Below are 47,326 nucleotides of genomic sequence, written 5' to 3'. Positions count from 1 at the left end.
GACTCCCCCTGGAGAACCGGGAGGACTCCTTGGTCCGGCAGCGACGGCGGAGTGCAAATGTGTGCGGGCGTGTCGGCCGTCGACGGAGTGCGATCGTGCGCGTCCGCGGGGCACGCGACGGCCGGAACCCGGGTGCAAATGTGTGCGCCCTCCCGGTCGCGCGTACGGTTCTGGGCCCCCGACGACGTCGCGGCGCTCTGGCAGCACGCCCTGAACGTCTGCCGTCTGGTGGAGAACGGACCTGAGGATGGGCGGCCTCTCCGGGACTGGGAGTGCGTCGCCCGGATGATCGCCTCGTTCCTGCACACCTGGGACATCAGCGGCGACCCGAAATGGCGGCGGGACCACCGGATCTTCGAGCGGGACGGCTGGCGCTGCCGGGTCCCCGGCTGCTCGTCGCGCCGCAACCTCCAGGTCCACCATGTGATCTACCGGTCGCACGGCGGGGGGGACGAAGACGACAACCTGGCGGTGCTGTGCGCCACGCACCACCTGCAGGGGATCCACGCCGGGCGCCTGCGCTGCCGCGGCTCGTGCGAGGGACACCTGCGCTGGGAGTTCGGCAGCGGCCCTGGCGGCGCACCAATCATGACGACGGTAGAGGAGGTGCTCCTGGACACGACCGAGGCCTGGGAAGCCCTTGGAGACGCCGACGGGGGCCAGCGTTGCGCGTTCGAGGAGGCGGGTTGACGCGAGCGACGATTTCAACTTGGGAAGCGCATCTACGGAAGCGCGCCCTCCGCATAGTCACGCGGGCATCAGAGGCCCACGCGACACTCCAGCACTCTCCGCTCTCGCACTCTCCGCTTGACAGGCTCCTCCCGGTCTCATACGATGGGCGGCGCAAAGTCAGTGTTCGCGCGCCTTTCGGCCGGCCGCACCCAAGGGCCAGAGGCACGGCACGCTCAAGGATGGCCAACGCAAACGTGAGCGCATGAGCCCAACGCAGGACAAGCGGCGCCACCCACGCGTCGCTCAACGCATCCGGGTGCGGTCCTCTTCACGGGAGGCCGTGGAGCTTGAGACCATCGACCTCAGCGCCGGCGGTCTCTCCTGCACGGCCCCCGCCTTCCTTCCCCTCATGACGAAGCTCGCGGTGTCGCTGGTCCTTCCCGGCCACAAGTCCTCCCTGTCCGGGAGCGACGACGGCCAGATGGTCAAGGGGGAGGCGGTCGTGGTCCGGACGGAGCCGTCCTCGCCGGCGCCGGGCAACGGCACCTACCGCGTGGCCCTGTTCTTCTCCCGCATGGAGGACGAAGACCGGAATCTGCTCCTGGAATTCCTGGGACGGCATTCCGGAAAGTAGGGGCCTGGGAGGGGGTGCGCGTGAGGCGATACGTCGTCGGCGTCACGGGCGCCAGCGGATCGCTGTGCGCCCGCTCCGTCCTCCGCCACCTGTCGCGCCATCCGGAGGTCGAGCGGGTCCACGTCGTCCTGAGCCACTTCTCCCTGCAGACCCTGGGCGCGGAGCTCGGCAAGGCGGTCCGGGACGAGGACGAGGGGCTGCGGCTGCTGCTCGGAGGGGAGACCGGCGAGCGGATCGTCCTGCATCGCTCGGGGGACATGGCGGCCGCCGTCAGCAGCGGGTCGTACCCCGCGGACGGCATGGTCGTCGTGCCGTGCAGCGGCGGCACCCTGGCGGCCATTGCGAACGGCACGTCCGCGAACCTGGTGCACCGCGCCGCCGAGGTGACTCTCAAGGAGCGGCGGCCCCTGGTCCTGGCGTTCCGCGAGACGCCCATCAGCCTGGTGCACATCGAGAACATGGAGCGCGCGGCGCGCGCCGGCGCGATCATCTACCCCCTGACTCCCGCCTTCTACAACCGGCCGCAGAGCCTCGACGAGATCGTCGAGCACTTCACGGCGCGCATCTTCGACCTGCTCCACCTGCCGCACTCTCTCGGAAAGCGATGGGGAACGGCCTGATCGCGGACGGCGGCGCCGCGTCGTCCGGCGGCCTGGCCGGGTCCTGCCAGCCGGCGCGGGCCCGCGGCTGGCGCGCCTTCGCCGCCACGCTGTCGATGATCAAGTTCCAGCACACCCTGTTCGCCCTGCCGTTCGCCTTCGCCGGCGCGATCCTGGCGGCGGGGGGCGTGCCGACCGGCAGGCAGATCGGCTGGATCCTCGGGGCGATGGTGGGGGCGCGGAGCGCGGCGATGATCTTCAACCGCATCGTCGATCTGGATTTCGACCGGCAGAACCCGCGCACCGCGTTCCGTCCGCTGGTCACGGGGGAGCTCGGTCTCGGATTCGCCTGGACCGCCCTGGGCGCGAGCGCCGCCCTTTTCGTCCTGAGCGCCGCGATGCTGAACCGCCTGGCCCTCCTCCTGGCCGCCCCCGCGCTCCTGCTGATCCTGTCGTACTCCTACGCCAAGCGGGTGTCGTGGCTCACCCACGTGCATCTCGGGGCGTCCCTGGGGCTGGCCCCCCTGGGGGCCTGGGTGGCGGTGCGGGGGACCGTGGACGCGGCCCCCCTCCTGCTCGCGGCGGCGGTCACCTTCTGGGTCGCGGGCTTCGACGTCATCTATGCCTGCCAGGACGCCGAGTTCGACCGGCTCCACCGATTGCACTCGATCCCCTGCCGCTTCGGCGTCGCGGGAGCCCTGCGGCTCTCCTCCGCGTTCCACCTCCTGACCGTCCTCTTCCTGCTTCTGGCACCGTCCGGCCTGTCGCTCGGCTGGCCTTACTTCGCGGCCGTCGCAGGCACCGCGGCGCTTCTCGCCTGGGAGCACCGCCTGGTCCGACCCGATGACCTGAGCCGCGTGAACCAGGCGTTCTTCACCGTGAACGGGTTCGTCGGCTTCCTGATCCTGGCGGGGATCGCTCTCGATCTCGCGCTTCGATCCTAGGCTCAGACCACCGGGGACCGGAGGGGATCGATCGTCTTCCTGGTGGGCGTCGCCGGGCCGGTCAGGAGAAGGTAGAGGTCCCGGACGTTCGTGCCGGTCGGTCCGGTGGTGAAATCATCCCCCAGCTTCCTGAAGAACCGGTAGGTCGTCGCCTCGCGCAGCGTCCGGGCCGGGTCGAGGCGGGCGAGGCGGGCCCTCTCGAGGGTCGTCTGATCGACATACGCGCCGGCCGCCGGTGAGTTGCCGTCCAGGCCGTCGCTCCCGAGCGCCAGGAAGGCCCAGGGACGCGACCCGAGCCCGGCCATCCTGAGGGCCAGGCGCAGCGAGAGCTCCTGCGCCCTGCCTCCCTCCCCCGGCACGAGCGGCGCGGTGACGACCTCCCCTCCCAGCACCAGAAGCCGCGTTCCGGGAGGGGCCGTCTCGATCGCCCGCGCGATCATCTCGACCGCGGTCTCGACCGGGCCGACGATGTCGGTCGGGATCGCCTCGGCGGGGAGGCCGCGCGTCAGCCCTCCGCGGACGGCGGCGTTGCGCAGGTCCCGGTTGGACAGAATCGCCTCGTTCCGGGATCGCCGGAACACCCGATCGCGCGGCTTGAATGTCTCGGGGATCTTCCCCGCGCGCAGCGCCTCGAGCGCCTTCACCGGCAGCGCGGGGGCGATGCCGTAGCGGTCGATGGTCCGGATCATGTCGTCCAGCGTCGTGCGGTCGGGCAGCGACGGTCCCGACGCCACCTCGTCGAAGCGGTCGGGGTCGACGTCGCACATCACCAGCGTGGACTGGCCGGCGGCCCGGCGGGCGGCATGCGCCAGGCGCCCGCCTTTGATCGCCGAGAGATGCTTGCGCACCGTGTTGATCGCCGTGATCGGGGCGCCCGACGTCAGGAGCGCCCGGTGCAGGGCGGTCTTGTCGGCTTCCTTCATCAGCTGCGGGAGCGGCGCGGCCAGAAGCGCCGACCCGCCGCCGGAGGCCAGGAAGACGATTTCGTCCGGGGCCCCCGCCCGGGACGCGAAGCGCAGGGTGGTCTTTCCGGCGAGGAACGAGTGCTTCAGCGGGACCGGATGCTCGGCGGCGATCGTCTTCACGCGACAGCGGGAGGCCGGGAGACGCACGCCGTCCAGGGCCGCCTGCAGGACGGGCGGCACGGCAGCGCCCCCCTTGCGGCTCGCGTCCTCGCGGCGGGGATGGACGACCAGGGCGTCGAGCATTCTCCTGCCGCCCGCCTCGTTGAACCTCTGGAGGAAGCCGGCGGTCATCGCCGGGGCCGCCTTGCCGTAGGCCACGAGCAGCAGGCGGCCCTTCTTTCCCATGGCGATGGCGCGGCCGCAGAGACCGAGGTGCTCGGGTCGGACGTGCACGACGCGGCGCATGGCCGCGGCCGGATCGCAGGCGGCGAGCGCCTCCAGTGCGATCGCGTGAAGCAGTTGGGCCGCAAGGCTTGCGGCGCCGGGCGTCCCGGAACCCCTCGCAGTCACCATGTTGGCAGAGTTCCCTCAAATCCCCGGCGGATGACACTTCCCGGGGAGCCCTTCTGCGAAGCCCGCGTCCACCATGTATTGACAAGAATTCGAGGACTCTGGTATAAGCCCGTCACGTCAAGGGATGGGTTCTCGCTTCGTTTCACCACAACGCATTTACCTCGAGGAGGTGTCGCATGAACAAGGCGGATCTGATCGACAAGATCGCCAAGGACGCGAAAATCAGCAAGACCGCCTCCGGCAAGGCGCTGGACTCGCTGGTCGACGGCGTGACCAAGGCCCTCAAGAAGGGCGATCGGGTCGCCCTGGTCGGCTTCGGGACCTTCACGGTCTCCAAGCGCAAGGCTCGCGTGGGCCGCAATCCGCAGACCGGCGAGCAGATCGAGATCAAGGCGCGCAAGGTGGCGCGCTTCCGTCCGGGCAAGGAACTCGCGGCTTCCATCCGCTAAGGTCCACCTGAACTCAATCGGTTGAGACGAAAAGGGCGGTGTCTCCGGCGCGGGGGCATCGCCCTTTCTGCTTCCGCGCCGGCATCCGGCCGCGCGCGGCCCGGCCGAAGATTCGGACAGGCTCCTACTCCACCGTGAACAGGACAGCTCCCGCCTCCACCGTGTCCCCCGGCCGCACGCGCACGCGGGTGAGGCGCCCGGACTTCGGAGCCGGGATCTCGTTTTCCATCTTCATCGCCTCGACCACGACGACGCCCTGCCCGCCCTGAACCGGATCCCCCTCGCGCACCAGGAGGGCCCTGATCTTCCCCGGCATGATGGCGCGCACCTCGACCGGGCCCACGCGCGCGGGCCGGGCCACCAGGACGCGCTTCAGGGGATCGAGCAGGCGCACGGCATAGTGGCGGCCTCCGACGACGACGCCGTACGGCGTCTCTCCGCCGGCACTTCCCTCGCCGCTCGCCGGGCCGTTCTCGCGCACCACCGCCGCCTCGCGCGTCCGGTCCGCGAGCGACAGGACGACGAACGCGCCGTCCCCCCGGCGCTCCACCTCGCGGCGAGCGCCGTCGAGCGTGACGGCGAAGCGGCCGGCGCCCCGCCTCTCGATCTCGATGCTCCATTCCCGTCGTCCGACGCGGGCCAGGTAGCGCATCGCTCAGGCCTCCGGCCGCCGCACCAGGCGGCCGTCCATGAACGAGCGACGGCCGACGGCGACCCACGGGTTCAGGCCCTGGCCCGCCTCCCTGAGCGCCGGGCGATCCAGCTCCTCGGTGGCCCTGATGGCGGCGGCGATGGCGGCGAACTCGGCCTCCGGGCCCGCTTCCAGGAAGGCGGGCGCCAGGCGCGGCATGAGGCGATCGACCATGCCGATGTCGAGACGGCCCGCCGTGAAGTCGGGATGGCCGAGGAGCTCCCGGTGGAACGGCAGGGTCGTGCGGATCCCGGGCCCCGCGACGACGAACTCGTCCACCGCCCGGCGCAGGCGGGCCAGCGCCTCGTCGCGGTCCCGCCCCCAGGCGATCAGCTTGGCGATGAGGGCGTCGTAGTGCAGGGGGATCTCGTCCCCCGGCTGCAGGGCGGTGTCCACGCGGATGCCGGGACCGGACGGGATGCGCAGGGCCGCCACGCGCCCGGGGGACGGCCGGAAGCCGTTCGCCGGGTCCTCAGCCAGCACGCGGCATTCGATCGCCCAGCCGCGCGGCTGCAGGTCCTCCTGCTCGAGGCCCAGCGGCCGGCCGCGGGCGATCTCGATCTGCGCCCGGACGAGATCGATGCCCATCACCATCTCGGTGACCGGGTGCTCGACCTGGATCCGGGCGTTGACCTCCATGAAGTGCGGCCGGCCTTCTCCGTCGAGGAGGAACTCGATCGTGCCGGCGTTGCGGTAGCCGCAGGCCCTGACCACCTCGAGCGCCAGGGCGCCCATCCGGTCGCGGGTGGCCGGGCGGAGGGCGATCGAGGGGGCCTCCTCCACCAGCTTCTGGTGCCGGCGCTGCGCCGAGCATTCCCTCTCGCCCAGGTGCACGGCCGCGCCGTGGTGGTCCGCCAGGACCTGGATCTCGACGTGCCGCACGTTCTCCATGAACGTTTCAACGTACACCCCGTCGTCGCCGAAGGCGGAGCGCGCCTCGGAGCGGGCGGCCCTGACGGCCGCCTCGAGATCCGCTTCCGAGCGCACCACGCGCATCCCCTTGCCGCCCCCTCCGGCGGCCGCCTTCAGGATGATCGGGTAGCCGTTGCCGCGGGCGAACGCGGCGATCGCGGACGTGTCCCCGGCGCGATCGAGCAGCCCGGGGATGACCGGCACGCCGCGCCGGCTCATCAATCGCCGCGCCTCGACCTTGTCCCCCACCAGGCGCATCGCCTCGGCGGTCGGACCGATGAACACCAGCCCCGCGTCGCCCACGGCCTGCGCGAACTCGGGGTTCTCGGCGAGGAAACCGTAGCCCGGGTGGACGGCGTCGGCCCCCGCCTGCCGTGCCGCCTTGAGGATCGCCTCGATGTCCAGGTACGACGCGGTCGCGGCGGCGGGGCCGATGCAGTACGAGACGTCCGCCAGGCGCACCGGCAGGGTGTCGCGATCGGCCTCCGAGTAGACCATCGCCGGGGACAGGCCCGCCTCGCGGCAGGCGCGCAGGACGCGCAGGGCGATCTCTCCCCGGTTGGCGATCAGGACGCGGCCCATCGGCCGGACCTCTTCGGGCGCCCGCCGGCGCGGCCGGGACGGGGACGTGCGCTCCCGGGACGCCGCCCGCGGCGGCGACTTCCTGACCTTCGACCCAGGGCGCATGGCGGGGATGGCCTCCGGCCCGCTCGCCGCCACGCCCGCGCGCGGCGGCTTCGAGACCGTTCTAGAGTGGAATGTTGCCGTGCTTCTTGGGGGGCGTGGTGTCCCGCTTCGTCTTCAACAGCCTGAGAGCCGCGATGATCCGGCGGCGCGTCTGGCGCGGCTCGATGACCTCGTCGACGTAGCCTCGCTCCGCGGCGACATACGGGTTGGCGAACTTGTCCCGGAACTCGTCGATCTTCTTCCGGCGCAGCGCATCGGGATCGTCGGCCGCGGCCAGCTCGCGCCGGTACAGGATGTTCACCGCTCCCTCGGGGCCCATCACCGCGATCTCCGCCGTCGGCCAGGCGAAGTTGAAATCGGTGCGGATGTGCTTCGATCCCATGACGCAGTAGGCCCCGCCGTAGGACTTGCGGGTGATGACCGTGACCTTCGGGACGGTCGCCTCGGCATAGGCGAACAGGAGCTTGGCGCCGTGCTTGATGATGCCCCGGTACTCCTGGTCGGTCCCGGGCAGGAACCCCGGGACGTCCTCGAAGGTCACGATCGGGATGTTGAATGCGTCGCAGAACCTCACGAAGCGCGCCCCCTTGAGCGAGGCGTCGATGTCGAGGGTGCCGGCCAGGGCCATCGGCTGGTTGGCCACGAGGCCCACAGGCGCCCCGTCCATGCGGGCGAAGCCGACGACCAGGTTCTTGGCGTAATGCTCGTGCACCTCGAGGAAGACGCCCTCGTCGACGGTCCGCTTCACGATCTCCTTCATGTCGTACGGCTTGTTCGGGTCCTCCGGCACGAGCCGGTCGAGCCGCTCGTCCTCGCGCCAGGGATCGTCCGCCGGAGCGCGGCGCGGCGGGTCCTCCATGTTGTTGGAGGGCAGGTAGGAGAGCAGCTCGCGGATCAGGGCGATCGCGGCCGCGTCGTCGGGGGCGGCGAAGTGCGCCACGCCGCTCACCGAGGCATGCGTCATGGCGCCGCCCAGCTCCTCCTTGGTGACCTCCTGATGCGTCACCGACTTGATCACGTCCGGGCCGGTGATGAACATGTAGGACGTTCCCTCGACCATGATGTTGAAGTCGGTGATCGCCGGGGAGTAGACGGCCCCTCCGGCGCACGGGCCCATGATTGCGGAGATCTGCGGGACGACTCCGGAGGCCAGGGTGTTGCGCAGGAAGATGTCGGCGTAGCCGCCCAGCGACACGACCCCTTCCTGGATGCGCGCCCCGCCCGAGTCATTCAGCCCGACGATCGGCACGCCGACCTTCATCGCCAGATCCATGATCTTGCAGATCTTGGCGGCGTAGGTCTCGCTCAGGGACCCGCCGAACACCGTGAAGTCCTGGGCGAACGCGAAGACCGCGCGCCCGTCGACCCGCCCGTGGCCGGTGATCACGCCGTCCCCCGGGATGCGCTGGACCTCCATGCCGAAATCGTGGCTGCGATGGACCACGAACCGGTCGAGCTCTTCGAAGGTGCCGGGGTCGAGGAGCAGATGGAGACGCTCGCGGGCGGACAGCTTGCCCTCGGACTTCTGGCGCGCCAGCCTCTCGGGGCCTCCCCCGGCCTCGGCTTCGCTGTTCCGGCGCTTCAGCTCCTCCAGCCGGTCCTTCATCACCCTTTCCGCATCTGCTGCGGCAGCTTTTCCCAGTCCTTCAGGAATTTCTGCAGGCCGATGTCGGTCAGGGGGTGCTTGATGATCGCCTCGAGAACTCCGAACGGCATGGTGGCGACGTCGGCGCCGAACTTGGCGGCGTCCACCACGTGGAGCGGATTGCGGATGCTGGCCGCCAGGATCTCGCACGGGAACTCGTAATTGTCGAAGATGATCCGGATGTCCTTGACGATGTCCATGCCGACGTGGCTGATGTCGTCCAGCCGACCGATGAACGGGCTGACGTACGCGGCGCCGGCCTTCGCCGCCAGGAGCGCCTGCGGCGCCGAAAAAATGAGGGTCGTGTTGACCCGGATCCCCTCCGACGACAGCGACCGGATCGCCCGCAGCCCTTCGCGGATCATCGGGATCTTGATCACCACGTTCGGGGCGCCGACTTTGCGCATGATCTCCCGTCCCTCGCGGATCATCTCGTCCGCGGTCGTGGAGACCACCTCGGCGCTGACCGGCCCCTGGACGATCGCGCAGATCTGCCGCACGACGTCCAGGAAATCCTTGCCCTCCTTCGCCACCAGCGAGGGGTTGGTCGTGACCCCGTCCAGGACGCCCCACGAATGCGCCTCGCGGATCTCGTCGATGTTCGCCGTGTCCAGAAAGATCTTCATTCCGCCTCCTCCCGGTCCGCTCCGTTCCCGCCCGCGGGGGCCACCCCGGATCCACCCGCCGTTCCCGCCGTCCCGCCGACCGCCTCCCCGGGCGGGTCCGCATCGCCTTCCGCCACCCGGGCAACCGCCACCACCGAGTCCCCTTCGTCGAGGTGGATGAGGCGCACGCCCTGGGTGGGGCGGCCGAGAAGGGAGATGTCGCGCACGTTGGTCCGGATGATCTTGCCGAACTCGGTGATCACCACGACCTGGTCGTCCACCGCGACCTCCATCACCTGGACGACCGGCCCGGTCTTGTCGGTCACCTTGAGATTGATGATCCCCGTTCCGCCGCGCCCCTGCAGCCGGTACTCCTCCACCTCCGTGCGCTTGGCGTAGCCCTTCTCGGTGACCGTCAGGATGGTGCTCCCCTGCCGCGAAGACAGGGAGTCCATCTCGACGATCACGTCGTCCCCCTGGAGGCGCATGCCGATCACCCCGTGGGCGCCCCGGCCCATCGGCCGGACGTCGGCCTCCTGGAAGCGGATCGCCTGCCCCTGGGCGGTGGCCATGAAGAGGACCTGCTTGCCGTCCGTCAGCTTGACCGACAGCAGCTCGTCCCCCTCGTCCACGCCGACGGCGATGATGCCCCCCGCGCGCGGATTGGCGTAGGCCGACAGGGCGGTCTTCTTGATGGTCCCCTTGCGGGTCGCGAACACCACGTAGCGGTCCTCGCCGAACTCCTTGGTGGGGACCAGGGAGGCGACCTTCTCCTCCGGCGTCAGCTCCACGAAGTTGACGATGTTCTTCCCCTTGCCGGCCGCGCCGATCTGCGGGATCTCGTGCACCTTCAGCCAGTGGACGCGCCCGCGCGTGGTGAAGATCAGGATCGAGGCGTGCGTCGAGGCGACGAACAGGTGCTCGACGAAGTCCTCCTCGCGCGTCGTCATGCCGATCTTCCCCTTGCCGCCGCGCCTCTGGCTGCGGTACAGGGTCAGGGGGTTGCGCTTCATGTAGCCGGCATGCGAGACCGTGATCACCATGTCCTCCTCGGCGATCATGTCCTCGACCGAGATCTCGCCGGCCATCGGGATGATCTCGGTGCGCCGCGCGTCGGCGTACCCCTTGCGGATCTCCTTCAGCTCGTCGGTGACGATGCCGTACACCAGCCTCTCGTTGGCCAGGATCTCCTTGAGGCGGGCGATCTGCTTCAGCGTCTCGGTGTACTCGTCGACGATCTTCTGGCGCTCCAGGCCGGTCAGGCGCTGCAGGCGCATGTCGAGGATCGCCTGGGCCTGGATGTCCGACAGCCTGAAGCGCAGGCGCATCGCCTGCCGGGCGTCGTCGGGCGTCCTGGCGGCGCGGATGAGCGCCACCATCTCGTCCAGGTTGTCGAGCGCGATCTTGAGTCCCTCGAGGACGTGGGCCCGCTCCTCGGCCTTGGCCAGCTCGAACACCGTCCTGCGGGTGATCACCTCGCGGCGGTGCTCGATGAAATGGCCGATCATCGCCTTCAGGTTCAACACCTGGGGCCGGTTGTTGACGATGGCGAGGAAGATGGCGCCGAAGGTCTCCTGCATCTGGGTGTGCTTGTACAGGTTGTTCAGGATGACCTTGGGCACGGCGTCCCGCCTCAGGTCGAGGACCACGCGGATGCCGTCGCGGTCGGACTCGTCGCGGATGTCGGTGATCCCGTCGATCTTCTTGTCGTTGACCAGGGAGGCGATCTGCTCGATCAGCCTCGTCTTGTTGACCTGGTAGGGAATCTGGCTGATGACGATGCGGTCCTTGCCGCGCTTCCCCCCCTCCTCGACGGTGGCCCGGGCGCGCATCACGATGATGCCGCGCCCGGTCCGGTAGGCCTGGACGATCCCCTCCCTGCCGAGGATGTACCCGGACGTCGGGAAGTCGGGGCCCTTGACGTGCTGCATCAGCTCGTCGATGGTGATGTCCGGGTTCTCGATCTGGGCGATGACGGCGTCCACCACCTCCCCCATGTTGTGCGGCGGGATGTTGGTGGCCATGCCGACCGCGATGCCGGACGAGCCGTTCACCAGGAGGTTCGGGAAGCGGCTCGGGAGGACCAGGGGCTCCTGCTGCTGGCCGTCGTAGTTCGGGCCGAAATCGACGGTCTCCTTCTCGATGTCGGCCAGCATCTCGTGCGCCAGCTTCGACATCCGGACCTCGGTGTACCGCATGGCGGCCGCGGCATCGCCGTCGATCGAGCCGAAGTTTCCCTGGCCGTCCACCAGCGGGTAGCGCATCGAGAAGTCCTGCGCCAGGCGCACGATGGTGTCGTAGATGGCGGTGTCGCCGTGCGGATGGAATTTTCCCATCACGTCTCCGACGATGCGGGCCGCCTTCTTGTACGGCTTGTCGTGGCTGTTTCCCGCCTCGTGCATGGCGAACAGCACGCGGCGGTGCACCGGCTTGAAGCCGTCCCGCACGTCGGGCAGGGCCCTGCCGATGATCACGCTCATGGCGTAATCGAGGTAGGACCTCCGCATCTCGGCTTCGATGCTGATCCTGGAGTGATCCGGAGCGGCCTGCTGGGTCTCGTCCATCGTTCTCAGATGTCGAGGTTGCGGACCTCGAGGGCGTTTTCCTCGATAAATTTGCGGCGCGGCTCGACCATGTCACCCATGAGGACGGTGAAGATCATGTCGGCCTCGACCGCGTCGGCGATGTTCACCTGCACGAGCCGGCGGGTCTCGGGGTTCATGGTCGTCTCCCAGAGCTGATCGGAGTTCATCTCCCCCAGCCCCTTGTAGCGCTGGATGCTCAGCCCCTTCTTCCCCTCCTCCATCAGGTGCCTCAGGAGGTCGAGCCGGGAATCCACCGCCATCTCGTTGCCGTTCTCGGCGATGATGAACGGCGGGTGCCTGAGGTCCTTCAGGTCCCCTTCCAGGCTCTTGAGCGTGCGGTACTCGATCGAGGAGATCAGGTCCCAGCCCACGACCGACGCGGCGTGCCCGCGGGACCTCGCCGCCACCTCGAACGTGAAGCGGCCGTGCTCCTCGTCCTTCTCGAGGTCCTCCGTCTTGAATCCGGCCTTCTCGACCGCCCGGCGCACCGCTTCGAGCTCCTCGGAGTCCTCGAACGTCTTCGCGGCCCCGACCCCCGCGCCCAGGAGCGTCTCGATGAGGCCCGGGTCGTAGCCGCGCTTGCCGAGCAGGTCCAGGTGGACCTGGTAGCGGACCAGCCGATCGAGAGCGTTGCGCAGGGACGGCCCCTCCAGGACCGAGGCGCTCTTCGGCAGCTTCACCACGCGCTCCAGGGCCGCGGTCGCCATCAGGAACGTGTTCAGGTCGTCGTCGTTGGCCAGGTAGGTCTCGGTCTTCCCCTTCTTGACCTTGTACAGCGGCGGCTGCGCGATGAACAGGTGCCCGCGCTCGACCACCTGCGGCATCTGCCGATAGAAAAAGGTCAGGAGGAGCGTGCGGATGTGGGACCCGTCCACGTCGGCGTCGGTCATGATGATGATCTTGTGGTAGCGCAGGCGCGCGTGATCGTAGTCCTCGTCGCCGATGCCGGTGCCGAGCGCCGTGATGATGGTGCGAATCTCCTGGCTCCCCAGCATCCGGTCGAAGCGCGCCTTCTCGACGTTGAGGATCTTGCCGCGCAGGGGCAGGATCGCCTGGGTGCGCCGGTCGCGTCCCTGCTTCGCCGAGCCGCCGGCCGAATCCCCCTCGACCAGGAACATCTCGGACTTGGACGGGTCGGTCTCCTGGCAGTCGGCCAGCTTGCCGGGGAGCATGCCCGAGTCCAGGGCCCCCTTGCGCCGCGTCAGCTCCTTCGCCTTGCGCGCCGCCTCGCGGGCCCGCAGCGCCTCGAGCCCCTTCTCGAGGATCTTGCGGGCCACGCCGGGGGTCTCTTCGAAGCAGGCCGAGAGCTTCTCGTTCAGCATCGCCTCGACGATCCCCTTGACCTCGCTGTTTCCCAGCTTGGTCTTGGTCTGGCCCTCGAACTGCGGACGCGACAGCTTGACGCTGACCACCGCCGTCAGCCCCTCGCGCACGTCGTCGCCCGAGAGGGCGACCTGCTCCTTGCTGATGACCTTGCCGGCGTAGTTGTTGATCGTGCGGGTCAGCGCGGATCGGAAGCCCGACAGGTGCGTGCCGCCCTCGAGGGTGTTGATGCTGTTGGCGAAGGAGAAGACGATCTCGTTGTAGCCGTCGTTGTACTGCAGGGCGATCTCCGCCACCACGCCGTCGCGCTCGCCGCGCATGTAGATCGGCTTGGGGTGGATCGGCGTCTTGTTCTTGTTGAGGTGCTCGACGAAGGAGGCGATGCCCCCCTTGTAATTGAACTCGTGCCGCTTGTTCTCGGCGCGTTCGTCCTCGATGATGATGGTCACGCCCTCGTTCAGGAACGCCAGCTCGCGCAGGCGCTGCGACAGGACGTCGAAGGAGAAGTTGACGTCTTCGAAGATGGTCGGGTCGGGCCGGAAACGGATCTTGGTGCCGCGCTTCTTCGTGGTCCCGGTCTGCCGGAACGCATCGGCGGGCTTCCCGCGCTCGAAGCGCTCCTCGTAGACCAGGCCGTCCCGCCAGATCTCGAGATCGAGACACTCCGACAGCGCGTTGACCACCGAGACCCCGACGCCGTGCAGGCCGCCGGAGACCTTGTAGCTGTCGTTGTCGAACTTTCCTCCCGAATGCAGCACGGTCATCACGACCTCGGCCGCCGGTCGCTTCTCGGTGGAATGCATGTCCACCGGGATGCCGCGGCCGTTGTCGACGACGGTCACCGAGTTGTCGATGTGAATCGTCACCTCGATCCGATCGCAGTGCCCCGCCTGGGACTCGTCGATGCTGTTGTCCACGACTTCGTAGACGAGGTGGTGCAGGCCCCCGGCCGACGTATTGCCGATGTACATGGCGGGGCGCTTGCGGACCGCTTCGAGGCCTTCGAGGACCTTGATCTTCGAGGCATCGTAGGTCTCGGCGCCTCGGGAGGGGCCGGCCACCGCGTCAGCTTCCATCGCCTTGTCTCCCTTGCCGGCAGCCACTACCTGGCTCCAAATCGTTCGCGGTTCACGGGCGGCATTGCGAGGGGCAACGACTGCTCTTGATCACTGAAGATCGCTCGATTCGGGGGGACGGTTCGGGCGGGCGGTTCGTTCCGGATCCGGAGACCCGCCCGTCGAAATTCACCGGTCGTCCGGCCTCAACAAGGGCGTGATTTTATCACACCGCCGGAGCCAATCGCAACGCATGGGGGCTGGAATTGCGTCCGGAACGAACGCCTATATAGATGATATCGGGGCTGAAGGCATGAAACTATAGCTATTTACTGTATTCAAACAACTTAACGATGTGGCCAATCCATCAGATCCGCATCGGCATGACCACGTAGCGGTAATCCCGCCCCTCCTGTCCGACCGGCCTCAGAAGACCCTGGGTCGCCTCGTCCTTGAGGGCCAGGATCACCTGCCCTGGACCCATCGCCTGGAAGAAATCGAGGAGGTATTTGGCGTTGAATCCGACCTCGAGCGGGCTGCCTGCATAATCGATGTCCACGGTCTCGGCCGCCTCGCCGACCTCCGGGTTATTGGAGGAGATTTCGACGCTTCCCTTGCTGAGGCTGATCTTGACCGCCCGGGAGCGCTCGCTCGAAAGGAGCGCCACGCGCCGCACCACCTCGGCGAATGCCGTGCTCTCCATCTTCAGCAGCCGGTCGTTTCCCTCCGGTATGACCTTCTCATACTCCGGGAATTTGCCGGCCACGATCGTCGAGCTCAAGACCGTTTTTCCGGCCTTGAAGAACACATGGTTGTCCTTGTGCCCGAACACGATCTCTCCCTCGCCCGACCCGAACCGCGACACCTCCTGGAACGCCTTGCGCGGCACGATGACCTCGATGCGCTCCTCGGAGGCTCCCTTCTCCAGCCGCCCGCTCACGTAGGCGAGGCGGTGGCCGTCGGTCGCCACCAGGGTCAGATTCCGCTTGTTCAGGATCATGAGCGTGCCGTTGATCTGGTACCGGGTCTCGTCCGTAGTGATGGCGAAAATGACCTTCGAGATCAGGTCGGTCAGCAGCGCCCGCTCGATGGCGATCCCCTTGCCGAAATCGAACGTCGGGATGGCCGGGAAGTCGTCGGGCGACAGGCCCATGATCCGGAAGCGCGCCTTCTGGCAGGTGATCTGGGCCGCGTTCCCCTCGTCGGATTTCAGCCGGACCTCCGCGTCGGGCAGGTAGCGGATGATGTCGAACAGCCGTTTCGCGGACAGCGCGATCGATCCGGGCTTCGCGACCTTCGCCTCGCATTCCGTCCTGATCCCCACCTCCAGGTCGGTGGCCCGGAACTCGAGGCCCTCCTTCCTCGCATCGATCACGATGTTCGAGAGGATCGGGATGGTCGACTTCTTCTCCACGATCCCCTGCATCAGCTCGAGTTCCTTGAGCAGGTTGTCCTTGGCGGTCACGAAATCCATAAGTCCTCCAACTGGGATCGGCTCTTTCTCTCTCTTTTGAGATCGGGAGGGATTGTAGCACTAGCAGGGGCTGTGGACGGCGCGTAAAACGCCGCCCGGGCCGTCGCGGCGCGGGCCCCGGCCGGCCCGGCCCGGTGCACAAACCTGTGGGCGGCGACGAGCGCGACTGTGGACGCTTTCGGGTGCACGGTTCGTGCACAGGCAGCGTCATCGGAATCCACAGGATCCTGTGGACGGCTCACTTGAACGACTCCATGAAGCCTCCCACGAGCCGGGCGAACTCCTTGTCGCGCTCGCGCATCGCCTCGATCTTGCGGACCGCGTGGAGGACGGTCGTGTGGTGCTTGCCGCCGAAGGCGGTCCCGATGGCCGGGAGCGATTTGTCGGTCAGTTTCTTGCAGAGATACATCGCGACCTGCCGGGGAAAGGAGATGTGCTTCGAATTGTTTCGGGACTTGAGCTCGATCGGCCGGAGCTTGAAATAGGCGGCTACGAATTTCTGGATGGCCTCGATGGTGACGGTGCGGCCGCGGTCGTCCATCAGGTCCTTCAGCGTGTCCTGGGCCATCCCGAGGTCGATCGGCCGTCCCGTGAGCGAGGCGTATGCGACCAGGCGGATGAGCGATCCCTCCAGCTCCCGGATGTTCGATCGGACGCGGCCGGCGATGAAGTGGGCCACGTCCTCCGGGAGCTGCACGTTCTCGGCCTCGGCCTTCTTCTTCAGGATGGCGATCTTGGTCTCGAGGTCGGGCGGCTGGATGTCGGCGATCAGCCCCCACTCGAAGCGCGAGCGCAGCCGCTCCTCGAGAGTCGGGATGTCGCGCGGCGGGCAGTCGCTGGTGATGACGATCTGTTTCTGGGACTCGTACAGGGCATTGAAGGTATGGAAGAACTCCTCCTGCGTCCGCTCCTTGCCGGCCAGGAACTGGATGTCGTCGATGAGCAGCACGTCGACGTTGCGGTAGCGCTCCTTGAAGTCGAGGGTCTTCTCGAAGCGGATCGAGTTGATCAGCTCGTTCATGAAGGTCTCGGTGGAAATGTAGAGGTGCCGCACGGCCCCTTTGCTGCGCAGGACCCGGTTGCCGATGGCATGCATCAGGTGGGTCTTGCCGAGACCGACGCCGCCGTAGACGTACAGCGGGTTGTAGGCGCTCGACGGCTGCTCGGCCACCGCCATGGCGGCGGCGTGCGCGAAATTGTTGCAGGAGCTCACCACGAAGGAGTCGAACGTGTACCTCGGGTTCAGGCCGGTCCCGAGCCACGCCGGCTGGGGCGGCGCGGCCTGGCCCGACGGGCGCGCGGCGCCATGGCGGCCCGCGCCGTCCGTCCCCGACTCGAGCGGGAGGCCGCTGACGGGAACGGAACCGGGATTCCCCGCGCCCCTCACCGTGGCCGGCGCCTGCCGGCTCATGAAACGAATCTGGAGATCACTGCTTTCGATCTCCCTCGCGCTCTCCCGGATCTGCGGCAGGTAGTTGCGGCTGATCCAGTCCGCGAACAGAAGGCTCGGCACCTCGATCTGGAGCGTCCCGTCGGCCAGGGACATCTGGTGGGTCGGCTTCAGCCAGGTGTTGAAACTGTGTCGGTTGATCTTGTGCTGCAGGCTGGAGAGGATTTTATCCCAGAGAGTCATGTGCGCTCGGCCCGTAGGAAAGGTTTGACGCCATCGATTTGTTGTAACGCCTTGCTGGCGGCCACTCGCATCGTATCGACGCTCATCATTTCAACAGGTTTTCCACAGGTGTGGAAAAGTCTTTCTGTTGCGAAGTTGATGGCAGGACGCCACTTGTTCGACACGAAGCCGAACCGGGCCGCGATCTTATGTCAACCCTTCCTCCCCCCCACCAGATATGGGGCCGCCGCAAGGCGCGGCGGCAGATGTTGAGCGCCGGTGATCGTCCGCGTATCGGAAACTTGCTCTGGAGACACCCATGCGCCCCCCAGGTGATGTTCCTGGAAAATTTCGGCCACGTCGGCGGTTGTGCTTTTGCTTTGACTGGGCGACGCGGACTATAGCATCGCGGCAAGCGAAGCTGTCAACACCCAATCGCGTTCTTTCGAAAAAAAATTTCCATCAAGCGGCGTGCCACGCCACGAAGAGCCCGTTCCTTGACAGACGCGCTCCGCCGGGGACATAATCCGCCCTTCCTGCAACGGAGACAAGCTCATGAAGCGCACCTTTCAGCCGAACAACCGCCGCCGCAGGAAGACGCACGGCTTCCGGGCCCGGATGAGCACCAAGAACGGACGACTCGTTCTGAAACGCAGACGGGCCAAGGGTCGCAAGCGTCTGACCGTGTGACCGGCGACGCCCGCTTCCGCCCCCAGGATCGCATCCGCAAGCGCAGTGAGTACCAGGTGATCTACGCTCAGGGGCGGAGGATACCCTCCGCGCTCTTCGTCCTGTTCGTGATGCGCAACGGACTCGGTCGGCCGCGGCTCGGCATCACGGCAACACGCCGCGTCGGCGGCGCGGTCAGGCGGAACCGGGCCAAGCGGCTGGTGCGCGAGATATTCCGCAGGCACAAGCGGGAGTTCGAGAACGTGGACATCGTGCTGAATGTTCGGGCGTCCCTGCCCGGCGCCGGAATCGCGCGCCTGGAGTCGGAGCTCCTGGCGCGGCTCCGGCCGTTCGTCCTGAAGACCCCATGACGATCACGCGCGCCGCGGCCGCGCCGGTCCTCGCAGTCCTCCGCCTGTACCGGCGCTTCGTGTCGCCGCTCCTGCCGCCGGCCTGCCGCTTCCTGCCGAGCTGCTCGGAGTACAGCGCCGCGGCGATCGAGCGCCACGGCCTCGCGCGCGGCGTCCTCCTGGCCGCCTGGCGGCTGCTGCGCTGCAACCCGTTGACCCGGGGCGGCCTCGATCCCGTGCGCTGATGGACAAGAAGACCCTTCTCTTCGTCGTCCTCTCGGCGGCCTTCCTGATCGTCTGGTGGATCCTCTTTCCCCCGCAGGCGCCCCCGAAGCCGGCCGCTCCCGTGGCGCCGCCGGGTCAGGAGACCGCCCCGTCGCCTTCGGCTCCGGGACCCGCGGGGTCGCCCGGCCCAGGTTCCCGCGGGCCGGGAGGATCGCCGAGCCTGTCGGGTCTCGGTGGCGCGGCGAGGGAGTCGGCCGCGCGACCGGACATCCCGGCGGGAGCCCGCGTCGAGGGGGCAGGCGAGGAGGAGATCCCCATCGACACGCCTCTGCTCTCCATCCGCCTGAGCAGCCGGGGAGCCCGCGTGACGTCCTGGAGCCTGAAGCACTATCTGGACGACGCCGGCCGGCCGCTCGATCTCGTCTCCCCGGCCGGCCGCTCCCTGGATCATCTGCCTCTGCAGTTCCTGCTCGACGATCCCGATGCGACCCGGAAGCTGAAGGAAGGGATCTACCGGGTCACCCGCAGGGAGGGCGGGGAAGGGGACGGCGCGTTCACCGAGGTCTCGTTCGCGTACAGCGACGGCGCGGGGCTCGCCGCCACCAAGACGCTGCGCATGCCGCACGGCTCCTATCTCGCCGAGCTGCAGTTCGCCGCCGAGGCGGGCGGGAAGGGCGTGACCCCGACTCTCGTGTGGGGCGCCGGGTTCGTGGGGCACAACGGCCTCGAGAAGGGGCAGTACGCCGACGCCGTGTGGGGCACTCTCGACCTGGAGGGGCGCGGCGTCGAACGAAAGCAGCAGCACGGCATGAAACCGGGCGCACCGTGGCTCGAGGAGGGCCGCGTGACCTGGGCCGGCGTCGAGGACAAGTACTTCGCGGCGGTCTTCGTCCCCGATGGCCCGGCTGACGGCCGCGCCCGCTTCGAGCTGCTGCGCCTCGTCGAGGAGGGGCGGGAGCAATTCCATCTTTCCATGGCGCTCGGCCTCCCGGGGCAGTCCAGGGTCCGGTTGTTCGCCGGACCGAAGGACTACGACATCCTCAAGGGACTCGGAATCGGTCTCGAGAAGCTGCTGAACTTCGGGTTCTTCAGCTTCATCGCGCACCCGCTGTTCTACGCCATGAAGATCCTGCGCGGCTACGTCGGGAACTACGGCTGGGCGATCGTCATCCTGACGGTGATCATCAGGCTCCTGTTCTTCCCGATCATGTACAAGAGCCAGATCAAGATGCGCGTCATGCAGGACAAGATGAAACGCGTCCAGCCGAAGATCAAGGCGCTCCGGGAGCGCTACCACAAGCTGGAGAAGAAGGAGGTCGAGAAGGGGCACGCGGGGGCGCGGCAGAAGCTGCGCCGCGAGATGAACGAGGAGATGATGCGCCTCTACAAGGAGGAGGACATCAATCCTCTCGGCTCGATGTCAGGCTGCCTGCCCATCCTGCTGCAGATCCCGATCCTGTACGCCTTCTACACCATCCTGTCGATCGCCATCGAGCTGCGCCGGGCGCCGTTCATGCTCTGGATCCGGGATCTGTCGAGCAAGGACCCGTACTACGTCACCCCCATCATCATGGGGGGGACGCAGCTCATCCAGCAGGCGATGACATCGTCCTCGATCCCGGACCCGGCGCAGCGCCGCATCATGTACCTCATGCCGATCATGTTCACCTGGATCTTCCTCAGTTTCCCCTCGGGGCTGGTGCTATACTGGCTGGTGAACAATCTCCTGGGAATCGCGCAGCAGTACCTGATCAACAAGAAGGCGGCGGCCGCCGAGAAGAAACCGGATTGACCGCAGCCCGCCACGCGTTTTTCCGGCGGCCGGATCGCCGAGGATGAACCGGATGGGTCACGAGCGAAAAGGCGACAGGGAGACGGAACCGGAAGGCGAAGCGCCGGCCGCCGACCCGGCCGACGTCGTGCGCCTGGCGGAGCGCATCCTGCACGGCCTCGGCCTGGACATCAAGGCCACGGTGAGAGACGGGGCGGAGGCGATCCAGCTGGACCTGGCCGGCCCCGACGGCGAGCACCTCCTGAGCCGCAAGGGGGAAGGGCTCGGCGCCCTGCAGTACCTTCTCAACCGGATCATCTATCGCGGCCGGAAGGGCCGGAAGATCCAGGTCGACTGCGGCGGGTTCCGCAAGCTGCGCGAGGACGAGGTCGTGGAGATCGCCGTGCGATCCGCCGAGAAGGTGAAGGCCGGCGGCCAGGAGTGCGTCTTGAGCCCGCTCAATCCCTACGAGCGGCGGCTGGTGCACATCGCCCTGGCCGAGATGGGCGGAGTCGAGACGCGCAGCATCGGCGACGGCTTCCTCAAGCAGATCGCCATCGTGCCGGCCGGGCAACCCAAACAGGACAGGGAACCGGACGGACGCTGACCTTCGCCGGCCGAGCCGGACGGCGCCAGGATGGTCGCCCATGCCCGAACCTCGTCCCCTGAATCCCGCGGACGGCATCGGTGAAGCCCGGCAGGCTCCCGCGTCCGAGACGATCGTCGCCATCTCGACGCCTCCCGGCCGCGGCGGCATCGGCGTCATCCGCCTGTCGGGCCCCCGCGCCCTCTCCATCGCCGCCGGACTATTCCGGCCCGCCGGCCGCGTCGCGGACGACGCGCGAATCCGCTTCGGCCGCTTCGTGGACGAAGCCGGCGAGACGATCGACCACGGGTATCTCGCGGCCTTCCGTCCGCCCGGCTCCTTCACCGGCGAGGAGACGGCCGAGCTCTGGGCCCACGGCAGCCCCGCGGCGCTGCGGCTTCTGGTGCAGGCGGCGATTGCCCTGGGGGCCCGGCCGGCGACGCCCGGGGAGTTCTCCCTGCGCGCCTTCCTGAACGGACGCATGGACGTCACGCAGGCCGAGGCGATCCGCGATCTGATCGAGGCACGCACCGCCTTCCAGGCGAAGGTGGCGCACGACCAGGTCCTGGGGCGGATCTCCCTGGAAGTGAACCGGTTGAAGGACCGCCTGGCGGACGTCGTCGCCCGGCTCGAGGCGGCGATCGAGTTCTCCGAGGAGGGGGAGGCGGGCCGCTTCATGCCGCACGGCGGCCCTCTTCCTGAAGTCGATTCCCTGCGGGGCGCGATCGAGGACCTGGCGGGGACCTTCGAGCGCGGCCGACGCGTCCGGGACGGGGCGACGGTCGCCATCGTGGGATCTCCCAACGCCGGCAAGTCCAGCCTGTTCAACCGCCTCCTGGAAGAGGACCGGGCGATCGTCACCCCCGTGGCCGGCACGACACGGGACATCCTCGAGGAAACCCTCGATCTCCGCGGCATTCCGGTGGCGCTTCGCGACACCGCCGGACTTCACGTTCCGTGCAACGAGGCGGACGCCGAGGCGGTGCGCCGGGCCCGGGAGGCGATCGCCGCGTCCGACGTCGTGATCGTGGTCCTCGACGGATCGCGGCCGCTCCTTCACGAAGAGCGGACGCTCCTCGCGGACCTCGACCGGGCGCGCGCCCTCGTCGCGATCAACAAGATCGATCTGGAATCCGGCCTGGGCCTGGACGAGGCGTTGCGTCTGAAGAAGCGCCATGGGGCGCACGAGGTCTCCGCCAGGACCGGGGCCGGGATGGACGCGCTGCGGCGCGGGCTGGAGGAGACGGTCTCGTCGGGGGCCGCGGCGTCGCGCGAGGAGACCTTCATCACCAACGTCCGCCACCGCGATCTGCTCGGGAAGGCGGCCGGGGCGCTGGCGCGCGTCTCGGAAGGGGCGGGACGCGGCGTGCCGGACGAGTATCTGATCCCGGACTACCGCGAGGCCCTCGATCGTCTGGGGGAGATCACCGGGGAGGTCGGAATCGACGGCATCTACGAGCGCATTTTCAGGAATTTCTGCATCGGCAAATGACGGCGGACGACGTGCAGGCGGCGGGCGCGAGGATGTACGACGTGGTGGTCGTCGGGGCGGGGCACGCCGGCTGCGAAGCGGCCCTGGCCGCGGCCCGCATGGGGTGCGAGACCGCCCTCGTGACGCTCGACGCGCGCGCCGTGGCGCGCATGTCGTGCAACCCGGCGATCGGCGGGCTCGCCAAGGGGCACCTGGTACGCGAAATCGACGCCCTGGGAGGGGAGATGGGCCGGGCGATCGACGAGACGGGCATCCAGTTCCGTCTGCTCAACAGGAGCCGCGGCCCGGCCGTGCAGGCCCCCCGGGCGCAGGCCGACAAGGACGGGTATTCCGCCCGGATGCACCGGGTGGTCTCGTGCACGCCGCGCCTGACGCTCATCGAAGACGAGACGCGCGATCTGCTCGTCGAGAACGGCGTCCTCCGCGGCGTCGTCCTGACCGGCGGCCGGATCCTGGAGGCGGCGTCGGCCGTCGTCACGACCGGGACGTTCCTGCGCGGCCTCCTGCACATCGGCCTTGAGAACCGTCCCGGCGGGCGGATCCACGAGAAGACCTCCGTCGGGTTGTCGCAGGCCCTCGAGCGCCTGGGACTGCCGATGGGGCGGCTGAAGACCGGCACGCCGCCGCGGGTCCTAAGGGACTCGGTCGATTTCGCCGCCATGGACCGGCAGCCGGGGGACGAGGAGCCGGTGCCGTTCTCCTTCGAGACGGACGCCATCACCACACCCCAGGTCGACTGTCACATCACGTTCACCAACCCGAGGACGCACGCGATCATCCGGGGCAGCCTCGACCGGTCGCCCCTGTACTCCGGGCGCATCACGTCGGTGGGGCCGCGCTACTGCCCGTCGATCGAGGACAAGGTGATGCGCTTCGCCGACCGCGACAGGCACCAGATCTTCGTCGAGCCCGAGGGGCGCGACCATCCGTGGATCTACCTGAACGGCGTGTCGACGAGCCTTCCGGGCGAGGCCCAGGTCAAAATGGTCCGATCGATCCGCGGCCTCGAGCAGGCCGAGGTGGCGCGCGCCGGCTACGCCGTCGAGTACGACTTCGTGCAGCCGACCGCCTGCCGACACACGCTGGAGACGAAGGAGGTGCGCGGCCTGTTCCTGGCGGGGCAGATCAACGGCACGACCGGCTACGAGGAGGCCGCGGCGCTCGGGCTCGTCGCCGGCGTCAACGCCGCTCTGATGGTCCAGGCCCGGCCGCCCATGGTGCTGTCGCGCGGTGAGGCGTACATCGGGGTGCTGGTGGACGACCTGGTCCTGAAGGGGACGGCCGAGCCGTACCGCATGTTCACCTCGCGCGCGGAGTACCGGCTCCTGCTCGACGCGGACAGCGCCGATCTCCGGCTCACCGGGCACGGCCGCGCCCTCGGGCTCGTCGGGGACGCTCGCTACGCGCGATTCGTGGACAGGCGGGACGGCATCCTCGAATTCAGCCGTGCCCTCGAATCGCGGACGATGGGGCCCGCCAGCCCGGCCGCGCGCCATGCGGAGGAGTCGCTCGGCGTCCGCATCGTCGAGCCGACGACGCCGGCGAGGCTTCTCAGGCGCAGCGACCTGGACCTCGATGCGCTCCTCCGGCTGGTGGCGGAGGACGCGCCGGCGGCCCTGAGGCCGCGCGATCGGCGTTACGTGGCCAGCCGGCTGCGTTACGGCGGCTACATCGAGCGGCAGGAGAGGGATCTGGAGAGACTAAGGCGCGAGGACGGCAGGCACATCCCTCCCGATTTCGAGTACCAGGGGATCCCCGGACTGTCGAGCGAAATTGTCGAGAAGCTCACGCGGGCACGGCCGGAGACCCTGGCGCAGGCGGGCCGCATCTCGGGGGTCACGCCGGCGGCTCTCAGCCTGATGAACATCTACCTGATGAAATCCGGCCGGCCGGCCGGATCGTGCGCCGGCACCGGAGACGCGGTTATTTCTGGAACAGCTCCCGCACATCCACGCCGAAGAACTGGTAGCCGTTGTATCTCAGGACCGTCAGGCTGTCCCACTCCTCCTGACCCTGCAGGTTCAGAGTAAACGTCTTGAACTCCAGCTGGTCGGGCAGGGAAAGACTGTGTAATTCATTGAGAAAAGTGATGTTATAGCTGCTTCCCTGGGGCTTTTTCCCCATCGGGAAGACGAGAAACCTGGGAGCCTGGCGGTATTCCTTCAGCTGATCCTTGAGCCGCTCGGTCTGGTTGCCTGGCTCGGCCTCCACTTTGAGAATGTTGGAGTTCTCCATGTCCACCCAGATCTTCCCGCTCCACTGATAAATGGTCGTCCCCGTGGTGAACGGCAACGGTGCGGTGAATTCGATGATGTGCGCCTGGCGTAGCGAGAACCATTCCTGCCCCGCATAGCGGAAATGGAACAGCTTCTGCCGATCGGGCGCGAACATCAACGTCCACGAGAACGCATCGGGGAACGCGAAATTGATGTCCGTCTCGGGGACGGTCTTCCCCAGCCGCCCGGTGTGGGCCTGCCGGAACGGCCGGTATCGCTGCTCCTGGGCCTCGACGTACATGTAGTCGAAGCGCCGCTCGTTCTTCGGATCGTCGGTCGTCTTCAGGGTCTCGATGCAGACGAATCGGAGCGCGACGGTCTCGTAGGCGTGGGCCCGCTGCCCGAGATCTTTCAAGAGGGCATCGAGGTCGAAGGAGGAGGCGCTCCCCGTTGCCGGAGTCGGGGACGGAGCTGGCGCGGCCGCGGGGAACTTACCGGGGCTTGGAGTGTGCGCCGGCGTCGGGACCCCCCGGGCCACGGGGATGGATGCCCCCGCCCAGGCGACGCACGCCATGCCCGTCAGAACCAGAAGCAACCGTCCGCGCGGCTTCACGCCTGCCTCTCCCCTTCATGCTAACGTACGCCATCTATGGTATCCGCTTTTCGCGAACGGCTCCTCGCCGGAGCGCAATCGCTGGGCCGCTCACTTTCCGAGGAAGAGATCGAGGCGTTCTCGATCCATTACCGCCTCCTCAAGGACTGGAGCCGGCGGATGAACCTGACCGGCCTCAAGGACATGGACGCGCTCGTTCGCCGGCACTTTCTGGAGCCGATCGCCGCCTCGGACTTGGTGGGACAGGAGGGAAGGCTGGTCGACCTCGGATCGGGAAATGGATTCCCGGCGATTCCGTTGAAGGTCCTGAGGCCCCGGCTGGAACTGATCCTGGTCGAAGCGTCCGAGAAGAAGTCCTCCTTTCTCTGGGCCGTCCTCCGCGGGCTCCGCCTGGAGAAGGCCCGGGTCGAGACCCGCCACGTCCGGGAGACCACCGACCTGGTCGACATCCTGCCTTGCAAGTACTTGACACTGCGGGCAATCCAGGCGCGGCGCGTGCTGAAAGGGAGGCCGGTCCCGATCCTGGAGCCCGGTGGGAGAGGATTGTTCTTCCTGTCGGCGGAGGACGCCGAATCCCTGAGGGGGCTCCCCGTTCCGGGGCTGCACCTGGTCGACACCCGCCCCTTGCCTGGTGGGGCCGATTCGGTGGTCGCGATCCTGGAGCCGGCGATTCTCTGAAGACCGTCCGATGTTCCACGTGGAACATCCAGCGGCCCCCCGATGTTCCACGTGGAACATTTCGGGGCCGTCGTGTGGCACCTAATCTCACGCGGCTGTGCTACCCTTCGCCGCACATGGGACGAATCGTCGCCATCGCCAACCAAAAGGGTGGGGTCGGTAAGACGACGACGGCGGTCAGCCTGGCGGCGGCGCTGGCGATCGCCGAGCGATCGACCCTCCTGATCGACATGGATTCGCAGGCCTCCTCGACCAAGGGGCTGGGACTGAAGCCAAACCCGGGCGGAGAGATGTACAGCGTCCTGTCCGGCGAAGTGCGGCTGGACCAGATCCTCGTGCCGACCGAGCTGGAATGCCTGACCGTCGCGCCGGCGAGCCGCGACCTCGTGGGGATCGAGGTGGAGCTGGCCGGAGTCCAGGGACGCGAGTACCGCCTGCGGGAGGCGGTCGCCCTGGTCCGCGACCGGTTTCAGTACATCCTGGTCGACTGCCCTCCGTCGCTCGGACTGCTGACCATCAATGCCCTCGCCGCGGCCGACGGAATCCTCATCCCTGTGCAGTGCGAGTATCTGGCCCTGGAGGGGGTGTCGGAGCTGGTCGAGACTCTGTACCGGATCCGCGCCTCGGTGAACCAGACCCTCGAGCTCGACGGGGTTCTGCTCACCATGTTCGACGAGCGCACCAACCTGTCCCGCCAGGTCGTCGCCGACATCCGCTCATTTTTCAAGGAAAGGGTCTTCCGGACGATCGTGCCGCGCAACGTCCGGCTCGGCGAAGCGCCCAGCTTCGGCAAGCCGATCATGCTGTACGACATCCGTTCCAAGGGCTCGGAGTCGTACCTGAACCTGGCCCGTGAGGTGATCAGGAGATATGAAAAGACAGGCACTCGGCAAAGGACTGAGCAGCCTCATCCCTGAGCCGGCGCATCTCCGGCCGGAAGGGGGACTGATGATGCTGGAGGTGAGGCGGATCAAGCCGAGCCGCCACCAGCCCCGATCCGACTTCGGCGGCCTCGAGGGGCTGGTCGATTCCATCCGTGAGAACGGCATCGTCCAGCCGGTGATCGTGAGGCAGGAGGACGACGGCTTCCATCTCATCGCCGGCGAGAGGCGTTGGCGCGCAGCCCAGATCGCGGGGATGGAGAGGATCCCGGCCATCGTGCGGAAGGTGGCCGACGACCGCGTGCTCGAACTCGCCCTGATCGAGAACATCCAGAGGAAGGAGCTGAATCCGATCGAGGAGGCCAGGGCGTACGAGGTCCTCCTCGACGAGATGAAGCTCTCCCATGCCGACGTCGCCAGGCGCGTCGGCAGGGAGCGCTCGTCTATATCTAACTCATTGCGTATATTGAAGTTACCAGCAGTCGTACAAGACTACCTGCGGGAAGGAAGCCTGTCGATCGGCCACGCCAAAGTGATCATGGCAATTCTCGACGCCGAGACACAGATTAAGCTCGCCGGGGAGGTCGCCCGCGACCTGCTGTCGGTGCGGGAGACCGAGCAGCGCGTGGCGGAGTGGAATGCGGCCGCGGCGCCCCGGAGGGGGAAGAAACCCCGGAAGGATGCGGCCGACGGTTCGGGAGTCGACCCGAACGTCGCCGCCGCCGCCGAGCGCCTGACGCGGGCGCTGGCCACGAAGGTCCGGATCGCCCAGCGAGGCGGTCGCGGGCGGATCGAGATCGAGTTCTACTCGGACGAGGAGCTGCAGCGGCTGTACGAGTTCCTGTTGACCGCGGAGAAGGGGCACTGACTTCGTCAGCCGCCTCGCCGCAGGGGGGAGCGGAGACGATGAAGGGAGGATTTGTCATGCCATTCAGCAAGGAGGCCCTGCTCAGGGATCACGTGTCCCCGGACGACATCAGCGGGTTTCTGGCGGAGGGGACGGAGATCCACGGCGAAGTCCGTTTCCGGGACGTCCTCCGCGTGGACGGGAAGATCGGCGGAAAGATCCTCTCCGAGAGGGAGCTGGTGGTCGGCGAGTCGGGAGAGGTGGAGGCGGACGTGGAAGTCGGCATCCTGTCGGTGAGCGGCAAGGTGACCGGCACGATCCACGTGCGCGAGAAGCTCGAGATTCACCCCACCGGCCGGGTCCTCGGCGACGTCACCCTGGAGAAGCCGAACCTCGTGATCCACGAGGGGGGGATCTTCGAGGGTAACATCGACATGAACGCCGGCAAGAAGAAGGACGCCCGCGACGTCCCGCACAAAGAAGGCGATATAGAGCCGATCAGGAAGCACAGCTCGACGAACTAGCAGCCGGCGCCATACTCGGACAGGCTCCTAGGGCCTGCCCCGCCGCCGGCTCCCCGAGACGGCCGGGACCGGCTCGTCCACCGCCGGCGAGATCGACCGCGCGGGGTCGAGCATGTCCACGATCTCCCTGTCCCACCAGCCCTTGGCGACCTCCTCCCGCATGATGGTCATCACCGTCTCGTGGGGCAGCGCCTTGCGGTAGGGCCGGGCGGTGGCCAGGGCGTCGTAGACGTCGACCGCGGTGATGATCCGCACCAGGAGCGGGATCTCCTTGCCCGCCAGATGGTCGGGATAGCCGGAGCCGTCGAGCTTCTCGTGATGGTGCCTGATGAGGGGCAGGACGCGCTCCATGGTGCGCATCGCCTTGCACAGATTGGCGCCGACGACGGGGTGGGTGCGCATCACGGTGAGCTCTTCCGGCGTCAGGGGGGCCGGTTTGTTCAGGACCGAGTCGGACACCGCGATCTTGCCGAGATCGTGGAAGATCCCCCCCAGCCAGAGCGTCTCGAGATCCTCCTGCCCCAGGCCGAGGGTCTTCCCGATGCGCACCGCGTACTGCCCGAGCCGCTTGCAGTGATCCCCCGTGTAGCGGTCGCGCCCCTCGACGACCAGCGCGATGCTCTTCAGGACGTTCGAGGCGTGCTCGAACTCGTCCGTGAAATGCTTCAAAGATAGAAGCGAGCGGACGCGAGTGGTCAGCTCGACGGTGTCGAACGGCTTGTTCAGGAAATCGTCGGCCCCCAGTTCGATCGCCTTGATCTTGTCGGGCAACAGATCGAGGGTCGTCAGCACGATGACCGGGACGAGCCGCGTGCGCGGATCGTTCTTCAGCTCGCGGCACACGTCATACCCATCGCGCCGGGGCATCACGAGATCGAGAAGCACGAGATCGGGAACGTGATCGGCGATCGACGCCAGCGCCTCCTCGCCGTCCCCCGCTTCCTCGACCTGGTAGCCGAGAGGGTCCAGGAGCTCGCGCAGCAGCCTCCGGTTCTCCGGCTCGTCATCCACCACGAGAATCCGCTCGGAAGACATGCGCCATCCCTCGACCGAAGTTGCCGCGCCTGCCAGGACGATCCCTGGATCAGAAGATTTGCGTGGCGGGGGCGGATGTCAAGGCTCAAACGACACGATCGCGCCGGCGACGGAAATGTGATCGGGGCTTCGCAGCGACCTGCTGAGCGATCTCGAGCGCTTGGCGAGGGAACATGAGAGGCTGACAGTCAGGTGTCTGGGACGTCCGTGGAACGACCGGTCCCTGGTGAGTGAAGGTTCTGGCGACGTCGGGCAGGCTTGAGAAGACCGACGAGATCGTCCGGCGCATCCTGTAAGGAAGCCCTCAACAATTTTTTGAAGATTGTGCTTGACTCGCGCAATGCATAGGTGTATCTTACACCCAGCGTGAACGGCACTGCCCGCCCCCGCCGCGCGCGCTTCGTCCCAACGAAGGTGGCTCCATCCAACGCCCCAGGCGAGGTGTCTCTTTGCAGGGGATGGTCTCTCAGGACAAGGATTTCGCCGGGCCCATGGGGCCTGCGGCACAGGCGATCCGTCTGGAGCCGAAGGCGACGTACGTGCCCGAAGCGCTTCTCGATCTTGCGTCGGGGGGTGAAGGCCGTCAAATCGTGCGTGGCCTCGCGGCGTTCCTCCTCGACCGTCATCTCCGGCGCCTGTCCTGTATGCGCAGTCCTCTCGAGCTGCGCCTTGGTCGGCTGCTGGCACGGTTGCGAGCGTCGTCGGGGTATCTGGAGCTTGGCTTCGCTAGGCTGGCCGACTACGTGACCGAGCGCCTCGGGATGTCGGCACGGCGGATGCAGGTGCTCCTTCAGATCGATGCGGGCCTGGAGGATCTGCCGGTCACGGCAGAAGCATACAGGGCTGGGTCAATCACGCACAGCCAGCTCCGACTGCTGCTTCGGATCGTGACACCGGACACGGAGGCCCGATGGGTGGGGAGGGCCAGGAGCGTCACGGTGCGGCTTCTCCAGGAGGAAATCCAAGCGGCGGCGCGTGAAGCGGCGAGCGCCACGCTTGCCGATGCGACCGCGACCCCGGCGGCCACCACAGCGCCGATCGATGAAGAAAGGGAGGGGCGATGGGAGAGCTTCAGATGCCCGGAGCAAATCCGGGGTCGGTGGGAGTATGCGCTTGAGATTTGCCGGGCGTCGGCGGGAAGCGATGCCCCGGCCTGGCAGTGCGCCGAGTACATTGCCGCAGATTTTCTTGCCGGAGTGCCGGATCTTCCCTCGATGCTTGCGCGTGGCTGCCAGGACGGGGCTGCCTCGGAGACCGAATTCGATGATCCCCTAACCGAGGACGATCCTTGCCCGGCGGGAAAGTCGCCCTGCGGACAGGATGACGGCGTCGATCTCTTCGAGGAAGTGCTCGCGACCTACGAGAGGAGGCACGGTTCCAACCGGTGGGCGCCGCCGGAGAATCCGGAGGTTATCCTGCCGGATGATGTGCGAGACGATCCGGCGGATGGGCCCCGGGATCTGGATGACAGACTGCGGGCCCTGATCCGCCTCCGCCAGAACCTGGCCTGGCAACAGGGGCGCCTGCTCCGCACGCTTGTTGCGCTCGGACTCCACCGGGAGATCGGGTTTCTGTCCTTCGAGAGTTATTGTCGTGAGCGCGTTGGCTTCGGCTTGCGGCGGGCGCGGCAGCTGATAGCCCTCGATCGTCGGCTCACCGGCCTGCCGCGCATCGCCGACGCGTACCGAGGGGGCGATCTCTCGTGGGTCCAGGCTTCGAGCGTGGTCCGCGTGGCGGATCGGCAGTCCGAAGAGGCCTGGGTGCGGCTCGCAACGTCCGTCACCGTCCGGCGTCTGCGTGATGAGGTCAATATTGCCGCCGGCCGGGCCGGGGACCCTGGCGTTCGAGCGGGAGGCTTGCAGCCGGCGGGGATGACTCCCTCGGGAGAAATCGAGCCGCGATCTCCACGGCTCGGACCGTGGAGCGGGGTGCAAACGTGTGCGCGGAGCGTCGAAGAACCGCAGGCCGCCGAGGCCGGGGTGCAAACGTGGGCGTCATGGGGGACGGTCCGCTTCTGGGCTCCGGACGATGTCGCCCGCCTCTGGCGTCACGCGATCGAAGTCTGCCGTCTTGTCGCAGGCAGCGCTCTGCAGGATTGGGAATGCGTCGAGTCGATGCTGTCGTCTTTCAGGAAGACATGGGAGGTAACTGACGGCGCAGACTGGCAGCGAAATTATCTCATCTACGAACGGGACGGCTGGCGCTGCCGGGTCCCCGGCTGCTCCTCCCGCCGGAACCTCAACGCGCACCACATCTTCTACCGTTCGCAGGGCGGCGACGACGAGGGGGAGAACCTGGTGACCATCTGCGCCACGCATCACCATCAGGGGTTCCACGCGAGCCGACTGCGGTGTCATGCGCTGCCGGGCGGTCTTTTCGCCTGGGCGCTGGGACGGCGACTGGAGGGTAGGCCGCTGGAGCGATTCATCGAAGACGTCCGGTGGGGAAAAGCGTTGAGGAAGCCGGGGATGGAGAGCGTTGAATGACGATGCGTCCGCGGTTCCTCTCCCGCCTAAGCCCCGCGATCGTTGACACTTCGGCGGGGCGTGTGCTACGTTCCGCCGTTCCGAAGAGGGTTTCCCGGCGGCGCCACGGGCAGGCGGCGCGTGCGGGGTCTTATGATGCCTCCCGGCGTCCTTCCGGTCCCGGCCGCCGGCCCTTCCCTGTCCGGAGAACTCGGGTGCAGCCAGTCGTCGTCGCGAAGCGGTACGCGCGGGCCCTCGCCGACCATGTCGACGGGGCCGGGATGCGGGGCGGGAGGGGCAAGCCCGCCCGGGCCGGCCACAACACCACACCGGATTTGCAGGCGGTCGCGGACGAACTGGACCTGGCCGCCCGCGTGCTGGGCGCCGACCTCATGTTCCAGCGCTTCTTCGCGGATCCCGCCATCGGCCAGGAGGAGAAGCGGGCGGCGATCGACGCGCTGGCGAAGCACGGCAAGCTCGGCGACTCGGTACGGAGATTCCTGCTGGTCCTGGTCGCCAACCGGCGGCTCGGGATGATCGGCGCCGTCCGGGACGCGTTCGCCTCGATCAAGGACGAGCGCATCGGCATCGTCTCGGCGGAGACGACGACGGCGAGGCCCCTCACGGCGGCCGAGGCGAAGCGCCTGCATGCGGCGCTGGAGAGCCTGACCGGCCGGTCCGTGAAGGTCACGCACCTCGTGGACCCCTCCGTGCTGGGGGGGGCGCGCACCCGCATCGGGTCGAAGGTCTACGACGGCACGCTGAGGCACAAGCTGGAGACCCTGCGCGGCCGGCTCGTGGGCGCGCGATGAACGGTCGGACCCGGGCCGCCGTTCACCCTGGGGTTTGACGAACCATTTCTAGGAGAACGCCGCATGGCGGAGATCAAGGCGGACGAGATCACCAGCGTCCTGAGGCAGCAGATCGAGGGGTTCCAGGGGGGCGTGGAGGTCTCCGAGGAGGGGACGATCATCTCGGCCGGCGACGGCATTGCCCGGGTGTACGGCCTCGAGAACTGCATGGCCGGCGAGCTCCTGCAGCTGCCGCACAACGTCTACGGGATGGCGCTCAACCTCGAGGAAGAGTCGGTGGGCGTCGTGCTGTTCGGCGAGTTCTTCAAGATCAAGGAAGGGGACACGGTCAAGCGCACGGGCCGCATCACCGAGGTCCCGGTCGGCGACGAGCTGATCGGCCGGGTGGTCAACCCTCTGGGGATGCCGCTGGACGGCAAGGGGCCGATCGCCACCAGGAAGACGGGACAGCTGGAGCGCATCGCGCCGGGCGTCGTGGACCGGCAGCCGGTCAAGGAGCCGCTGCAGACCGGCATCAAGGCGATCGACGCCATGATCCCGATCGGCCGCGGCCAGCGCGAGCTGATCATCGGGGACCGCCAGACCGGCAAGACCGCCATCGCCATCGACGCCATCCTCAACCAGAAGGACAGCGGCGTGATCTGCATCTACGTCGCCATCGGCCAGAAGCGATCGACCGTGGCCCAGGTGGTCAAGACGCTGACCGACATGGGGGGGATGGCGTACACCATCGTCGTGACCGCCTCGGCGTCCGACCCGGCGACCCTGCAGTACATCGCGCCGTACGCCGGCTGCTCCATGGGAGAGTTCTTCCGCGACAATGGGCGGCACGCGCTGGTCATCTACGACGACCTGAGCAAGCACGCCGCCGCCTACCGCGAAATCTCCCTCCTGCTGCGCCGGCCGCCAGGCCGGGAGGCCTACCCCGGGGACGTCTTCTACCTGCACTCGCGCCTCCTGGAGCGCGCGGCCAAGATGAGCGACGAGCTCGGGGGGGGCTCGCTGACGGCGCTGCCGGTCATCGAGACGCAGGCCGGCGACGTGTCGGCCTACATCCCGACCAACGTCATCTCCATCACCGACGGGCAGATCTACCTGGAGGGGGACCTGTTCTTCTCGGGCATCCGGCCGGCGGTCAACGTCGGGTTGTCGGTCAGCCGGGTCGGCGGCAACGCGCAGATCAAGGGGATGAAGCAGGTGGCCGGGACCCTGCGCCTCGACCTGGCGCAGTTCCGCGAGCTGGCGGCGTTCGCGCAGTTCGGCTCGGACCTGGACAAGGCGACCCAGGCCCAGCTGGCCCGCGGCCGGCGTCTCACCGAGCTCCTGAAGCAGCTGCAGTACAGGCCCCTGTCGGTCGAGAAGCAGGTCATCGCTCTGTTCGCCGGGGTCAACGGCTTCCTGGACGGCCTGGAGGTCGCGCAGGTGCGCCCCTTCGAGGAGGCGCTGTACCGCCACCTCGACGGCCCGGGGCGGCCCGTGTCCCGGAAACTCATGGAGCGGAAGGCGATCGACGACGAGATCAAGGCGGATCTGCGCGCCATGCTCGATGCCCTGAAGGTCGATTTCCTGGCGAAGTCGCCGGCCGCCTGAGGGCGCCAAGGTCCCATGGCCAACGTCCGCGACTACCGCACCCGCATCCGCAGCGTCAAGAGCACGCAGCAGATCACGCGCGCCATGAAGCTGGTGTCGGCATCCAAGCTGCGCCGGGCGCAGGACCGGATCCTCTCGGCGCGGCCCTACGCCCGCAAGATGCTCGAGGTCCTGTCGTCCCTCGCCACACGCGCCCACCCCGAGAAGCACCCGCTCCTGAGCCGGCGCCCGGAGGAGAAGGTCCTGGTCGTCGTGATCACCGCCGACAAGGGGCTGTGCGGCTCGTTCAACACCAACATCCTGAATCGCGCGCGGGTCTTCCTGGACGAGCGGCGGGGGCGGGCCGCGGGCATGGTCCAGGTCGACATCATCGGAAAGAAGGCCCGGGACTGGTTCCGGCGGCGCGACTACGGGGTGCGCCGCACCGTCGTCGACATCTTCAGGGACGTCACCTTCGAGGAGGCGCGCGACGTCGCCGGCCCGCTCATCGATCTCTTCTCGCGCGGCGAGCTCGACTCTGTGTACCTGGTCTACAACGAGTTCAAGTCGGTCATGCAGCAGCGCGTCGTGGTGGAGCCGCTCCTGCCGATCCCGCAGGCCGCGTTTCTGGCCGGGGCCGGGAAGCCCGAGGACTACCTCTACGAACCGCACCAGGAGAGCCTGTTCGCGGCGCTCCTGCCGAAGCACGTGATGATCCAGGTGCACCGGGTGCTCCTGGAATCGGTCGCTGCCGAGCACGGCGCCCGCATGACGGCGATGGAGAACGCCACGCGGAACGCGGGGGAGATGATCGACTCCCTGACCTTGCAGATGAACAAGATCCGGCAGGCGTCCATCACCAAGGAGATCCTCGAGGTGGTCAGCGGCGCCGAGGCGCTGAAGTAGCGGGCTCGATCCGATGAGGACGCCGCTGAGGCCGGGCGAGGAGCTGGTGGCGATGGTGCGCCGCCACTGGGTGGTGCTGAGCGGTCCCTTCGCGGCGGCGCTGTTCCTGCTCGGGTGCCTGATCGGGGCGTGGTTCATCAAGAGGCCCTGGATCGCACCGGCGGCCGGCGCGGCGCTCGCGGCGGCCGCCCTGTGGGCGGGCTGGCGCTGGCTCGAGTGGCGCTGCGATCTCTGGGCGATCACGTCGGAGCGCGTGATCGACGAGGCGGGCGTGCTGTCGCTGCGGGCCGTGGACAGCCCGCTCGACAAGATCCACAACGTCGCGTGCAGCCAGTCGCTCCTGGGACGGATGCTGGGATTCGGGACGCTTAACATCCAGACCGCCGCGGAAGCCGGCTCCACGACGATCGAACACGTCGCGCGACCGATGGAGGTGAAGGAGGCGATTCTCGAGCGCCAGCAGCGGGGCCGCTACCGGCCGGGAGACGATCCGCGCGGAGCGGCGGGCGGGGCCGGCGCGGCCGACGATCGCAGGGGCGGCGCGCCGGACGCCGCGGGCCCCGGCCACGAGACGAGAGAGTGCCCGTTCTGCGCGGAGCGGATCAAGGCCCGCGCCAAGGTGTGCCGCTTCTGCGGCCGCGATGTCTAGGGGTTCGACCCTGTCGAGGAGAACGCGTCGATGAACGTCGGCAAGATCGTGCAGATCATCGGTCCCGTGGTGGACGTGCAGTTCACCGACGAGAACCTTCCCGCCATCTACAACGCCGTGCGCATCACCAGCGAGGGGTTCGACGTCCCGCAGCCGATCGACGTCATCGCCGAGGTGGAGCAGCACCTGGGAGAAGGGCGCGTCCGCTGCGTGGCGATGGAGCCGACCGACGGCATGGTACGCGGCATGAAGGCCTTCGACACCGGGGCGGCGATCATGGTGCCGGTCGGCAAGGAGGTCCTGGGGCGGGTCATCAACGTCCTCGGGAGGCCGGTCGACAAGATGGGGCCGATCAAGGCCGCGAAGACCCTGCCGATCCACCGCGAGGCCCCCTCCTTCGAGGAGCAGAGCACCGAGCTGCAGATGTTCGAGACCGGCATCAAGGTCATCGACCTGCTCGAGCCGTACCTGAAGGGGGGCAAGACCGGGCTGTTCGGGGGGGCCGGCGTCGGCAAGACGGTCATCATCATGGAGCTGATCCACAACGTCGCCCTGAAGCACGGCGGCGTGTCGGTCTTCGCGGGTGTGGGGGAGCGCACCCGCGAGGGGAACGACCTGTGGCGCGAGATGAAGGAGTCGGGGGTCATCGGCAAGACCGCCCTGGTGTACGGCCAGATGACCGAGCCCCCCGGGGCGCGCCTGCGGGTCGGCCTGACCGGGCTGACGGAGGCGGAGTACTTCCGGGACTTCGAGGGGCAGGACGTCCTGCTGTTCATCGACAACATCTTCCGGTTCACGCAGGCGGGGTCGGAGGTGTCGGCGCTCCTCGGCCGCATGCCTTCAGCGGTCGGCTACCAGCCGACCCTGGCGACCGAGCTGGGGGAGCTGCAGGAGCGCATCACCTCGACCGTGAAGGGATCGATCACCTCGGTGCAGGCGATCTACGTTCCGGCCGACGACTACACCGATCCGGCCCCGGCCACGACGTTCGCGCACCTGGACGCCTCGACCAACCTGTCGCGCAAGATCTCCGAGCTGGGCATCTACCCGGCGGTCGATCCGCTGGCCTCGACCTCGCGCATCCTCGACCCGCGCATCGTCGGCCAGGAGCACTACGACGTGGCGCGCGGCGTGCAGGGACTCCTGCAGCGCTACAAGGACCTGCAGGACATCATCGCCATCCTGGGGATCGACGAACTGTCCGAGGAGGACAAGGTCATCGTGGCGCGGGCGCGCAAGATCCAGAGGTTCCTGTCCCAGCCCTTCTTCGTGGCCGAGCAGTTCACCGGGCTGAAGGGGAAGTACGTGCCGATCGCCGAGACCGTGCGCTCCTTCAAGGAGGTCCTGGAGGGGAAGCACGACGACCTTCCCGAGCAGGCGTTCTACCTGGTCGGCGCCATCGACGAGGTGATCGAGCGGGCCGAGAAGATGAAGTCGGCCGCCTGAGGAGACCATGCCGCTACCGGAGTCGATCCACCTGGAGATCGTCACGCCCGAGCAGCGCCTGGCCAACGAGGTCGTGGACGAGGTGGTCCTGCCCGGGAGCGAGGGTTCGCTCGGCGTCCTTCCCGGCCACACGCCGCTCCTGACGACCCTCGGGATCGGCGAGCTGATGTACCGGCGAGGGGCCTCCCGGCACCGGGTGGCGATCGCCTGGGGATTCGCCGAGGTCCTGCCGGACCGCGTGAGCATCCTGGCGGAGATCGCCGAGAGCGCCGAGGGGATCGACCGCGATCGAGCCCTGAAGGCGCGCGATCGCGCCGCGGCCCGTCTTGCGGGGCGATCGCCCGACACCGACTTCAAGCGCGCCCAGGTGGCGATGCAGAAGGCGATCATCCGCCTCCAGATCAGCGAGGGCGTCGGGCCGAACGAGCCGTCCTAGCGCATCGGGACGCCCCGGCCGCGGGCCGGCGAGGACCACCATGCAGCCCCGGTCCCGACTCTCGATCGTCATCCCCGCCTACAACGAGGCCGCGCGCATCCGCGCGAGCCTGCAGACGGCGGCCGACTACCTCGCCGCCAGCGCCCCCGATGCGGAAATCCTGGTGGTGGACGACGGCAGCGCCGACGGAACGGCCGCCCTCGTCGAGGCGTTCGCCGCCTCCCGTCCGCCCGGCGTCCCGCCGACCGTGAGACTCCTGAAGAACGGCAGGAACCGCGGCAAGGGATACAGCATCAAGCACGGAGTGCTCCTGGCCGGGGGGGACCTCGTGCTGACCTCGGATGCCGATTTCTCGACGCCGATCGCGGAGCTGCCGCTCCTCCTCCGGCCGGTCGAGACGGAGGGATACGGGATCGCCATCGGCTCGCGAGCGCTCGCGGAGTCGCGCGTGGAGATCCACCAGGCGGCGTGGCGCGAAGCGATGGGGCGCGGCTTCAACCGCCTGGTGCGCTCCCTCACCGGGCTCCCCTTCCGGGACACGCAGTGCGGCTTCAAGCTGATGCGGCGGCAGGACGTCCTGCCCCTGTTTCGCGCCGCGCGCATCGAGCGCTTCGCCTACGACGTCGAGATCCTCTACCTGGCCAGGAAGACCGGGATCCGCGTGGCGGAGGTGCCGGTCCTGTGGCGCAACGCCGCGGGGAGCAAGGTGAATCCACTGGTCGATCCGCTCGACATGCTGAAGGACATCGTGTGGGTGGTGCTGCGCGACCGCCTCGGCCGATATGGCGCGCTGGGGCGGCAGCCGGCCGCCGCGGATCGCCGGACATGAGGGTCTCGCGGGCGCGGAAGGCCCTGACGGCCGCCCGGGCGGTCGCCCTGGCGCGCCGTCTGCAGCGGCGCGGGCGGGTGGTGGTGTTCACCAACGGCTGCTTCGACCTGCTGCACGCGGGGCACGTGGAGCTCCTGGAAGCGGCGCGGGCGCACGGCGATTTCCTGGTGGTGGGCGTCAATTCCGATCGCTCCGTGAGGCGCCTGAAGGGGCCGGGGCGCCCGATCGTCCCGCTGCCTGAGCGGATGGAGATCCTGGCCGCGCTCCGCGCGGTGGATTGCGTCGTGGGGTTCGGCGAGGCGACGCCCGCCCGCCTGATCTCCCGGCTCCGCCCGGACGTCCTGGTGAAGGGATCGGACTACCGCAAGAGGGAGATCGTCGGCCGCGACACGGTCGAGGCCCTGGGCGGCCGGGTGGTCCGGGTGCCGCTGCGGCGCGGGCTCTCCACATCAGGCCTGATCCGGCGGGTCCTCCGCCCGCCCGTGCTTCGCGGCTGATCGCCCGGGCGGTCCGAGACTCGGACCAGCTCCTAAGGTGCCGGTGGAATCGATCCTGCGTTCTCTTCTCGACTTCACGGCGCGTGACCGCGATCTCCTGGCGTCCCTGCCGGACGCCGGGGAGGCGAAGCGCCGCCGGGTCGCGGTCGCCGGGCTGAACCCCGCCGCGGCGGCGGTCCTGGTGTCGGCCCTGACCGGGAGGGCCCCCGCCGGCAAGGTCCTGCTGATCGTCCCGGGCGAGAAGGAGGCGGAGGGGTTCAAGTCGGACCTGTCGTTCGCCCTCGCCGCGCTGCGCGGGCCCGGCGCCCGGGTCCACCTCTTCCCGTCGCTCGAGGCCGACCCGTACCAGGAGCTGGCGCCGCACCTGCGCGTCGCGTGCGAGCGCGCGCAGGCGCTGCGCTCCCTGCGCGAGCCGGGCGAGGCGATCGTGGTCGCCCCCACCCGCGCCCTCATCTACCCGCTGGCGCCTCCCGCGACGTTCGACGCGTACCGCCTCGATCTGAGCGAGCGGCAGCCCCTCCGGCCGGATGAGCTCTCAGGGTTCCTTCTGGAAGCGGGCTACCTAAGGGTCGATTTGGTCTCCTCGATGGGGGAGTTCTCCCGCCGGGGCGGCATCATCGATTTCTTCCCGCCCCTGGGCGGCGCCCCGTTGCGCGTCGAGTTCTGGGGAGAAGAGGTGGAATCGCTCCGCACCTTCGACCCCGAGACGCAGCGCTCCACCGCCCGCCTGCCGTCGGCCGAGGCGCCGCCGGTGCGCGAGTACCCCTGGTCGAATGCGGCGCTCGAGCGGCTGCGGGCGGCGCTCGAAGCGCGCCACGCCGCCTGGAAACCCCCGGCCGCCCGAAGGCACCGGTTCGACAAGGACGACCTCCTGACCCGGATCGAGGCGCTCGCCTCGGGCCGGTCCTTCGCCGGCCTCGAAGCCTGTGTCCGGCTGGCGGAGCCGCGCCCCGCGTCGCTGTTCGACTATGCGCCGGGGGCGCTTCTGGTCTCCTGGGAGGAGGGCCAGGTCCTCTCGGACCTCGAAGCGGTCTACGTCGAGATGCATGCCTCCTACGATCTGTCCGAGGATTTCGGCATGCCTCCGCCCGGCGATCTGCTCCTGCCGCGCGAGGTGCTGGAGCCGAGGGCGAAGCAGGCGCGCGTGCGCCTCTCGGAGCTGGCGCTCGAGGCGGGGCGCACGGCCCCCTTGCGCGTCCCCTGCGTGCCGGCGCGGCCCTACAGGGGCCGCATCCAGGAGCTGGCCGCCGATCTGAGGCAGGCGCCCCCCCGCACGACCACGCTCTTCCTGATGGAGAGCCCCGGCCGAATCGAGCGGCTGCGGGAGGTCCTCGGCGAGTACGACCTCCCCGCCGCCGTCCTGAGCGACGCGCCGGCGCCTTCCGGCGTCCCGACGGCCGCCCAGGGGGTCCCGGGCCTCCTGATCGCCGCCGGCCGGCTGTCGCAGGGGTTCACGCTGCCGCGCGCCGGACTTCAGATCCTGACCGAGCGGGAGGTCTTCGGCGAGCACGCCGAGCGCGAGGGGCGGCGTCGCAAGGTGGCGGCGTTCAGCCCCGGCTTCAGGGACTTGAAAGTCGGCGACCTGGTGGTCCACGTCGAGCACGGCATCGCCAAGTACGCCGGCATCGCGCGCGTGGGCGAGGACGGATCGGCGCGCGACTTCATGCTCCTGACCTACGAAGGGGGCGACCGGCTGTACGTGCCGATCGACCGGCTCGACCTGGTGCAGCGCTACTCCGGCGTGCACGGGCAGAAGGCGAAGCTCGATCGCCTGGGCGGTCCGGGCTGGGAGCGCACCCAGAAGAAGGTCAAGAAGGCGATGCAGGAGATGGCCCAGGATCTCCTGCAGCTCTATGCGGCGCGCGCCGCGGCGCGCGGCCATGCCTTCGCGCCCGACACCGCCTGGCAGAAGGAGTTCGAGGACGCCTTCCCTTACGAGGAGACCTCCGATCAGGAGAAGGCGATCCGCGATGTGCGGGCCGACATGGAGAAGGACCTGCCGATGGACCGCCTGATCTGCGGCGACGTCGGCTTCGGCAAGACCGAAGTGGCGATGCGGGCGGCGTTCAAGGCGGTCATGGAGGGGAAGCAGGTCGCCGTCCTCTGCCCGACGACGGTCCTGGCCTTCCAGCACCTCAACACGTTCCGCGAGCGGTTCTCCTCCTGGCCGGCGCGCATCGAGATGATCTCCCGCTTCCGCTCCCCGCGGGAGCAGAAGGCGCTGCTCCTCGAGGTCGCCGCGGGCAAGGTGGACATCCTGATCGGCACGCACCGGCTTTTGTCCCGGGACGTGACGTTCAGCGACCTCGGTCTCCTGGTGGTCGACGAGGAGCAGCGCTTCGGGGTGTCCCACAAGGAGGCGATCAAGGCGATGAAGAAGGACGTCGACGTCCTGACGCTCACCGCCACCCCGATCCCGCGGACGCTGCAGATGGCGCTCGCCGGAATCCGTGACATGTCGGTCATCGAGACCCCCCCGGAGAACCGCCTGGCGATCCAGACCTCCATCGTGCCGTTCCGGGACGGGGTGATCGCCACGGCGATCCGCAACGAGACGAAGCGCGGCGGGCAGGTGTACTTCGTGCACAACCGCGTCGAGTCGATCGCCTCGATGGCCGGCTTCCTGCGACGGACGGTGCCGGAGGCGCGCCTGGGCGTGGCCCACGGCCAGATGGGCGAGGGGATGCTCGAACGCACGATGATCGCCTTCCTGAACGGCGAGTTCGACGTCCTCCTGGCGACGACCATCATCGAGAACGGCCTCGACATCCCCCGGGTGAACACCATCATCGTGAACCGCGCCGACCGCTTCGGCCTGGCGCAGCTCTACCAGCTGCGCGGCCGGGTGGGGCGGTCGGACCGCCGGGCGTACGCCTACCTCCTGGTGCCGGCGCGCCAGGGGCTCTCGCCGGTCGCGAGGCGCCGCCTGAAGGCGCTGCAGGAGTTCTCGGAGTTGGGATCGGGTTTCCGAATCGCGGCGATGGACCTGGAGATCAGGGGCGCCGGAAACCTCCTGGGGGCGGAGCAGAGCGGCCACATCGCGGCGGTCGGCTTCGAGATGTACTGCCGCCTCCTGGACCAGACGATCCGCGAGATGAAGGGGGAGGCGCCGCGCCCCGAGAGCCGGGCCCAGATCAACCTGGGCGTGGACATCAAGATCCCGGAGGAATCGATCCCCGACTTCAACGAGCGCCTGGTGCTCTACAAGCGGATCTCGACCGCCCCGGGCGAGGCGGAGCTGGAACGCATCCAGGACGAGATCCGCGATCGGTACGGCGACGTGCCGGCGCAGGCGGTCAACCTGGTGGCGCTGGCGACCCTGCGCCTCGAGGCGGACCGCCTGGGCGTGCGCGCCATCGATTCCGCCGCCGGGCGCGTGCAGATCCGCTTCGTCGAAGGGGCCCCGGTCTCCCCGGAAGGGCTGGTGCGCGTGACGGCGGCCCGTCCGGGGGCCAGCCTGTCCCCCCAGGGCGTGCTGCGCCTGGAGCTCCGGGGACCGGGCGGCTCCACGGGGACGTCGCGGCCGGCCGCGGACCTGGCGCGCATCGAGGCGGTGATCGACCTCTTGAAGTCGATCGGGGCGGGTGGTAGCATGCGCGCGCCTTCACAGCCCACCGCGGTCGGGCCATCCGACGGAGACAGGTGAAAATCCGGAAGCAGGGCAGGCAGGAAAACGGGCGGGTCTTCGTGGCCCGCGCGCTGCTCCTGGCCTGCGCCTCCATCCTGGGGTGCACCTCGCACAAGGATGACTCGACGGCCGGGGCCTCGACGTCCCCCGGCGCGAGCCGGGCCCAGGCGATGCTCGACGCCCAGGTGGTGGCCACGGTCGGCGGCGAGCCGATTCCGATGAAGGCCTTCGAGCGCTACCTGGCCGACAACTCCGGCGACAGCGAGGACGAAGAGGCCGAGCAGACCAACGCCATCCGGAGCCGGCTCCTCGACCAGATGATCGAAGAGCAGCTCCTGATGCGGCAGGCCAAGGGCCTGGGGGTCACCGTCTCCGAGGCCGAGGTCGACGATTACCTGGCCCAGATAGGCGTCAGCGAGGGGGAGGCCGAGGTCGCGGGGGGCGAGGGGAAGGAGGCGTTCCGGGACAAGGTCCGCCAGGGCCTCATCCTCCAGAAGGTGAAGGACAAGGCGGTGATGAGCAAGGTGGAGGTCACCCCCGGGGAGGTCGAAGATTATCTGAAGAAGCAGCCGGAGGCCGCCCGGGTTCCTCGATCGGTTGTCCTGCGCCAGATCCTGATCGATGATAAGAGCCTGGCCGAACGGCTGGCGGCGCAGCTCGCCAAGGAGCCGGCGCGCTTCGAGGCGCTGGCGCGGGAGAATTCGGTCGCGCCGGACAAGGGGCAGGCCCGGGCGTACACCGAAGAGCAGCTCCCGGTCGAGCTGCGGGAGGCTCTCTTCCAGCTCGAGCCGGGGCGGGCCAGCGGCGTCCTGGAGAACTCCGGCAGGTACCTGATTTTCCAGCTGGTGCGCAAGATGGAGCCGATGGACGCGGACCTCTCCGAGGTGAAGCACCGGCTCCAGCTGGAGTTGTTCCGCAAGAAAGGGGAGCAGGCGCTCGAGCGCTACATCGCCGACCTGAAGAAAGACACGGAGGTCCATGTCAATCGCGCCGTCCTCCCCTTCGAGTATTCCGGCGAGTACCGGAACTAGATTCGCGTCCCGGGCCCGCCTCCTCCCCGCCACCGCCCTGGCCATCCTGACGGCCCTCCTGGCGCCCGCCGTCCCGGCCGAGGGGGCGATCGTCGAGGAAATCGTGGCCAAGGTGAACAACCGCATCGTCACCAAGAGCGAGTTCGAGGAGCGCGGGAGCTACGTCCTGAAGCAGATCTACCAGCAGTACTCGGGCGCGGAGCTCGACCGGGAGCTGGTGGATGCCCAGGAGAGCATGCTGGCGAACATGATCACCGAGCTCCTGCTCATCGACCGGGCCGAGAGCCTCCTCGACCTGAGCAAGGTGCGCAAGAACCTGGTGGACGATTTCCGCAAGCAGCAGAACATCGCGAGCGACGAGGACCTGGACAAGCTCCTCAAGGAGCAGGGAATGACCCGGCAGGATCTCGAAGAGCAGCTCGTCCGGCTGGCCGTGCCCCAGGAGATCATCAGCTACGAGGTGCGGCGGAAGATCAGCGTCAGCGAGCCGGAGATCAAGAAGTACTACGAAGATCACCAGGCGAACTGGGAAACGCCCGCGACCGTGACCTTCAACGAGATCGTGCTCTTCTACGAGGACGCCACGAAGCCGGAGGTGCTGTCCCGCGCCCAGGGGATCGTGCGCGAAGCGAACGCGGGGACCGACTTCGGGGAGCTGGTGCAGCGCCACTCCGAAGCTCCGAGCAAGGAGTCGGGCGGCTTCCTCGGCCCGTTCCCGGCCTCCGACCTGCAAACGGCGATCGCCGAGGCCGCCTTCCGGCTCGAGGCTGGCCAGGTTTCCGAGCCGATCGACACCGGCCGGTCGTACCTGGTGATCCGGCTGGTCGGCAAGACCGACAGGGTGGTGAAGACGATCGACGAGGCGCGCGAAGCGACGGTCAAGGCGGTGCGCGAAGGGAAGTTCCGCCCGCGCTACAACACGTATATCAAGAAGCTGTGGAAGGACAACCAGATCGAGATCTCCCCGAAGTACGAGCACTTCCTGGTGCGCTCCCCCTTGAAGCAGGGCCCCGGCGGTCAGGCCCCGGCCCCGATTGGGGGGAAGGAGGAGGTCGCGCCGCCGGAAAAGCCGGGAGACGCGGAATGAACATCGGGTTGTCGGCGGGACGAAGCGTGTGCTAGCATGCATGCAGGCTTGCGTCCCCAGATTTCTACCAGCCGGCTATGTGAAACTCGAATCTGGTGCGTGATCTCTGCCGGGAGCTCGGGGCCCCGGCAATAGCAAAGCCCGGAGCGTGGCGCGGGCGGGACCGCGCGGAACGTGAGGGGTTCGAAACCATGCGCCGCATTGATTTCGGAAACGAGGACCCGGGACAGGACGACCCCAGGAAGGGGGAAGACCAGGTGAACCGGAAGCTGATCAGGCCGAACCTGGCCGATCTGAAGGACAGGCTGACGCCGCGGCAGCCCCGGCGCAAGCAGGTCCCCCCCGACCAGACCAGCGCGGAGGCGTTCTACTATCTCAAGCAGATGAACGCCAGGACTCCGATGGTCGTCGTCCTCAAGGACGGCGAGGAGCTGCGCGGGGTCATCGAGTGGTACGACCGGACCTGCATCAAGGTCAACCGGGTCGGAGCTCCCAACCTGATGGTGATGAAGGACTGCATCAAGTACATGTACAAGGCCGAGGAGCAGGACGAGAGCCGGGCGACCCGCTCCGACGGGATCTAGGAGCCGGCCCGGGCCTTGGGCCGAGGGGGACGGGCCGTGCCGACGCCGTCCCCCCCCTGAACGACACCCTCTTCGGGCCAAATCCCCGATGAAGCCTGTCATCGCCATCACCGCCGGCGACCCGTTCGGGGTCGGCCCGGAGATCTGTCTCCGGGCCGCCGCCTCGAAGGCGGTGCAGGACGCCTGCCGCCCCCTTCTCATAGGCGACCGGGATCACCTCCTCCGGGTGGCACAGGTCCTCCCCGGCGGGACGGCGGGGGACCCGGCCTCCTGGCCCGAGGTCAGCAAGTCCCCCTTCGCCTGGGGCTCGAAGCAGGGGGACGACATCGTCGTCAGGACCTGGGCTTCGGGCCCGGCCATCTACGACATGTCGGACCATCCCCAGCCGCCGGCGTCCCCCGGACCGACGGTCGCGGGGGGTCGGTCCTCGGTCATGTACGTGAAGCAGGCGGTGGCCCTGTCCCGCTCCCGCGCCGTCTCGGGGGTCGCAACGGCGCCGATCAGCAAGGAGGCGATGCGCCTGGCGAACGTCCGATACCCGGGGCACACCGAGCTCCTGGCGGACCTCTGCGGCCTGGAGCCGGACGAGGTGGCGATGATGTTCGTCACCCCCGAGATGAAGGTGGCCCTCGCCACGGTCCACCTGTCGCTCCGGGAGGCGATCGCCTCCCTCACGTCCCGGGGGATCGAGGCGAGGCTGCGGCTGGTCCGGCAAGAGCACAGGCGGTGGTTCGGAAACGAGCCCCGCATCGCCCTGTGCTCCCTGAACCCGCACGCCGGCGAAGGGGGGATGTTCGGCGCCGAGGAGCGCGATCTCCTGGCGCCGGCGATCGCGGCCGCCCGGCAGGAGGGCATCGACGCCTCCGGGCCATTTCCAGCCGACACCCTGTTCGTCCGCGCCGCGCGCGGCGAATTCGACGTCGTCCTGGCGCTCTACCACGACCAGGCGACCCTCCCCGTCAAGGCGCGCTCGTTCGGCAGCGCCGTCAACATGACCCTCGGCCTGCCGTTTCTCCGCACCTCCGTCGACCACGGCACGGCGTACGACCTGGCAGGCAAGGGGACGGCGGACCACGGCAGCCTGGTCGAAGCGATCCTGCTGGCCGCCAGGCTGGCGGACCGGGCCTGAAGCGGGCAATCGGGTGGCGGAGCGGGCTTGACCCGGGGGTTCGGCCCGGAGCGGTCAGCCCTTCCCTTCGGACTCCCGCAGGACCCGCAGCATCGGGGGGTGGACGTTCAGGTTGGCGGCGACGATGTCGCCGGTCTTCAGGAAATCGTCACGCCCCCGGAAGTCGGTGACCATCCCCCCGGCCTCCCGCACCAGGAGGCTGCCGGCGGCGATGTCCCAGGGGGACAGCGACATCTCCCAGAAGCCGTCGAACCGGCCCGCGGCGACGTACGCCAGGTCGAGGGCGGCCGAGCCGTCCCTTCTGATTCCGGACGCGCCGAGGGTGAAGGCGCGGAACGCGGCGATGAAATCGTCCAGGCGCTCGAGCGAGCGGAACGGAAAACCGGTCACCAGGAGGGCCTGGGTCAGTTTCTCGGCCGTCGAGACCCGGATCGGCTCGCCGCTCAGGAAGGCGCCCCGGCCGCGGGCGGCGGTGAACATCTCGTTCCGCAGTGGATCGAAGACGGCTGCGGCGCGCATCCCCTCCGCGTCGGCGAGGCCGACCGACACCGAGAACAGGGGGTAGCCGTGGATGAAATTGGTGGTCCCGTCGAGAGGATCGATGTACCAGCGGTACTCGCTCGTGCCGGTCGACGGCGAGGACTCCTCGGCCATGATCGAATGATCGGGGAATCGCTCCCGGATCAGCCCGACCACCGCCTCCTCCGCCTTCCGGTCGACGATGGTGACGAAATCGTTGCGCCCCTTTTCGTGAATCGGGTAGCTGCCGCGCCGGTTCCAGTACTCCATCAGGACCCGACCCCCCTCGCGGGCGCAGGAGACGCAGGCGCTGAGGTGGAAGTCGAGTGCCGCCGGCGAGGCCCCCTCGACCTGACCGCCGATCCGGCCGCGGGCGGCGGCCCGGCGCCGCGCCACGGAGAGGCGTCGCGCCGCCGTCAGGCGGACGACCCGCGGTGGAGGCCTCTTCCCTCCAGCCGGCTTGGGGGCCGGCCAGCGGGCAGGCCGT

General features: G+C 68.4%; 41 protein-coding genes and 1 pseudogene. 30 read left to right on the top strand and 12 right to left on the bottom strand.

Translation table 11 applies throughout. The annotated features are described in order from the left end of the window. The 4 genes from VGV60_07305 to VGV60_07290 form a co-directional block, all read left to right on the top strand. Positions 1-690 (top strand): HNH endonuclease signature motif containing protein (locus VGV60_07305; GenBank protein HEV8701062.1); only part of this gene is annotated, 690 nt, incomplete at its 5' end. Between the two features lie 244 nt (positions 691-934). Then, positions 935-1,306, top strand: a complete 372-nt coding sequence (locus VGV60_07300) for a PilZ domain-containing protein (protein HEV8701061.1) — start codon at positions 935-937, stop codon at positions 1,304-1,306. 20 nt (positions 1,307-1,326) lie between these two features. Continuing rightward, positions 1,327-1,926 (top strand): UbiX family flavin prenyltransferase, encoded by a 600-nt coding sequence (locus VGV60_07295; protein HEV8701060.1) that lies wholly within the window; start codon positions 1,327-1,329, stop codon positions 1,924-1,926. Further along, positions 1,911-2,849 (top strand): UbiA-like polyprenyltransferase, encoded by a 939-nt coding sequence (locus tag VGV60_07290; protein ID HEV8701059.1) that lies wholly within the window; start codon positions 1,911-1,913, stop codon positions 2,847-2,849. The genes VGV60_07295 and VGV60_07290 overlap by 16 nt, the downstream gene beginning before the upstream one ends. Before the next feature lie 2 nt (positions 2,850-2,851). On the opposite strand, the gene VGV60_07285 is transcribed toward VGV60_07290, so the two are convergent. After that, entirely contained in the window at positions 2,852-4,327 is a 1,476-nt protein-coding gene (locus tag VGV60_07285; GenBank protein ID HEV8701058.1) for a DUF4147 domain-containing protein, read from the bottom strand. A gap of 176 nt (positions 4,328-4,503) precedes the next feature. On the opposite strand from VGV60_07285, the gene VGV60_07280 reads away from it, so the two are divergent. Further along, positions 4,504-4,776: an HU family DNA-binding protein gene (locus tag VGV60_07280; GenBank protein HEV8701057.1), complete on the top strand. Its 273-nt coding sequence runs from the start codon at positions 4,504-4,506 to the stop codon at positions 4,774-4,776. A gap of 124 nt (positions 4,777-4,900) precedes the next feature. Here the strand turns inward: VGV60_07280 and VGV60_07275 are convergent, their stop codons facing one another. From VGV60_07275 to dnaA, 8 genes are all read right to left on the bottom strand, one after another. Continuing rightward, positions 4,901-5,428 carry a biotin/lipoyl-containing protein gene (locus VGV60_07275; protein HEV8701056.1) on the bottom strand — a complete coding sequence of 176 codons (528 nt, stop codon included), beginning with the start codon at positions 5,426-5,428 and terminating at the stop codon, positions 4,901-4,903. 3 nt (positions 5,429-5,431) lie between these two features. Beyond that, positions 5,432-7,066: an acetyl-CoA carboxylase biotin carboxylase subunit gene (locus VGV60_07270; GenBank protein ID HEV8701055.1), complete on the bottom strand. Its 1,635-nt coding sequence runs from the start codon at positions 7,064-7,066 to the stop codon at positions 5,432-5,434. Positions 7,067-7,127: 61 nt separating this feature from the next. Then, the gene (locus VGV60_07265) at positions 7,128-8,672 is read right to left on the bottom strand and encodes an acyl-CoA carboxylase subunit beta (GenBank protein ID HEV8701054.1); all 1,545 of its coding nucleotides are present in this window, start codon (positions 8,670-8,672) and stop codon (positions 7,128-7,130) included. After that, positions 8,672-9,337, bottom strand: a complete 666-nt coding sequence (fsa, locus tag VGV60_07260) for a fructose-6-phosphate aldolase (protein ID HEV8701053.1) — start codon at positions 9,335-9,337, stop codon at positions 8,672-8,674. Before fsa ends, VGV60_07265 begins: the two co-directional genes overlap by 1 nt. Beyond that, on the bottom strand, positions 9,334-11,880 hold the full coding sequence (gene gyrA, locus VGV60_07255; GenBank protein ID HEV8701052.1) for a DNA gyrase subunit A: 2,547 nt from the start codon (positions 11,878-11,880) through the stop codon (positions 9,334-9,336). The genes fsa and gyrA overlap by 4 nt, the downstream gene beginning before the upstream one ends. Positions 11,881-11,885: 5 nt before the next feature. Beyond that, the gene (gene gyrB / locus VGV60_07250; GenBank protein ID HEV8701051.1) at positions 11,886-14,300 is read right to left on the bottom strand and encodes a DNA topoisomerase (ATP-hydrolyzing) subunit B; all 2,415 of its coding nucleotides are present in this window, start codon (positions 14,298-14,300) and stop codon (positions 11,886-11,888) included. Between the two features lie 346 nt (positions 14,301-14,646). Beyond that, positions 14,647-15,753: a DNA polymerase III subunit beta gene (gene dnaN / locus VGV60_07245; GenBank protein ID HEV8701050.1), complete on the bottom strand. Its 1,107-nt coding sequence runs from the start codon at positions 15,751-15,753 to the stop codon at positions 14,647-14,649. A gap of 238 nt (positions 15,754-15,991) precedes the next feature. Next, entirely contained in the window at positions 15,992-17,386 is a 1,395-nt protein-coding gene (gene dnaA, locus VGV60_07240) for a chromosomal replication initiator protein DnaA (GenBank protein HEV8701049.1), read from the bottom strand. A 534-nt stretch (positions 17,387-17,920) separates the two neighbouring features. Between dnaA and rpmH the strand changes: the two genes are divergently transcribed. The 7 genes and pseudogenes from rpmH (at position 17,921) to mnmG (ending at position 24,344) form a co-directional block, all read left to right on the top strand. Further along, positions 17,921-18,055 carry a 50S ribosomal protein L34 gene (gene rpmH, locus VGV60_07235; protein ID HEV8701048.1) on the top strand — a complete coding sequence of 45 codons (135 nt, stop codon included), beginning with the start codon at positions 17,921-17,923 and terminating at the stop codon, positions 18,053-18,055. Beyond that, the gene (rnpA, locus tag VGV60_07230; GenBank protein ID HEV8701047.1) at positions 18,052-18,405 is read left to right on the top strand and encodes a ribonuclease P protein component; all 354 of its coding nucleotides are present in this window, start codon (positions 18,052-18,054) and stop codon (positions 18,403-18,405) included. Before rpmH ends, rnpA begins: the two co-directional genes overlap by 4 nt. Next, positions 18,402-18,629 carry a membrane protein insertion efficiency factor YidD gene (gene yidD / locus VGV60_07225; protein HEV8701046.1) on the top strand — a complete coding sequence of 76 codons (228 nt, stop codon included), beginning with the start codon at positions 18,402-18,404 and terminating at the stop codon, positions 18,627-18,629. The genes rnpA and yidD overlap by 4 nt, the downstream gene beginning before the upstream one ends. Further along, a complete protein-coding gene (gene yidC / locus VGV60_07220) occupies positions 18,629-20,401 on the top strand; it encodes a membrane protein insertase YidC (GenBank protein ID HEV8701045.1) in 1,773 nt (590 codons plus the stop codon). Before yidD ends, yidC begins: the two co-directional genes overlap by 1 nt. Positions 20,402-20,453: 52 nt before the next feature. Further along, the gene (locus VGV60_07215; protein ID HEV8701044.1) at positions 20,454-20,987 is read left to right on the top strand and encodes a R3H domain-containing nucleic acid-binding protein; all 534 of its coding nucleotides are present in this window, start codon (positions 20,454-20,456) and stop codon (positions 20,985-20,987) included. 40 nt (positions 20,988-21,027) lie between these two features. After that, positions 21,028-22,458, top strand: coding sequence for a tRNA uridine-5-carboxymethylaminomethyl(34) synthesis GTPase MnmE (gene mnmE, locus VGV60_07210; protein HEV8701043.1), 1,431 nt, complete (start codon positions 21,028-21,030; stop codon positions 22,456-22,458). Continuing rightward, positions 22,455-24,344, top strand: a pseudogene (mnmG, locus tag VGV60_07205) (tRNA uridine-5-carboxymethylaminomethyl(34) synthesis enzyme MnmG). The gene mnmE and the pseudogene mnmG overlap by 4 nt, the downstream one beginning before the upstream one ends. A 37-nt stretch (positions 24,345-24,381) precedes the next feature. Here mnmG and VGV60_07200 read toward each other — a convergent pair. After that, a complete protein-coding gene (locus tag VGV60_07200) occupies positions 24,382-25,287 on the bottom strand; it encodes a hypothetical protein (protein ID HEV8701042.1) in 906 nt (301 codons plus the stop codon). A gap of 36 nt (positions 25,288-25,323) precedes the next feature. Here VGV60_07200 and VGV60_07195 point away from each other — a divergent pair, with 36 nt between their 5' ends. From VGV60_07195 to VGV60_07180, 4 genes are all read left to right on the top strand, one after another. Then, positions 25,324-25,965, top strand: coding sequence for an RsmG family class I SAM-dependent methyltransferase (locus VGV60_07195; GenBank protein HEV8701041.1), 642 nt, complete (start codon positions 25,324-25,326; stop codon positions 25,963-25,965). 116 nt (positions 25,966-26,081) lie between these two features. Further along, the gene (locus VGV60_07190; GenBank protein ID HEV8701040.1) at positions 26,082-26,882 is read left to right on the top strand and encodes a ParA family protein; all 801 of its coding nucleotides are present in this window, start codon (positions 26,082-26,084) and stop codon (positions 26,880-26,882) included. A 31-nt stretch (positions 26,883-26,913) separates the two neighbouring features. Next, entirely contained in the window at positions 26,914-27,714 is an 801-nt protein-coding gene (locus VGV60_07185; GenBank protein ID HEV8701039.1) for a ParB/RepB/Spo0J family partition protein, read from the top strand. 56 nt (positions 27,715-27,770) lie between these two features. Next, a complete protein-coding gene (locus tag VGV60_07180) occupies positions 27,771-28,217 on the top strand; it encodes a polymer-forming cytoskeletal protein (protein HEV8701038.1) in 447 nt (148 codons plus the stop codon). 27 nt (positions 28,218-28,244) lie between these two features. Here VGV60_07180 and VGV60_07175 read toward each other — a convergent pair whose 3' ends face one another. Continuing rightward, positions 28,245-29,252, bottom strand: coding sequence for an HD domain-containing phosphohydrolase (locus VGV60_07175; GenBank protein HEV8701037.1), 1,008 nt, complete (start codon positions 29,250-29,252; stop codon positions 28,245-28,247). Between the two features lie 449 nt (positions 29,253-29,701). Here VGV60_07175 and VGV60_07170 point away from each other — a divergent pair, with 449 nt between their 5' ends. The 14 genes from VGV60_07170 (at position 29,702) to pdxA (ending at position 46,320) form a co-directional block, all read left to right on the top strand. Continuing rightward, positions 29,702-31,738: an HNH endonuclease gene (locus VGV60_07170; protein ID HEV8701036.1), complete on the top strand. Its 2,037-nt coding sequence runs from the start codon at positions 29,702-29,704 to the stop codon at positions 31,736-31,738. Between the two features lie 194 nt (positions 31,739-31,932). Continuing rightward, positions 31,933-32,529 (top strand): ATP synthase F1 subunit delta, encoded by a 597-nt coding sequence (atpH, locus tag VGV60_07165; protein ID HEV8701035.1) that lies wholly within the window; start codon positions 31,933-31,935, stop codon positions 32,527-32,529. A gap of 63 nt (positions 32,530-32,592) precedes the next feature. Next, on the top strand, positions 32,593-34,119 hold the full coding sequence (gene atpA, locus VGV60_07160) for a F0F1 ATP synthase subunit alpha (GenBank protein ID HEV8701034.1): 1,527 nt from the start codon (positions 32,593-32,595) through the stop codon (positions 34,117-34,119). Positions 34,120-34,134: 15 nt separating this feature from the next. After that, positions 34,135-35,004 carry an ATP synthase F1 subunit gamma gene (atpG, locus tag VGV60_07155; GenBank protein ID HEV8701033.1) on the top strand — a complete coding sequence of 290 codons (870 nt, stop codon included), beginning with the start codon at positions 34,135-34,137 and terminating at the stop codon, positions 35,002-35,004. A 13-nt stretch (positions 35,005-35,017) separates the two neighbouring features. Continuing rightward, entirely contained in the window at positions 35,018-35,653 is a 636-nt protein-coding gene (locus tag VGV60_07150; protein ID HEV8701032.1) for a PH domain-containing protein, read from the top strand. A gap of 30 nt (positions 35,654-35,683) precedes the next feature. Further along, positions 35,684-37,099 carry a F0F1 ATP synthase subunit beta gene (gene atpD / locus VGV60_07145; protein HEV8701031.1) on the top strand — a complete coding sequence of 472 codons (1,416 nt, stop codon included), beginning with the start codon at positions 35,684-35,686 and terminating at the stop codon, positions 37,097-37,099. Positions 37,100-37,106: 7 nt separating this feature from the next. Continuing rightward, positions 37,107-37,535 (top strand): F0F1 ATP synthase subunit epsilon, encoded by a 429-nt coding sequence (locus tag VGV60_07140; protein ID HEV8701030.1) that lies wholly within the window; start codon positions 37,107-37,109, stop codon positions 37,533-37,535. A gap of 40 nt (positions 37,536-37,575) precedes the next feature. Next, positions 37,576-38,364 (top strand): dolichyl-phosphate beta-glucosyltransferase, encoded by a 789-nt coding sequence (locus VGV60_07135; protein HEV8701029.1) that lies wholly within the window; start codon positions 37,576-37,578, stop codon positions 38,362-38,364. Further along, positions 38,361-38,861: a D-glycero-beta-D-manno-heptose 1-phosphate adenylyltransferase gene (gene rfaE2 / locus VGV60_07130; GenBank protein ID HEV8701028.1), complete on the top strand. Its 501-nt coding sequence runs from the start codon at positions 38,361-38,363 to the stop codon at positions 38,859-38,861. Before VGV60_07135 ends, rfaE2 begins: the two co-directional genes overlap by 4 nt. Before the next feature lie 43 nt (positions 38,862-38,904). Next, the gene (mfd, locus tag VGV60_07125) at positions 38,905-42,507 is read left to right on the top strand and encodes a transcription-repair coupling factor (GenBank protein HEV8701027.1); all 3,603 of its coding nucleotides are present in this window, start codon (positions 38,905-38,907) and stop codon (positions 42,505-42,507) included. Further along, a complete protein-coding gene (locus VGV60_07120; protein ID HEV8701026.1) occupies positions 42,504-43,520 on the top strand; it encodes a peptidyl-prolyl cis-trans isomerase in 1,017 nt (338 codons plus the stop codon). Before mfd ends, VGV60_07120 begins: the two co-directional genes overlap by 4 nt. Then, on the top strand, positions 43,468-44,607 hold the full coding sequence (locus VGV60_07115) for a peptidyl-prolyl cis-trans isomerase (GenBank protein HEV8701025.1): 1,140 nt from the start codon (positions 43,468-43,470) through the stop codon (positions 44,605-44,607). Before VGV60_07120 ends, VGV60_07115 begins: the two co-directional genes overlap by 53 nt. A gap of 191 nt (positions 44,608-44,798) precedes the next feature. Then, positions 44,799-45,191: a hypothetical protein gene (locus VGV60_07110; GenBank protein HEV8701024.1), complete on the top strand. Its 393-nt coding sequence runs from the start codon at positions 44,799-44,801 to the stop codon at positions 45,189-45,191. A gap of 88 nt (positions 45,192-45,279) precedes the next feature. Beyond that, entirely contained in the window at positions 45,280-46,320 is a 1,041-nt protein-coding gene (gene pdxA / locus VGV60_07105) for a 4-hydroxythreonine-4-phosphate dehydrogenase PdxA (protein ID HEV8701023.1), read from the top strand. 54 nt (positions 46,321-46,374) lie between these two features. Here pdxA and VGV60_07100 read toward each other — a convergent pair. Next, positions 46,375-47,326 (bottom strand): inositol monophosphatase family protein (locus VGV60_07100; protein HEV8701022.1); only part of this gene is annotated, 952 nt, incomplete at its 5' end.

The organism is Candidatus Polarisedimenticolia bacterium, from assembly GCA_036001465.1.
GTDB lineage: Bacteria > Acidobacteriota > Polarisedimenticolia > Gp22-AA2 > Gp22-AA2 > Gp22-AA3.
The sequence above is the reverse complement of the archived record's forward strand: the minus strand, read 5'-3'. Positions and strand labels throughout refer to the sequence as shown.

What these genes read in the sequence shown, in the direction of transcription:
- VGV60_07300 (HEV8701061.1), top strand. Translation starts at nt 935, where the DNA reads ATGAGCCCAACGCAGGACAAGCGGCGCCACCCACGCGTCGCTCAACGC.
- VGV60_07290 (HEV8701059.1), top strand. Translation starts at nt 1,911, where the DNA reads ATGGGGAACGGCCTGATCGCGGACGGCGGCGCCGCGTCGTCCGGCGGC.
- VGV60_07285 (HEV8701058.1), bottom strand. Translation starts at nt 4,327, where the DNA reads ATGGTGACTGCGAGGGGTTCCGGGACGCCCGGCGCCGCAAGCCTTGCG.
- VGV60_07280 (HEV8701057.1), top strand. Translation starts at nt 4,504, where the DNA reads ATGAACAAGGCGGATCTGATCGACAAGATCGCCAAGGACGCGAAAATC.
- VGV60_07275 (HEV8701056.1), bottom strand. Translation starts at nt 5,428, where the DNA reads ATGCGCTACCTGGCCCGCGTCGGACGACGGGAATGGAGCATCGAGATC.
- VGV60_07270 (HEV8701055.1), bottom strand. Translation starts at nt 7,066, where the DNA reads ATGCGCCCTGGGTCGAAGGTCAGGAAGTCGCCGCCGCGGGCGGCGTCC.
- VGV60_07265 (HEV8701054.1), bottom strand. Translation starts at nt 8,672, where the DNA reads ATGAAGGACCGGCTGGAGGAGCTGAAGCGCCGGAACAGCGAAGCCGAG.
- fsa (HEV8701053.1), bottom strand. Translation starts at nt 9,337, where the DNA reads ATGAAGATCTTTCTGGACACGGCGAACATCGACGAGATCCGCGAGGCG.
- gyrA (HEV8701052.1), bottom strand. Translation starts at nt 11,880, where the DNA reads ATGGACGAGACCCAGCAGGCCGCTCCGGATCACTCCAGGATCAGCATC.
- gyrB (HEV8701051.1), bottom strand. Translation starts at nt 14,300, where the DNA reads ATGGAAGCTGACGCGGTGGCCGGCCCCTCCCGAGGCGCCGAGACCTAC.
- dnaN (HEV8701050.1), bottom strand. Translation starts at nt 15,753, where the DNA reads ATGGATTTCGTGACCGCCAAGGACAACCTGCTCAAGGAACTCGAGCTG.
- dnaA (HEV8701049.1), bottom strand. Translation starts at nt 17,386, where the DNA reads ATGACTCTCTGGGATAAAATCCTCTCCAGCCTGCAGCACAAGATCAAC.
- rpmH (HEV8701048.1), top strand. Translation starts at nt 17,921, where the DNA reads ATGAAGCGCACCTTTCAGCCGAACAACCGCCGCCGCAGGAAGACGCAC.
- yidD (HEV8701046.1), top strand. Translation starts at nt 18,402, where the DNA reads ATGACGATCACGCGCGCCGCGGCCGCGCCGGTCCTCGCAGTCCTCCGC.
- yidC (HEV8701045.1), top strand. Translation starts at nt 18,629, where the DNA reads ATGGACAAGAAGACCCTTCTCTTCGTCGTCCTCTCGGCGGCCTTCCTG.
- VGV60_07215 (HEV8701044.1), top strand. Translation starts at nt 20,454, where the DNA reads ATGGGTCACGAGCGAAAAGGCGACAGGGAGACGGAACCGGAAGGCGAA.
- mnmE (HEV8701043.1), top strand. Translation starts at nt 21,028, where the DNA reads ATGCCCGAACCTCGTCCCCTGAATCCCGCGGACGGCATCGGTGAAGCC.
- VGV60_07195 (HEV8701041.1), top strand. Translation starts at nt 25,324, where the DNA reads ATGGTATCCGCTTTTCGCGAACGGCTCCTCGCCGGAGCGCAATCGCTG.
- VGV60_07190 (HEV8701040.1), top strand. Translation starts at nt 26,082, where the DNA reads ATGGGACGAATCGTCGCCATCGCCAACCAAAAGGGTGGGGTCGGTAAG.
- VGV60_07185 (HEV8701039.1), top strand. Translation starts at nt 26,914, where the DNA reads ATGATGCTGGAGGTGAGGCGGATCAAGCCGAGCCGCCACCAGCCCCGA.
- VGV60_07180 (HEV8701038.1), top strand. Translation starts at nt 27,771, where the DNA reads ATGCCATTCAGCAAGGAGGCCCTGCTCAGGGATCACGTGTCCCCGGAC.
- VGV60_07175 (HEV8701037.1), bottom strand. Translation starts at nt 29,252, where the DNA reads ATGTCTTCCGAGCGGATTCTCGTGGTGGATGACGAGCCGGAGAACCGG.
- atpA (HEV8701034.1), top strand. Translation starts at nt 32,593, where the DNA reads ATGGCGGAGATCAAGGCGGACGAGATCACCAGCGTCCTGAGGCAGCAG.
- atpG (HEV8701033.1), top strand. Translation starts at nt 34,135, where the DNA reads ATGGCCAACGTCCGCGACTACCGCACCCGCATCCGCAGCGTCAAGAGC.
- VGV60_07150 (HEV8701032.1), top strand. Translation starts at nt 35,018, where the DNA reads ATGAGGACGCCGCTGAGGCCGGGCGAGGAGCTGGTGGCGATGGTGCGC.
- atpD (HEV8701031.1), top strand. Translation starts at nt 35,684, where the DNA reads ATGAACGTCGGCAAGATCGTGCAGATCATCGGTCCCGTGGTGGACGTG.
- VGV60_07140 (HEV8701030.1), top strand. Translation starts at nt 37,107, where the DNA reads ATGCCGCTACCGGAGTCGATCCACCTGGAGATCGTCACGCCCGAGCAG.
- VGV60_07135 (HEV8701029.1), top strand. Translation starts at nt 37,576, where the DNA reads ATGCAGCCCCGGTCCCGACTCTCGATCGTCATCCCCGCCTACAACGAG.
- rfaE2 (HEV8701028.1), top strand. Translation starts at nt 38,361, where the DNA reads ATGAGGGTCTCGCGGGCGCGGAAGGCCCTGACGGCCGCCCGGGCGGTC.
- VGV60_07115 (HEV8701025.1), top strand. Translation starts at nt 43,468, where the DNA reads ATGTCAATCGCGCCGTCCTCCCCTTCGAGTATTCCGGCGAGTACCGGA.
- VGV60_07110 (HEV8701024.1), top strand. Translation starts at nt 44,799, where the DNA reads ATGCGCCGCATTGATTTCGGAAACGAGGACCCGGGACAGGACGACCCC.
- pdxA (HEV8701023.1), top strand. Translation starts at nt 45,280, where the DNA reads ATGAAGCCTGTCATCGCCATCACCGCCGGCGACCCGTTCGGGGTCGGC.